The following is a 56077-nucleotide window of genomic DNA, read 5'->3' as shown; positions in this document are numbered from 1 at the left end:
TCGAAAAAGGCGTTGATCTGGGTCAGCCCGCCGAGTCGTTTATCGCTGATCGCGCGCGTGCGGTTGGCGGCGACCCAGCCATTGGCCTCATCGAGCAGAAACACGATTTCGTGCGGTTGCAATCCCTCGATTCCGGTCAAGTGCCGGTGCGGGAACACGGCACGCCCAGGGATGAGCGAGGCGGGGCGGTGATCGGAGGGCTGCATCGAGAGTGCCGGGTAGCCGCGCAGGCGCACGGTGGCAAGGTGGGCCTTTCAGTCGCTCGCTCAAATGATAATGTTCGATAAGATTTCATTAGGATAGGACAGATACGCAGACGTAGCGTCAATTGGGATGCTGGGGTGGGGGATCGTATTGATTGGGCGTGCGGTTCTGTCGGAGGAGCATCGCGAACTCGACGCGTTGGCCAAGCGAATCCTTGTCGAGATTGCGGGCGATGGCCCGAGCGTGGAATTGTCGTCGCTGCGCTGGCGGCTCAATCGCGTGCTGACCAAGCACCTCGCGCTGGAGGATCAGCTTCTCTATCCGATTTTACGCGCGAACCCGGTGACGGCTTCGCTGGCAGAGCAAGTGCTAAAGGAGGTTGGTGGGACCGCAGCCACCTATACTGCCTATCACGCGGCGTGGCCGATCGAGCGCATTCAGGAGGATTGGGAGGCATTTCGCGCCGCAACACGCGATGTCATGACCTTGCTGCGGCGACGCATTTTGCGCGAGGAGCGCGATCTTTTCCCACGCGCCTCCTGGCCCGGGGCGGACGGCCGCTAAACCGCCACCAGCGCGTCGATCGCGCCCTGCAAAATATACGCCGCCGCCATCTTGTCGACCAGTTCGGCGCGCTTGGCGCGGCTGGCGTCTTGTTCGATCAGCGTGCGCGTGACCGCGACGGTCGACCAGCGTTCGTCCTGCAGGAAGATCGGGAGTTCCAGGTCCGCCATGTTGCGGGCAAACGCGCGGCTCGACTGGCTGCGCGGGCTTTCGCTGCCGTCGGAGAGGTTGAGCGGCAGGCCGATGACGATGCCCTTCACCTGCTGCGCCGCGATCAGCTCGGCGAGCGCGATTTTGTCCTTCTGGAATTTGGTGCGGCGGATGAGCAAAGCGGGCGAGGCGAAACTCCACCCGGCGTCGCAGAGCGCGGTGCCGATCGTCTTGGTGCCGACGTCGAGGCCGATCAGGCGGCCACCGGTGGGGAGGGCTGCGCGGAATTCGGTGCGGTCGGTGGTGATCATGCGCACGTTCCGTTCGTGCTGCGCGTGTCGAAGCACAGCTCTCCAAACGCGACCCGCGCGCTTGCGGAGACGCGCCCTTCGACAGGCTCAGGGCGAGCGGGGTGGGGGGACGGCATCATTTCTTGTCGAACGCCGCCAGCCGCCGCGCCGCATCGGCGCGCACGTTCGCCCAGAACAGGCTGTAGTCATAGACGTGGTAATTGTTGCCAGGCAGCACATAGCCGCCGAGCGCGGGCGGCGCGCCGATCAGCAACAGGCCGCGCGCGTCGCAGCGCGCGGGGACACGTTTGGGCTCGATCGTCGCGCTGGCGAGATCGGGGGCGGGGAACAGCGTGCCGAGATTGGCCTCGGCAGGGGCGGCGGCATCGGGTGTGCCGGTCAGCGGATTGGTGCAGATCATCGGCGTGCCGCGGCGCGGCTTGCCGTCGGTGCCGCTGCTGGCGGCATAGGCATCGAGGATCAGCGCCGGATCGGCGGGTTCGGCGAAGCTTTGCCACGATAGCAGGCACCCGGCCTGATCGGCGGTGCGGCATTCGGGCAGGCCCAGCATCGGCACATCGACCGTGCGCGAGACCGGCCAGCCGATGAGATAGGCCGCGACGATGCGCTTCGCGAGCGGCTTGCCCGCGACCTTCTCGCGCAGCAGCCGCAGGAGGTGGAGTGCGCCCTGGCTGTGCCCGGCGAGGATGATTGGGCGATCTCCGGCTTGCGCGAGGAAGGCGTCGAAGGCGGTGGAAACATCGCCATAAGCGAGGTTCAGCGCCTGATTGGCGGCGGCTTGCGTCGTCAGGAACGCACCGAAGGTCGCCTGGCGATAGCGCGGTGCCCAGACCGCGCCGATTTCGTTGAAGGCACTCGCCTGCGCGCGCAGGAAGAGGTCTGCACGGGCATTGGCCTCGGCATCGTCGAGCGGCGCATTCCAGCGTGCGCGGTTGAGGTAGGAGGTCGGGTGGATGAAGAACACCGCCGCCTTGCTGTCCTTGCCCGGGGTATAGCCAGCCGGGGTCCATAGCGCCGGATTGCCGGGCTTGTCGGGTCGCGCGAGCCACATGTCGGCACGGCCATAGGCAGCGGCGGGCTCAGGCGGCAGCGCAACGAAGCTGGCGCGGGGCACCATTGCCAGCCGGATCAGATCGACGCCCCAGATCGCATAAGCGAACGCGCCCGCGATCACGAGCACGATCAGGACCGAAAAGGCATAAAGGAATTTGCGTGCCACGCGCGGGGTCAGCCTTTCTGGAGGAGCGATGCACTGGTCATGCGATTTCCGTGCAGCAGGACGACGGCGCTTGCAATCGCCTTGGCGCTGGCGTTCGGTCCGGCGCGACTGTTGGGGAGCATGGCGATGGACCGATCGGGCGATTTCGAAGCGGATGCGGGATGGCGGTTGCGGCCGCTGGTGCTGGGTGTCGTGGGCGCGCTGGCGGCAGTGGCTGTGCAGCAATTGCTCGATCGCGGCGCGCCGTTTCGCTATCCCCCGATCGAGCCGGACGCGTGGCGCGTCGCGCTCACAACGGCGGTCGGCACCGGCGCTGCCAGCTTCGGCTTCGCGCTGGAGTGGCGGCGGGCGCATTGGGCGGTGCTGTTCGGGCTGGTGGTGGGTGCGGTCGCCGGGCTTGTGTTCTACTGGAATGGCGGCGGCTGGGGCCTGTGGCGCGACTGGCACAGCGCCAGCCTGTTCCTGTCGATCGCCATCGCCGTGCCCTTGTTCCAGACGGCGCGGGACGAGGCGGGGTTGCGATTCCCTTATGCCGATGTCCATGGGCACGCCTGGACCAATGTCGTCTTGTGGTGCGCGTGCTGGCTGTTCACGGGCGTGGTGTTCACGCTGGCATGGCTGTTGGCGTCGCTGTTCGATCTGATCGGACTGCATTTCCTGCGCGATCTGTTGCAGCATAATTGGTTCAATGCGCTGCTGTTCGGCGGCAGTTTCGGCGCGTCGCTCGGGCTGCTGCGCGAGCGCGACGGGGTGTTGCGGCTGTTGCAGCGCGTGGTGACCGCGGTGTTGGCGGTGCTGGCGCCGGTGCTTGGGCTGGGGCTGCTGGTGTTTCTCGTCGCCTTGCCGTTCACCGGGCTGCATGCGCTGTGGGAGGCGACCAAATCGACCACGCCGATCCTGCTGAGCTGCGTGATCGGCGCGCTGATCCTGGCCAATGCGGTGATCGGCAATGGCGAGCAGGAGGAATTGCGCAATCCGGTGCTGCGTGTCGGCGCGATGGTGCTGGCACTCGCCGTGCTGCCGCTGGCGGTGATCGCGGCGATCGCGACGGGGCTGCGCATCGACCAATATGGCCTGACGCCTGATCGGTTGTGGGCATTGGTGTTCGTCGCTTTGGCGACGGCTTATGGTGTTGCCTATCTGGTCGCTTTGGCGCGGGGGCGGATGCACTGGGGTGCGTGGGTGCGGCCGAGCAATTTGCGGCTGGCGTTCGTCGTCGCGGGTGTCGGGCTAGTGCTGGCGACGCCGCTGCTGAGCTTCAACGCGCTGTCGACCGCCGATCAGGTCGCGCGGCTCGAATCTGGCAAGACCGCGCCCGAGAAATTCGACTGGGCGGCGCTGGCGTTCGATTTCGGCGATCCCGGCAAGGCGGCGCTGAAGCGGCTGGCGGGATCGAAGAACCCGGTGATCGCGGCGCGCGCCAAGGGGGTGGGGAAGGAAACCAATCGCTGGGACGTGGCGGCGATCGACCGCACGCAGACCGATGCTGATCTGCTGGTGAAGCGGTTGCGCGTGCTGCCGGTGGCGGTGCCCGTGCCGCTCGCCTTGCGGACCAAGCTCACCGATTGGCAGGGATGCGGGACGGGTCGTAAGGATCGCTGCACCTTGCTGTACACGCCAGGTGCAAGCGAGGCGGTGTCGATACAGGAAAGCTGTATCGACGATTTGGTGCGCGATCCGGGGGCGCAAAACACGTTTGCGGTCCGGGTGCTGCGATCGGGCTGCGGTGGTTCGCGCTATCGGCTGACGGGCGATACATGGCAGCGCGTCGATGAAAACACGCGAGCGCCGCTCACGTCCGCCGAGCGCGCTGCACTGAAAGCGGGGGAAGCGGCAGGCAAGGTGGAGATCCGCTCCGTGCCCGCGCGTCGCGTCTTTGTCGGGGGCGTTCCGGTCGGCGATCCGTTCGAATAGGTTGCGCAACGCTTGGGCGCTCTGCTAGCCGCGATCCATGCCAGTCGACATCGCCACCGTCCGCAAGATCGCGAGTCTTGCCCGTATCGCCATTACCGAGGAAGACGCCGCGCGCATCGCGCCCGAGCTCGACAACATCATGGGATGGATCGAGCAATTGGGCGAGGTGGATTGCACCGGCGTCCAGCCGATGACCGCGGTCATCCCCAACCATCTGCGCCTGCGCGACGATGTCGTGAATGCCGATCCGCTGACCGGCGGCGGTATTCGTGACGCCGTACTCGCCAATGCGCCCCAGGCCGAACACGGTTTCTTCACCGTGCCCAAGGTGATCGAATAATGACCGACCTTACCGATCTCGGCGTTGCCGCCATTCGTGATGGCGTGCGCGACGGCAGCTTTTCCGCGCGCGAAGTGGCCGAGGGCTTCATCGCCAACGTCTCCGCCGCGGCGGCGCTCAACGCCTTCCTCGTCGAAACCCCCGATCATGCGCTGGCCGCGGCCGACGCCGCCGATGCCGCGCGTGCCGCTGGCGAAACGCTCAAGCCGCTGGCGGGCGTGCCGATCGGCATGAAGGACCTGTTCTGCACAAACGGCGTGCCGACCACTGCCGCCAGCCGCATTCTGGAGGGCTTTACGCCTCCCTATGAATCGACGGTTTCGGCCAATTTGTGGAACGCTGGTGCGGGAATGCTGGGCAAGCTGAACCTCGACCAGTTCGCGATGGGATCATCGAACGAGACCAGCGCGTTCGGCAACGTGATCTCGCCGTGGCGACGCAATAACGGTGATACCGCGCCGCTCGCACCCGGTGGGTCTTCGGGCGGGTCGTCCTCGGCGATCGCAGCGCGGCTGTGCCCGGCGGCGACCGGCACCGATACCGGCGGATCGATCCGCCAGCCTGCCGCCTTTACCGGCATTTCGGGCATCAAGCCGACCTATGGCCGCTGCTCGCGCTGGGGGACGATCGCTTTCGCCTCGTCGCTCGACCAGGCAGGACCAATGGCGCGCGACGTGCGCGACTGCGCGATCATGCTCGAGGCGATGGCCGGGTTCGATGCCAAGGACGCGACCTCGCTCGATTTGCCTGTGCCCAACTGGGAAGCCGGATTGTCGGGCGATCTCAAGGGCAAGCGCGTGGGTATTCCCAAGGAATATCGGGTCGACGCCATGCCGCCCGAGATCGAGGCGCTGTGGCAGCAGGGCATCGAATGGCTGAAGGATGCGGGCGCGGAGATCGTCGAAGTCTCGCTGCCGCACACCAAATATGCGCTGCCCGCTTATTACATCATTGCGCCGGCCGAAGCCTCATCCAACCTCGCGCGCTATGACGGCGTGCGCTACGGCTTGCGCGATCTGCCCGAGGGGGCGGGCTTGCAGGACATGTATGCCGCTACCCGCGCCGCCGGTTTCGGCGACGAAGTTAAGCGCCGCATCATGGTCGGCACTTATGTCTTGTCAGCAGGGTTTTACGACGCGTACTTCACACAGGCTTCGAAGATCCGCACGCTGATCGCGCGCGATTTCGAGCAGGCCTGGGCCACGTGTGACGTGCTGCTGACGCCGACGGCACCCTCGGCGGCGTTCGCGCTGGGCGAGAAGTCGGCCGATCCGATCGCGATGTATTTGAACGATGTGTTCACCGTGCCGTCGTCGCTCGCTGGGCTCCCGGCGATGAGCGTGCCCGGCGGGCTGGACGGGCAGGGGCTGCCGCTCGGGCTTCAGATCATCGGCAAGGCGCTGGATGAGCAGAGCGTGCTCAACGCCGGGCTCGCGGTCGAGCAGCGCGCAGGCTTTACCGCGCGGGCGGAGCGCTGGTGGTGACCGAGAAGGCATAGGTCGCAAGGAAAGTTCCGGCCTGCGTTTGCGATCCGGCTGTGTAAGTGTTACCTGGGTAACACTGGAGATTTCTCATGAACGCGCCTATCCGCATCGAAACGGGTACGATGACCAGCAAAGGGCAGATCTTGATCCCAAAGGCGATCCGGGATGCTGCTGGGCTGCTTCCGGGCCAGCCTTACAAAGTGGCGCTTGATGCGGAAGGGCGCGTCACGGTGGCGGCGCTTGGCGACGGCCCTGCCGATGTGGAACGGCGGCAACAGGCGCAAGCGAAAGCGATCGACGCATTGGCCGGGCGATTCTCGTTTGGTGGCCCGACCGATCAAGTGATGCGAGATTTGCGGGGCGATTACGTTCCGTGATCTTAGTCGATTCCAATATATTGATCGATGTGCTTGGACGTGATCCGCAATGGTTCGGCTGGTCCCGTCGTCAGATCGGTCGCGCCGCCCTCGGCGCGTATCTTTTCGTGAACCCGGTCATTGCCGCAGAGATCGGCTGGCAATTCCAGGACGCGGAGCATTTTCGCTCGGTCATGAGCGCCCTGCTGATCGGCGTTGAAAGTCTCGATCCATCGGCAGGGATTCTGGCTGGCAAGGCATATCAACGTTATCGTGAACGCAGGGGGGAAGGCGCGCCGCGTTTGCCCTTACCGGATTTTCTGATCGGGGGCGATGCACAGCGTAGAGGCGCAAGCATCCTGACGCGGGATCCGCGCTTTTACGCCGCATATTTCCCGGATATTTCCCTTATCACACCCGAGACCGATGTATGACTGAATCCACCTACACCATCCGCGGCGAAACCGGCGACTGGGAGGTCGTGGTCGGCCTCGAAGTCCATGCGCAGATCACCACCAATGCCAAGCTCTTCTCGGGCGCGGCGACCGCGTTTGGCGCGGAGCCCAATACGCAGGTGTCGCTGGTCGATGCCGCGATGCCGGGGATGCTGCCCGTGCCCAACCGCGAGTGCATCCGCCAGGCGGTGCGCACCGGCATGGCGATCGAGGCGCAGATCAACCGCTGGTCGCGGTTCGACCGCAAGAACTATTTCTATGCCGATTTGCCGCAGGGCTATCAGATCAGTCAGCTCTACCACCCGCTGGTGGGCGAGGGCGCGATCGACATCAGCCTGGACGAAAAGAACCCCGACGCGCACGGCAAGCGCATCGGCGTCGAGCGCATCCATGTCGAGCAGGATGCCGGCAAATTGATGCACGATCAGCATCCGACCCGCTCCTATGTCGATCTCAACCGTTCGGGCGTCGCGCTGATGGAAATCGTGTCGAAGCCGGACATGACGTCTCCAGCAGAAGCAGGGGCTTATCTGCGAAAGTTGCGATCGATTCTGCGCTATGTCGGGTCGTGCGACGGCAATATGGAAGAAGGCTCGATGCGCGCGGACGTCAATGTCAGCGTGCGCAAGCCGGGCGATCCGTTCGGCACGCGGACCGAGACCAAGAACGTCAATTCGGTGCGCTTCGTGATGGCGGTGGTCGAGCAGGAAGCGCGCCGCCAGGTCGAGGTGCTCGAGGATGGCGGGCGCATCGTGCAGGAAACGCGGCTGTATGACCCCGATCGCAACGAAACGCGCTCGATGCGCTCGAAGGAAGATGCGCACGATTACCGTTATTTCCCCGATCCTGATCTGTTGCCGCTCGAACTCGACGAGGCGTTCCTCGCCGAATGTCGTGCGTCGCTGCCCGAACTGCCCGACACCAAGCGGCGGCGCTATGAAGCGCTTGGCATTACGCCTTATGCAGCCGCAGTGCTGACGGCGGAGGTCGAGGCGGCGCGCTGGTTCGACGCGCTGCTCGATTGCGGTGCGGCGCCGGTGGCGGCGGCGAACTGGACGACGTCGGAGTTGTTCGGCGCGCTCAACCGCACCGGCAAGGACATCGAAAACGCGCCGGTCAGCCCGACCCAGGCGGCGGAACTGCTCGGCCTGATTGCCGATGGCACGCTGTCGAGCACGCTCGCCAAGCAGGTGTTCGAGATCATGCTCGAAACCGGGCAGGGCGCGGCGGCGGTGGTTGAAGAACATGGGCTCAAGCAGACCAGCGACACCGGCGAAATCGAACGTGTCATCGCCGAAGTGATGGCGGCTAACGAAGATAAGGTCGCCGATTATCGCGGCGGCAAGGACAAATTGTTCGGCTTCTTCGTCGGCCAGACGATGAAGGCGATGGGCGGCAAGGCTAATCCGGGCGTGGTGAATGAAGTGCTGAAGAAAGCGCTTTCGCAACCGGAATAACCCGCTTATTGTATTCCTCATTCCGGGGGGATACGATGATCAGGAAGGTCTTTGCGCTGTGCGCATGTTGCTTGGCGTGGGCGTCTGCAACTGCGCAGGTGTTCGACAATCATGCTGTCATCGCGTTGCGGGAAGCCGGTTTGGGGGAAGCAACGCTTCTGACCAAGATCAACAGTCTGCCCTGTGCCTATGACGTCTCCACCGATGGTCTGATCTCGTTGAAGAAGGCCGGTGTCACGGATCCCGTGATTGCGGCCATGGTGAGCCGTTGTATCGCGTCCTCGCGCGCACAGGGCATCGACAATGGTTCGATGGACCCGCTCGTCAAACACGCGCCCGGTATCTATCTCGCGCAAGATTGGTTGCCCGACCAACGCGTTGTGCTTCTGCGGCCAGCCACGGGCAGCGGGACTCGCACGACGGGCAACGGCAGTGTCCTGTTCCCGCTCAAGTCGATGCTGACCCTGCCGCAGCCGACCAGCCAGAATCATGCGCTTTCCAAGCGGCCGACTTTCTATTTCTACTTCGACACGGCCGACAGAAATGTCAGCGATTTCGGTGTGGAGCGGTCCGTTGCCGCGCAGTCGCCGAGCGAGTTCAGCCTGGTCCGCTTTCGAATCAAAGGAAATGCGCGGGAGATCGAGGTCGGACGGCTTTCCGCCTACTTTTCGATAAGCTTGCGCAAAGGGGTGAACAGCAAAGACACGACCGCATTTGTGGCGACCGAGGTCGGGGACGGGATTTTCAAGGTCAGCGCGTCCGATGACATGCCGCCCGGGGAATATGCTTTTATTTTTTCCGGCGAGAGCGGACGTTCGCGCGTGTATGATTTTTCTGTGGCAGCCGAGACTGCTTCGTCGAAGGTAGGGGCCACGAAGTAAGTGCCGCGTCACCGTGAATTCGATGTTTATAAAATATTAATTTACGCGTCTTTGCTGGTGATCCAGCAATGTTAACGGCCAGTGATACTGGCCTTTTGTGTCTAAGGGAGGGGTTTGTGAAGATTCGATTGGCTGTTGTTTTGCTTTCGGCGCTCGTTGCTGGGTGTGCATCGACTCAGACTGTTCTAAGCGGGCCCGTGACGGAAACCTTTCACTCGCCGCAATCCATGAAGGAAGTGGCGTTTTGTCTGGCGAACAAGAACAATACTGCAGCACTCGAGCAGGAGGATGGCTCGCGGGTTGTTCTCATCAAGAATGGCTATGGTGGAGTGTCGCTGGCTTTCTCGATCTATCCCGAAGGCACGGGTAGCCGCATCGATTACCGAAAGAAATTTGGTACGATCGGCGGCGTCTGGAAGCAGTGCGTCGGCAAAAACTCTGCAAACTAAATCGAGCGGCTAAGTCTATTTTCCAAGGTGCGCCTGCGTTCGTTGCGGGCGCACCTCGTTGGGGACGTTTACTGCCCGTCATCCCCCTGATTCTTCACCACCCCGCCTGTTCCGCCAACGCCATCGGGCATCCCGGCGGAGGTGAACGCATCGGGTTCCTTGCCGCCTTCGCCGCGCTCGACGGCATCCTTGCGGGCTTCGACTTCCTGCTGGAGGTCGCTACGCGGATCGGTGTTGTCGCGGGGATCGTCGAGCGGGCCCTTGTTGATCTCGTCGTTCATGCGAAATCTCCCGTCAGGCCGGTGTCGGTCGGCTGGAACGGCTCGTCGCCCGGCGTTGCGTCGGGAGCGGGGAAGTCCACGTCGGGCGTCGGGCTCGGCAATTCGGTGGGCACCGGATCGGGTTGGCCGGGCTGGCTCGGGAACGGGGGCAATTCGGTCGGGGGCGTGGTTGCCATGATGATTCTCCTCGATGCTGAACAACGCGCGAGCATCGTCGGCGGTTGCGCAATATAAAGCCAGTCTGTTTGCGCGCTTGCCCCCGGCCATAGGGCTGGTATAGACGCGCCCCACACCGGCGGTGTCCCATGCGGGCGTGGCGGAACTGGTAGACGCAGCAGGTTTAGGTCCTGCCATCGCAAGATGTGGGGGTTCGAGTCCCTTCGCCCGCACCAGGCCGCCCGTGGCAAACGGGCGGTAGCCATCAGAAATTCCTGTAAAAGGCACGACTTGAGTATGCAAACTGTCGAGACGTTGAACGAGGGGCTGAAGCGCGCCTACACGCTGAAGATCACCGCGAAGGACATCGATTCGCGTGTGGACGCCGAACTGAAGCGCGTTGCGCCGACGGTGCGCATGCCCGGCTTCCGCCCCGGCAAGGTTCCCGCGAACCTGGTGCGCAAGATGCACGGCGAGGCGCTGATGCAGGACGCGCTCAACACCTCGATCCAGCAGGGCATTCAGGAACTGATCGCCGAGCACAAGCTGCGCCCCGCGCTGCAGCCCTCGGTCAGCCTCGATGACGGCTATGAGCTCGGCAAGGATGCCGATGTGAAGGTCGAGCTCGAAGTGCTCCCCGACGTGCCGACGCCTGCGATCGACAATCTGAAGCTCGAGCGCCTGACCGTTCCCGCCGACGAAGCGGTCGTGCAGGAGCAACTGCAGAAGTTCGCTGACCAGCAGAAGCGCTGGGAAGAGGCCGATGCCGCTTATGAAGCCAAGACCGGCGATCTGGTCGTGCTCGATTTCGTCGGCAAGGTCGACGGCGTAGCGTTCGAGGGCGGCACTGGCGAGGACATGTCGGTCGAAATCGGCTCGGGTCGTCTGATCCCCGGCTTCGAGGAGCAGGTCGTCGGCGTGAAGGCTGGCGACGAGCGCCAGATCAACGTGACGTTCCCCGAGGATTACCAGGCCAAGGAACTGGCCGGCAAGGCCGCGACCTTCGACCTGACGGTCAAGACGGTGAAGACCGCGGGCGAGACCAAGATCGACGACGAACTCGCGACCTCGCTCGGCCTGCAGAGCCTCGAGCAGCTCACCGGTCTGCTCAAGGGCCAGATCGAGCAGGAACTGAACGGCCTGACGCGCACCCACATGAAGCGCAAGCTGCTCGACCAGCTCGCCGAGGGCCATGATTTCGAAGTGCCGCCGTCGATGGTGGAAGCCGAATTCGAGCAGATCTGGCAGCAGCTCCAGCATGAAGCGACGCATGAGGAAGATCCGGCAGCCGCACTCGCCGAGATGGAATCCGAGCGCGACGATTACCGCAAGATCGCCGAGCGTCGCGTTCGCCTGGGCCTGTTGCTGAGCGAAATCGGCCAGGCCAATGGCGTCGAAGTCAGCCAGCAGGAAATGAACCGCCTGATCGCGCAGGCTGCACAGCAATACGGCCCCGAGGATCGCAAGCGCTTCCTGCAATATATCCAGCAGGAGCCGATGGCGGCGGCCCAGCTCCGCGCCCCGCTGTACGAGGACAAGGTCGTCGACTTCCTGTTCGAAAAGGCCGAAGTCAGCGATCGCGAAGTGACGCGCGCCGAGCTGGAAGCCGCGATCGAGAGCGAAGAAGGCTTCTCGACCGGCACGCACAGCCACGATCACGAAAACCACAAGCCCAAGGCAGCCAAGAAGGCCGCGCCGAAGAAGGCCAAGGCTTCGGCAGACGATGCCAAGGAAATGGAAGCCGCCGACATCGAACCGGCAGCGACGGGCGATGAATTGGTCGAAGCCGAGCCGGTGAAGAAGGCGGCGACCAAGAAGGCCCCCGCCAAGAAGGCCGCTGCAGCTGAACCCGCCGCCGACGGTGAAGCCGAAGCAGCGCCTGCCCCTGCCAAGAAGGCTCCGGCCAAGAAGAAGGCTGCTGCCGCCGACACGGCGGAATAAGCCCCCTTTCTTGCCTGTTATTCATCACCCCCGGGGCTTGCCTCGGGGGTGATGTCGTTTTGGGGTGGTCGCCGGGCAGGAGGCGTGGGGAGGCCTCGCGAACGCTTCCGTCGGTCGCCTGTCACAAAGGGGGTCGAACCGATCGCCATTCACCCCTATGGCAGAGCCATGACCACGCGCATTGCCATCCTGCTGCCCTGCTATAATGAGAGCGCCGCCATTGCGCAGACGGTGGCCGGGTTCCGCGCGGCGCTGCCCGACGCGACGATTTACGTCTACGATAACAACAGTTCCGACGACACCGTTGCGGTGGCGCGCGCTGCGGGCGCGATCGTGCGGACCGAGCGGATGCAGGGCAAGGGCAACGTCGTCCGCCGCATGTTCGCCGATGTCGATGCCGACATCTATGTGATGGCCGATGGTGACGCGACCTATGACGCGACCGTCGCGCCCGCTTTGGTGCAGCGCTTGCTCGACGAACAGCTCGACATGGTCGTTGGCAGCCGCGTGACCGAGGTCACCGCCGCCTATCGTCGCGGGCATGTGCTCGGCAACAAGGCGATGACCGGGCTGCTCGCGCAATTGTTCGGGCGCAGTTTTACCGATATTTTCTCGGGTTACCGCGTGTTTTCGCGGCGGTTCGTGAAGAGTTTTCCGGTGCTTTCGTCGGGCTTCGAGATCGAGACCGAAATCAGCGTCCATGCGCTCGAACTCAAGATGCCGGTCGGCGAGATCGAAACCCCCTATTTCGCGCGGCCTGAGGGCTCCGAATCGAAGCTCAGCACCTATCGCGACGGCTTCCGCATCGCGCACACGATCGTGACGCTGTACCGGATCGAGCGGCCGCTCCTGTTCTTCGGCGTGATCGCGGGCCTGCTGTTTGCCGCCGCTCTGGCGTTCGGCATTCCGTTGGTCATCACCTATATGCACACCCATCTGGTGCCGCGCTTGCCGACGGCAGTGATGGCGACCGGGCTGACGATTCTCGCCGCGCTCAACGTGTTTACCGGGTTGATCCTCGATACCGTGGTGCGCGGTCGGCGCGAGGTGCGGCGACTGGCGTATCTGGCGCACCGTGCGCCGGGCGGCGACGATCGTCGTGCCGATCAAGGTGCCATCGCAGGCGGGGCTTGAACTCGTTTCCGCCAGCGCCGATGTATGCGGTTCGAATTTCCGTTCTTCTCGGGGCATAAGGACTAAAAGGCTCATCATGCGCAATCCGTTCGACACCGGCGACTTTCTGGCTCCCATTCAAGACGGCCTCGTGCCGATCGTGGTGGAGCAATCGAACCGCGGCGAGCGTTCGTTCGACATCTATTCGCGGTTGTTGCGCGAGCGGATCATCTTCGTAACGGGCGGCGTCGAGGATCATATGGCGGCGGTCATCACCGCGCAGCTTCTGTTCCTCGAATCGGAAAATCCGAAGAAGGACATCTTCATGTACATCAACTCGCCGGGCGGTGTCGTCACGGCGGGCATGGCGATCCATGATACGATGCAGTACATCCGCCCGCGCGTCGGCACCGTGTGCATCGGCCAGGCGGCATCGATGGGCAGCTTCCTGCTCGCCGCCGGTGAGCCGGGGATGCGCGTCGCGTTGACCAACGCCCGTATCATGATCCATCAGCCTTCGGGCGGTGCGCAGGGCATGGCATCGGATATCCAGATCCAGGCCAAGGAAATCCAGCGCATCAAGAACCGGATGAACTCGCTTTATGCGCAGTACACCGGCAAGCCGATCGAGGAGATCGAGCGCGCGATGGACCGTGACACGTTCCTCGAGGCGCATGAGGCCAAGGACTTCGGTCTGGTCGATCAGGTGTTCGACAAGCGTCCGGCGCTGCCCGACGATTCGAGCACGCCACCGGCTTTGACTTCGGCTTGAGGTAGACTTTAGGTGGCGGGGCTTCGAAAAGGCGTCCCGCTACCGTATTCATACGGCAATTTTGGTGATTGTCGGATTGCGCGGGGTCAGTCTAGGATAGGCACCCCGCATATGTGCGCCCATTGGTGGTGCCAAGGATGGTTTGAATGACGAAGCTCAGCGGCGGCGACTCGAAGAGCACGCTTTATTGCTCCTTCTGCGGGAAGTCGCAGCATGAGGTGCGCAAGCTGATTGCGGGCCCAACCGTATTCATCTGCGATGAATGCGTCGAATTGTGCAACGACATCATCCGCGAGGAGACGAAGTCTGCGCTCGTGTCGAAGAAGGACGGCGGCGTTCCCACGCCGCAGGAAATCTGCGACGTGCTCGATGATTATGTGATCGGCCAGAAGCGCGCCAAGCGCGTGCTGTCGGTGGCGGTGCACAACCATTACAAGCGCCTCAACCACGGCCAGAAGGGCGCGGACGTTGAACTCGCCAAGTCCAACATCCTGCTCGTCGGCCCGACCGGTTGCGGCAAGACGTTGCTGGCGCAGACGCTCGCGCGCATCCTCGACGTGCCCTTCACCATGGCCGATGCGACGACGCTGACCGAGGCCGGTTACGTTGGCGAGGATGTCGAGAACATCATCCTCAAGCTGCTCCAGGCGTCCGACTACAACGTTGAGCGCGCGCAGCGCGGCATCGTGTACATCGACGAAATCGACAAGATCAGCCGCAAGGCCGAGAACCCGTCGATCACGCGCGACGTATCGGGCGAGGGCGTGCAGCAGGCGTTGCTCAAGCTGATGGAAGGCACCACCGCGAGCGTTCCCCCGCAGGGTGGCCGCAAGCATCCGCAGCAGGAGTTCCTGCAGGTGGACACGACCAACATCCTGTTCATCTGCGGCGGTGCCTTCTCGGGCCTCGAGAAGATCATCGGCGACCGTCTGCAGGGCAAGTCGATCGGCTTCGGTGCCTATGTCGCGTCCCCTGAGGAACGCCGCACTGGCGAGACGCTCAAGTCGGTCGAGCCCGAGGATTTGCTGAAGTTCGGCCTGATCCCGGAATTCGTCGGCCGCTTGCCGGTGATCGCGACGCTCGAGGATCTCGACGTGCCCGCGCTGGTCACGATCCTGACCGAGCCGAAGAATGCGCTGGTCAAACAGTATCAGAAGCTGTTCGACATGGAGGCAGTCAAGCTCGGCTTCACCGACGATGCGCTCGTGCAGGTCGCCAAAAAGGCGATCGACCGCAAGACCGGCGCGCGCGGGCTGCGATCGATCCTCGAGGGCATCTTGCTCGACACCATGTTCGATCTGCCCGGCATGGACGGCGTCGACGAGGTGATGATCGACAAGGACGTGATCGACGGCCGCAAGGAACCGATCCGCGTCTATGCCAAGAAAGAAAAGGCCGGGGCCGGGGCTGCGTGACCCTCGCGCCGCGTTCCACCCCGATCCGTGTCGCTGACGACGCCGATCGGGGACGGATCGCGGCAATGCTGGCCCGCGCGTTCGCCGACGATCCGGCGATGGCGTATATAGTACCCGACCCTGCCGACCGCGCGCTCCGGCTGCCGCGGCTTTTTGCGTTACTGTTCGAGGCGGATGCGCAGGCCGGTCTGCGGCTGGTCGCGGAAGGCGGCACGGCAACGACGCTGTGGCGCGCACCCGGTTTGGGCAAGACCTCGCTGCTCGATATGGTGATGCACGCCTGGCCGATGTGGCGCGCGCTGGGCGGGGCGATCGGTCGCGCGCTGACGGTGTCGAGCGCGATTGATGCGCATCTCCCCTCCGACGATGTCTGGTATCTGCATGTTGCCGGGTGCGACCCCGCCGCACAGGGGCGCGGCTTGGGTCGCGCGGTGATTCAGGCCGGGCTCGATCGGATCGCGGAGGACGGCCGACCCGTCTACCTCGAAACCGCCAACGAACGGAATGTGGGCTTCTACGCTACCCTCGGCTTTGTCGTGACCGAGGCGTGGCACGTCCCGAAGGGCGGCCCGGCGTTCTGGTCGATGCTCCGCGGCTGATCGGGCGGAACCGCGCGTCCGTCGCGTCGTTTACCATCCGTTAACCTTTGGCGTTTACCGATTGTTAACGCGCTGCAAGGCCCATCACGCATCGACATCCTGGAGAACGACCGCAATGCGTTTCGTATCGACGCCCCTTGTTCTCACGTCGCTGATTGCTCTTGGGGCGAGCGTGTCGAGCTGCACCGCCGGAACAGCACGGCCCCACGCGACATCGCACGTTGCCGCCACGCCGACCGGATGGGCCGGTTCGGTGACAGCCGAAGATCGCAGTCGGCTCGACGCGCTGCCGACGACATGGGTGCGCGCACGCGCTGCGGTGCCGGTCCGTCTCAAGGCCAAGCTCGATGCGGAAGGCCCTTTGGTCCAGCCCGGTGCCGCGCTGGATTTGCCCGCGCTGCCGCCCGGCCCCTATTACTGTCGTCTCGTCCGCCTGGGCGGAGCGCACGGTCTGGACACTTACAAGCCCGATTTCTGCACGGTCGACGGGACGACGCACGCTCTGTCCTTCACCAAGCAGAGCGGCACCAGCCTGCCCGGCGGCTGGCTGTTTCCCGATACCGACAAGCGGCAGGTGTTCCTCGGCACCTTCCGCCCGGCCCATGCCGACAGTGCGCCAGCCTATAGCGTCAATCCAGCGCAGGACGTGGCGGGCGTGGTCGAGCGCGTCGCGCCGTTCCGCTGGCGGCTGGTGCTGACGCGCGCGGGGAAGGGGGCGTTGCTCGATATCTACGAACTGGTGCCGGTGACGCCCGCCGTGCGCGGGGCGGTGCCCGCCGTTCCCGGCTGAGCTGGGTCAGAACAGGCCGGGGACGAAGCGCTTCACCCGTGCGGCATAGGCGTCGTAATCGGCGAAGGTCGCGCGCAGGACGCTTTCCTCGTGCCGCACCCGCATCGCGGTGCCGAGCGCGAACACGGGGACTCCCGCGATCAGGTTGAGCGTGTGGCCGTAAGCGATCGCCATCGCCAGCGTGAACAGCGCCATCGCCACATAGATCGGGTTGCGGACATGCGCGAACGGGCCCGATTGCACCAGATGCCCGTCGCTGCGGGTGCGCGCGACCAGCGCCCAGTTGCGGCCCATCGCGCGCGACGACGAATCGAACAGCCACACCGCCCCGAGGATCAGCACCAGCACGATCGCCCCTTCGAGCAGCGCTGTGGTGGAGGCGGGATCGAGGCTGACCCGGATCGGGCCAAATCCGACCATGCCGATCCCTATCCCCTGCGCCACGATCCCCCAGATCGACGCATTGCTGCGCCGCGCGTCGGAGCTCTTCGGGCTTTTGACGCCGCGCGCGCGGGCGCGGAGCAGCGACACCACAAACACGCCCATGCCAACGCCGAGCGCGATCAAGCCGGGAAGTCCAACAGGATCGGTCGGAAATCGCATCATAGCCTCCAGATCGAGGCTGTGTTATTCAAATAACACGCGCTCGTCAATTGGTGGGGCGCGGCCGCCGCGCCTGCGCATCGCGCCATACCTGATATTGCTCGATCGCGACCGAGCGCCGCAGCAGCTTGGCCTTGGGGTCGATCACGACATGCGCGCGCTTCGGCACGGTCAGGCTGCCCACGCCCCCCGCCATCGGCAGCTTCACGACCCGGCCATCGATCTGCACCTCGACCGGCATCGGGAACACCCGTCCGCCCGGTGCCTGCCAGCGCAGCGCGAGGCGCGTTGCGCTGCGCGTCTCGATCAGATCGGGCAGGGCGGCTTCGCGCAGATAGACGTCGAAAAACCAGCCATAATCCTTGCCGGTCACGCGCCGCACGAAGCGTTCATATTCGAGCGTGGAACCGTAGCGCGGGGCGAAATTGCCCGGCCGCGGATCGATCCGCCCGTACACCGCCAGCCGCGTGACGTCGCGAAACGCGCGGTCGCCGATCAGCGAGCGGAGCGTGTGGAGCATCCACGAGCCCTTGTAATAGATGTCCTGGCCCGGGCCGCCTTTGTCGACCTCATACACCTCTTCCTCGGTGCGCACCTTGCCGGAGATGATCGGGCGGAGGTTGGCGATCTTGCCGCGTTCGTCCGCCAGCATCGTCGCATAGCGCGCCTCGCCCTCGCGCCAGCGGCCGTAGAGCGGCTGCATGTAGGTGCCATAGCCCTCGTGCAGCCAGTAATCGTCCCAATTGGCCGCAGTTAGCTGATTGCCAAAATATTCATGGGCGAATTCATGCTGGAACAACCAGTCGAAGCCCTCGGGGGCCTTGGCATAGTCGTTGCCGTAGGCGTTGATCGTCTGGTGCTCCATGCCCTTGTGCGGCGTCTCCACCACCCCGACTTTCTCGTCACCGAACGGGTAAGGGCCGACTTCGCTTTCGAAAAAGTCGAGTGTCGGGCCGAACTCGGCAAACAGCGCGCGCGCCTTTTCCTCCTCGCCCGGCAGGAACCAGTAGAACATCGGGATGCTGTTGCCGTAGCGGCTCTTATAGACGCCGGAAATTTCCTCATACGGCCCGACGTTGAGCGCGATGCCATAGGTGTTGGGGTGCTTGATCCGCCAGTTCCACACCGTCCGCCCGTCGGGCAGCGTATCCACCCCCAGCAATTTGCCATTGGACGGGGCCTTCAATCCCTTGGGCACGGTGATGTGGAGCGTGACGACGCCCGGCTCCCCGGTCGGGAAATCGAGGCATGGCCAGAATAGATCGCAGCCATAGCCTTCGGCGGTGGTGGCGAACCACGGCGCGCCGCCGGGTGTGGTCGCCCACACCATGCCGCTATCCCACGGTGCCTTGACCGCGACATGCGGCTGCCCGCCATAGCTGATGCGCGCGGCGACATGGCCACCTTTGGCGACGCGCTGCGGCAGCGTGATGACGAGCCGCCCTTCGGGGTTGCTCCACGCGCCGGGCGCGAGCGCCGCGCCATCGATGGCAATGGCATCGACCGGCAAATTGCGGTCCAGGTCGATCGCAAGGCGGTCGAGCGCGGCCTTTGCGGTGAAACTGAGCGTCGCCACGCCGCGCAGCGTCTCTGTTTCGGGCAACACCTCGAAGGACAGATCGGCGGCATCGAAGCCCAATTTGGCCTGGTCGGGATCGATCACCCCGCCCGAGCGCGCGGTCTGCGCTGTGATTGCGGGCTCGCCTTTCTTGGGCAGGGTGGTGGCACCGGTCAGCGCGAGGCAGCCACAAGCAAAAGCGAGTCTGGAAGCGATCATGAAGGGTCTAGCTCTACGGAAAAAGCGGTGATGGTCATGCGCAGGACGGGGCGACCGTTCTGCAGGATCGTGGTGGTGCGGGGAAAGCGGATTCCTAGTGCGGATACGGTTCCCGTAAACAGCAGGTGCTGATGCACGAGCGGCGGGTTCGGCGGCGGCCCAGCAAGGGTGTAGTCGGCCGAGGCGATCCGCCCGTCCGGGGCGAGCGTCAGTGCGATCGGGGGATACCCGTCGCGGATCGCCGTAATGCCGCGCCGCCCGTTTGGTGACAGCGATGCCGGGGCAAGCAGCAAATAGCTGTATGCCGCCAACTTTTGCCGCTCGAAATAGGCTTGCGGCTGGGGCAGGTTGGTCTGTGCGCCGTTATGGACCAGAAACGCACTGTCGCGTTCCACCATGATGGTCTGCGTGGCGCTGCGCCCTTCGCTCGTCAGCCAGGTGTCGGAACGCGCGCGCGCAAAGGGTTCGATTCGGGTTTCGACCATCAGGTCGACCGGCGTCCGGCCGATCATCATGCGGGCAGTACCGCTCCACGCGATCACGCGTACACGCGACAAAAGCGCTTGCCCGCCCGCCGCCGCCAGGGCGTGGGCGATGGGGTCGAGCGGGTGTTTCGCGCTGGCCGGGAACGCGGCGATGGCCGCTGCACCACCCAAAATCGTTCGACGATTGATGCAACGGCAACTCCCCCCATATAAGGAACTAAGCCCGCGTCGTTGACGCGACCCCGGAGTATCCATGACCAAAGCTACCTTCACCCCGTCCAAGTCCTCGTCGCCCACCCACGCCTATCCCGTGCTGCCGCTGCGCGACATCGTCGTGTTCCCCAACATGATCGTGCCGCTGTTCGTTGGTCGCGACAAGTCGGTCGCGGCTCTGGAGGCGGCGATGGCCGCCGACAAGGAGATTTTCCTGGTCGCGCAGCTCGACCCGAGCGAAGACGATCCCGATCGCGACGATCTGTACGAAATCGGCGTGACCGCCGTCGTGCTGCAACTGTTGAAATTGCCCGATGGCACGGTGCGCGTGCTGGTCGAGGGCAAGCGCCGCGCCATCCTGACCGGCCTGACGCAGACCGAGGGCTATCTCGCTGCCGACGTCGAGTTGCTTGAAGGCGATGAGGGCGAGGAGGCACTCGAGGCTGTCAGCACCGAAATGGCGGCGCTGATGCGCTCCGTGGTCGAGCAGTTCGAAAACTATGCCAAGCTCAACCGCAAGCTGCCCGCCGAAACTGCGGTCCAGCTCGGGGAAATCGAGGATGCGAACAAGCTCGCCGATGCCGTTGCCGCGAACATTCAGGTCAAGGTGTCCGACAAGCAGGCGCTGCTGATCGAACGCGATCCGGCCAAGCGACTCGAGATGGTGTTTGCCTTCATGGAGGGCGAGCTGGGCGTGCTGCAGGTCGAGAAGAAGATCAAAAGCCGCGTCAAGCGCCAGATGGAGAAGACCCAGCGCGAATATTACCTCAACGAGCAGTTGAAGGCGATTCAGCGCGAACTCGGCAATGAGGGCGACGAGGGCGAAGGCGACGAGATCGCCGAGCTGACCAACAAGATCGCGACGCTCAAACTGTCCAAGGAAGCCCGCACCAAGGCGACGGCGGAGCTGAAGAAGCTCAAGACGATGGCACCGATGTCGGCCGAGGCGACCGTCGTGCGCAACTATCTCGACGTGCTGCTGGGCCTGCCGTGGGGCAAGAAGTCCAAGATCCGCAAGGATATTTCGGCGGCGCAAGCGGTGCTCGACGAGGACCATTATGCGCTCGAAAAGGTCAAGGACCGCATCATCGAATATCTCGCGGTACAGGCGCGCACCAACAAGCTGAAGGGGCCGATCCTGTGCCTCGTCGGCCCCCCCGGCGTCGGCAAGACCAGCCTGGGCAAGTCGATCGCCAAGGCCACGGGCCGCGAATTTATCCGCCAATCTTTAGGCGGTGTGCGCGATGAAGCAGAAATTCGGGGCCACCGCCGCACCTATATCGGCTCGCTGCCGGGCAAGATCGTTACCAATCTCAAAAAGGCTGGGACCAGCAACCCGCTGTTCTTGCTCGATGAAATCGACAAGCTCGGCCAGGATTTCCGCGGTGATCCGGCCTCGGCGCTGCTCGAAGTGCTCGATCCCGAGCAGAATGCGAAGTTCAACGATCACTATCTCGAAATCGACGTCGATCTTTCCGACGTGATGTTTGTGACGACCGCGAACACGCTCAACCTGCCGCAGCCGCTGCTCGACCGCATGGAGATCATCCGGCTCGAGGGCTATACCGAGGATGAGAAGGTCGAGATCGCCGAACGGCATCTGATCGCCAAGCAGATCGAGGCACATGGCCTGAAGGACGGCGAGTTCACGCTCACCACCGAGGGGTTGCGCGCGCTCATTCAGTTCTACACGCGCGAAGCCGGTGTGCGCACGCTGGAGCGCGAGATTGCCAAGCTCGCGCGCAAGGCGTTGCGGCGCATTCTTGAGGGCAAGGCCGAGAGCGTCACCGTGACCCCGGACAACCTGTCCGAATTTGCGGGCGTGAAGAAATATCGCCACGGGCTGGGCGAGGAAGAGAATCAGATCGGTGCGGTCACCGGCCTCGCCTGGACTGAAGTCGGCGGCGAATTGCTGACGATCGAAAGCGTCACCGTGCCCGGGCGCGGTGCGGCGAAGATCACCGGCAAGCTCGGCGATGTGATGAAGGAATCGATCGAGACGGCGTTCAGCTTCATCAAGGCACGCTCGCCCTCTTATGGGATCAAGCCGAGCATCTTCGCGCGCAAGGATATCCACATCCATCTGCCCGAAGGGGCGGTGCCCAAGGATGGTCCGTCGGCGGGTATCGGCATCGTGACGGCGATCGTCTCGACGCTCACCGGCGTTCCGGTGCGCCGCGATATCGCCATGACGGGCGAGGTGACGCTGCGCGGCCGCGTGCTACCGATCGGCGGCTTGAAGGAAAAGCTGCTGGCGGCGCTGCGCGGCGGCATCACCACCGTGCTCATCCCGCAGGAGAATGAGAAGGATCTGGCGGAGATTCCGGCCAATATCCTGGATGGTCTGAAGATCATCCCGGTGGCGCATGTCGATGAAGTGTTGCGGCTCGCGCTGACCGGCCCGCTCGCCGCGATCGACTGGACCGAGGCCGATGACCTGGCGGCGCAGCCGCCGGCGGGTGTCGCCCCGATTGGCGGCGAAGTGCATCATTGATCGGATCGATTACTCGAAATGCCGCATTTCCGCCGATTTTAGACCGGGGCTGTCGCTTTTTGTTTTGACAGCCCCCGCGCTAGCCGTCTTAGTGCGCAACCGGCTTTTTGCCTGGGTATATTTTTCCATTTTGTATCGGGGGTTTGGTGGCGATGAACAAACAGGAATTGATCGCGACGGTGGCCGACACGTCGGGTCTGACGAAGGGTGATGCAAGCAAGGCGGTCGAGGCGGTGTTCGACGCGGTCTCGGCGGCGCTGAAAAAGGGTGACGAAGTCCGCCTGGTTGGGTTCGGCACGTTCTCGGTCAGCAAGCGCAAGGCCTCGACCGGCCGCAACCCGCGCACCGGCGAACCGATGACGATCAAGGCGTCGTCGCAGCCGAAGTTCAAGGCCGGCAAGGGCCTGAAGGATTCGGTCAATTGATCTAATCTCCCGAAAACATGTTAGGTGCCGCTGGACAAGCGGCACTCGCTCGTTTTAAGGGATTGGTGAAGAGGGCGGCGGTAACGCCGCCCTCATCCGTTTAGCCCTCCCACATACGCATGTGCAGGACGGCAACGGGCGCGTAGCTCAGTGGTAGAGCACACCCTTCACACGGGTGGGGTCGCAAGTTCAATCCTTGCCGCGCCCACCATTCTCACGGATCGGGCAGTCCGGCGACGCTGCGGCGTCAGCGCCAGGGCAGTTCCCGAAACCATTTCGTGATGACATATTTGGTGCCCGCGCGGACTTTCATCCCGTGGTGCAACGTGGCGGGGTTGAGCCGCCCGTCGGGCAGGCGATTGTTCCACGCCAGCAGCTTCCCGGTCTCGGGCTGGATGATCTTGTCGATCGCCTTGAAGCGGGTCGCACCGCCAGCTTCGGGCTGGTTGAGGTAGATCATCACCGTCCACGTGCGGTTGCCCGCAATGCCGCAATACCGCTGATAGTCGATCCCGTCGGGTTCGAAATAATCGGTATGGGCTTTGAATTCCTGCCCTGTTGCATAACGCTGCCCCTGGATCGGCTCGCCATGCGCCGGGTCGAGCCCGGTAAAGGCGGCGATCCGCGCATTGAGATCGATCACCAGCGGATCGAACGGATCGAGATCGCCCGTCTCGCTGGTCCGAAAGGTCGGGTCGCCGTTGAAATCGGACAGGGTCGATGGCCGTCGCGTCGCATCGACTCGCGCGCATAAGGCCGTGGACGTTTCGGGATCGAGAAAGCCGCGGCGAACAAACAGCGTCAGTTTCGTGCTGGGTACGCGCTGCACGCTCGGTTGGGCGAGGATATGCTCGATCATGGCGTCGGCCGGGTTGCCCGATCCGAAATGTGTCTGCGCGGTCATCGGCCTATCCCTGCCAAAGCCGTTGTGGCTTTTCCAGCCCCTGCGACCGTGCGAGGTTCACAGCGTCGTCTGGTGTCTGTAACACGCGCATAAGGTTAGACGCGCGATCGAGGAATAATGCCGCATGCGGTTGGTGTTGGATGCGCGAGCGCGGAGTATTTTGCGACGCGTACCCGTGACGAAAGTGTATAGCGCGCTCGAGCTGCTGCTGACCGCTCTGCTCGCGGTGCAAGGTGCGCGGCTGGTGTGGACGGTGGTCACGCCGGTCGGCGCGATCGGCGTCTGGCGTCCGGCACACAGCGGGTTCGCCGGAGCGCCGCAAGCGCTCTTGAGCAGCTTCGATCCGTTCTTCCGCATCAGCGGCGGCGATGCGGCGGGACCGGCCGTCGTCACCAGCCTGCAACTGACCTTGTTCGGAACGCGGGTCGATGAAGCGCAGGGCGGCGGCTCGGCGATTATCGCTGGGCCTGACGGGGTGCAGCAAAGCGTCGGCGTCGGGCAGGAGATCATGCCCGGCGTGCGCTTGAAGGCGGTCGCGTTCGACCATGTCACGATTGACCGGAGCGGCGCGTCTGAAGATCTCTTCCTGGTCCAGCCGGAAACCACGCCAGTCGCCACGCCTGCGCCCGCTGCGCCGCCGCTGGTTGGCGGTGGTCCGGTGCGGCCGATGCCTTCGGCTCCTTCGGGGATCACCTTCGCCCAACTTCGTTCGGACATTGGGTTCATCCCGCGCATCGACAATGGCCGAGTGACCGGGCTGACCGTGCGATCGCAGGGGAATGGTCTCGCCTTTCGCACCGCCGGGTTGCACGAGGGCGATGTCGTGACCCAGATTGCCGGCAAACCGGTCGGAGGGACAGGCGATATTGAGCGCCTCGCTGCACAATTTGCCAAGGGCGGCCTGCTCTCTGTCGCGGTGGAGCGCGGCAAGGACACGATTCCACTTTCCATCACGATTGCGGGGCAATGAAGACATTTACTTTGGCACCGTTTCTGGCGCTTGCGCTCGCCGGCACCGCCGTTGGGCAGACCACGATGAATGTGCGCGACGCCGACATCCGCGCGTTCATCGCCGATGCGGCGCGCGTGACGGGGCGGACCTTCATCATCGATGCGCGGGTGCAGGGCAAGGTGACGGTGGTGACCGACCACCCGGTCAGCAAATCGCAATATTTCGAGATTTTCCTGTCGACGCTGCGCGCCAATGGCCTGGTCGCGGTGCCGACCAGCAACGGCGCGTTTCGGGTGCAGCCGACCGACAATGCCGCGTCGCAGCCCAGCCGCGTGGGGGCGCGCGGGGCGGCCAGCAACAGTTACGTGACCGAAATCGTTCGTTTGCGCTCAATCGACGCCGCCTCGGCGGTGGATACCGTGCGCGGGCTGATTTCGCCGCAGGGTTCGGTCACCGCCAATCGCGGTGGGAATAGCCTGGTCATCGTCGATTTCGCCGACAATGTCCGCCGCGTGCGCGAGGTGATCCGCCAGATCGACACCGACAATGCCGCAACGCGTATTGTCGCGTTGAAGAATGCCGGTGCCCGTGAAATCGCAACGGCGTTGCAAGCGCTGACCGGGCAGGGCGCGGGCGGCGGTGGACCGTCGACTGGCTCGAGCGCGAGCGTGGTGGCCGTGACCAGTTCCAATTCGGTGGCGATCCGCGGCGATGCAGCGTCGGTCGCGCGGCTGGCGGCGGTGGCCGAGGATTTGGACCGGCGCGCCAAGAACGGCACCGAGATCAAGGTCATTTTCCTCGAAAATGCCGATGCCGAGCAGCTTTTGCCGGTGCTTCAGCAATTGGTCGGGCAGGCCCCGTCGCCCATTTCGAACCAGCAGCTTTCCGCATCGACCTTTGGCAGCAATAACGGCCAGTCGAGCGGTAGCAACGGCAGCGGGTTTCAGACGACCGCACGGCAGACCACCGCGCCAGCCGCCCAACAAGACATCTCGACCGGTGGCGGTACCTCCACCGGGCAAGCCGCGATCAGTTCGGCCGGGCGGACGGCGGCGGTCGTCACGCGTTTCGTTGGCGCGAACGCGATCGTCATCGCCGCGCCAGCCGAGGTGCAGCGCCAATTGGCCGATGTGGTGCACCAACTCGACACCCGGCGCGAGCAAGTGCTGGTCGAGGCGATCGTTGCCGAAGTTTCGGACCAGACCGCCAGCCAGCTTGGCGCACAATTCGCCATCGCCAACATCAAGGGCGGCGTGTTCGCCGCCTCCAGCTTCCAGAACACTGCGCCCAGCTTGCTGACCATCGCCGGGGCGATCGGCGCGCGGCAGCTCAACACCACCACGACGGTGGTCAACGGCACCACCGTAACCACCAGCACCAACAGCAGCGCGAGCGATTCGCTCGCGCAATCGGCGATCAGCTCGATTCTGGGGGCGAGCGGCGGCTTCGGTGGCTGGGCGGGCAAAATCGGCGACACGGTCTTCGGTTCGATCATCAATGCCCTGAAGAGCGACACCACCTCCAACCTGTTGCAAGTCCCGCATCTGGTGATGCTCGACAATCAGGAAGCGCACAGCCTGGTCGGGCAGGAAATCCCGATCACCACGGGGCAGGCGCTGTCGAACAATTTCAACAATACCTTCCGCACCACCCAACGCGAGAATGTGGGGATCGAGCTGACGGTGCGGCCGCAAGTCAATTCCTCGGGCACGGTGAAGCTCAATCTGCGGCTGGGGGTGAGTTCGATCGCGGGGCCGGTGTCGAGCGACAATAGCGACCTGATCCTCAATAAGCGCGAGGTCGAGACGGTGCGCACGGTCGACGATGGCGACATTGCCGTCATCAGTGGTTTGCTCGACGACAATGAACGCCGCACGATCCAGAAGATCCCGCTGCTGGGCGATCTCCCGGGGCTGGGCAATCTGTTTCGCTCCAAGGCGAAGTCGCGGACCAAGACCAATTTGATGATCTTCATCCGCCCGACCATTTTGCGGACCGCCGAGGACAGCCGCCGCTTGACCGAGCAGCGCTATGGCTATCTGCGCCTGCAGCAGGGCTTGGCCGCGCCCAATGACGAGCCTTCGATCGACCAGTTGGTGCGCGATTATATGGGGGCGGCACCGCCGATCCCGAGCGCGCCCGTGCCCGGCAACATCGAGGATCCCCGCATTGCGGTGCCGGTGCAGCGCAGTTCGAGCACGGTGATCCACACCAAGCGGGGGCGGTGATGGGGACGGGCGGTGATCCTGGAACTTTCCCCTCCCGCTTGCGGGAGGGGCTAGGGGAGGGCAGTCCCGCTGCAGGCTTGTCCAGCGACAACCCTCCCCCAACCCCTGCCGCAAGCGGGAGGGGAGATTTTGATGCCTTGCCGCAAATCACCATTCCCTACGCCTTTGCGCGTCGGTTCGGCGTGGTGGTCGCGCCGAACCATGACGGGCACCTCACCGTCGCGATGCGCGAAGGGGCCGACCCCAAAACCTTGATCGAGCTGCGCCGCCATCTGGCCCGGCCGTTTCAGGTAACGGCCGTTACGCCGAGCGACTTCGACCGCTTGCTCTCCGAAGTCTATGCGATGGACGGGCAAGCGGCGGCGATGGCGGCAGGCGCGCTGGGGCTGGGCGATGAGCTCGACATGCTGGCCGACCACCTGCCGACAGCCGACGATTTGCTCGACACCGCCGATGATGCGCCCGCGATCCGGCTGATCAACGGCATCATCGCAGATGCCGCGCGCAACGGCGTGTCCGACATCCATGTCGAGCCGTATGAAACCGGGCTGGTGGTGCGGATGCGGATCGATGGCGTGCTGCGCGAGACGTTGCGGATGCCGCCGCATGTCGCGCCGGTGGTGGTCAGCCGTATCAAGGTGATGGCGCGGCTCGACATTGCCGAGCGGCGCGTGCCGCAGGACGGGCGGATCGGGCTGACGCTGGGCGGCAAGTTGCTCGACGTGCGCGTATCGACCTTGCCGAGCCGCGCGGGCGAGCGCGTGGTGCTGCGTATTCTCGACAAGGAAAATGCCGGGATCACGCTGGATGCACTGGGCATGACGCCGGCCATTCACCAGTTGCTGAAGGATGCGGTGACCGAGCCCAACGGCATCATCCTGGTTACCGGGCCGACGGGATCGGGCAAGACGACCACGCTGTACGCCTCGATGCGGCTGCTCAACGATGGCAGCCGCAACATCCTGACGGTCGAGGACCCGGTCGAATATGCGATGGAGGGTGTGGGGCAGACGCAGGTCAACCCCAAGGTCGGGCTGACCTTTGCGGCGGGCCTGCGCGCGATCCTGCGGCAGGACCCCGATGTGGTGATGGTCGGCGAAATCCGCGACCGCGAGACCGCCGAAATCGCGGTGCAGGCCTCGCTCACCGGGCATCTCGTGCTGTCGACCGTTCACACCAATGATGCGGTCGGCGCGATCACGCGGATGCGCGACATGAAGGTCGAGCCGTTCCTGCTGGCGTCCACCTTGCGCGCGGTGATCGCGCAGCGGCTGGTGCGCCGTTTGTGCGAGCATTGCCGCCGCCCGGTCGCGGCGGAGGGGCCGGTGGCGGCGCTGCTTGGCTTCGATCCGGGCACGATCGTCTATGAGGCGGTGGGTTGCGAGCAGTGCCAGGGCAGCGGTTTCAAGGGGCGCGTCGGCGTGTATGAAGCCGTCCGCGTCGATGAGACGGTGCGCCGCCTGATCAACGATGGCGGCGATGAAGCGCTTATCGCGCGCCATGCCTTTCTCCATGCGCCGACGCTGGGCAGCGCGGCGCGGCAGTTGGTGCGCGACGGCGTGACCACGGCGGAGGAAGCGGTGCGCGTGTCGCGGCGCGACATGGCCGATGCGGAAGCGCCGATGGTGGTACCGGAGGATGCGGCGTGAGGGAGTGCGCGCCCTTATCCCTCTCCCTTTGGGAGAGGGAGGGAGCCGCCGCCAGGCGGCGGAAGGGTGAGGGTGGCACCCTTTGGTTTCGGCGGTCGCCCTCACCCTCCCGCCCGGCTTTGCCGGGCGGGCCCCTCCCTCTCCCAAAGGGAGAGGGGTTTTGGGGGGCTCATGCCTGATTTCGATTATCTCGCAATCGACACCAAGGGGCGCGAGGCGCGCGGGCATATCGCGGCACCGTCGATCGATGAGGCGCGCGTGTTGCTCGATCGGCGGCGACTGTATGTCGTCAAGGTCGAGCCGGGTTCGGGCCGCCCGGCCAGGGGCAAGCCGCTGCTGGCTGACCTGCGCCTTGGCCGCCGCCGGATGAGCACCAAGCAATTGACGCTGTTCACACGTCAGCTTGCCACGCTCAACCGCGTGTCGCCGCTGGAGGAATCGCTGCGCACGATCGCGCGCCAGACCGAGCAGGAGCATGTCCGTGCGATCGTCGAATCGGTCCATGCCGGCGTGGTCGAAGGGCGGCGGCTGCATGAGGCGATGGCGCGCGAGGCCAGGAGCTTCCCGGCCTTGTACCGCGCGATGGTGTCGGCGGGCGAAACGTCAGGCGCGCTGCCGATCATTCTCGAACGCCTGTCGCTGCTGCTGGAGCGGCAAGCCGAGATTAACGGCAAGATTATCACTACGCTGGCTTACCCTATGGTGCTGGCGGTGGTGGCGATGGCGGTGGTAACGGCGCTGATGGTATTCGTGGTGCCGCAAGTGGTCGAACAGTTCGACACGGTCGGGCAGCAATTGCCCTTCCTCACGCGCGCGGTGATGGGGCTGTCGGCCTTCCTGGTCGGCTATTGGTGGGCATTGCTGACGGGAGCCGCGCTGATCGGCGTTGGCGTTTGGCGGGTGCTGAAAGACCCCCGCGCGAAACTCGCCTTCGATACGTGGCTCCTGAAGCTCCCCTTGCTCGGTCGGTTGCTACGCGATCTCCACGCCGCGCGGATGGCGCGCACGCTGGCGACGATGGTGGCGAGCCGCTTGCCGTTGCTCGAAGGGCTGACGCTGACCGGCGGCACGATCCACAACCTCCGCCTCAAACGCGCGTCGGACGACATCATCGAATCGATCCGCGGCGGCGGCAGCCTGTCGGCGGCGATGCGGCGCACGGGTGTGTTCCCGCCCTTGCTGACCTATCTGGCGGCATCGGGCGAGGCAGCGGGGCAGCTCGACGACATGCTGGAACGTGCGGCGGATTATCTGGAGCGCGAATTCGATCGCTTCACCACCACCGCGCTGTCACTGCTCGAACCGCTCATCATCGTGGTGATGGGGGGCATTGTCGCCACGATCGTGCTATCGATCCTGCTGCCGATCCTGCAACTCAACACGCTTGCCGGACAATGAGGTCTGAAATGTCTGTTCCCCGCACTCGCCGCCGTGTTCGCCCGAGCGAACAAGGCTTTACGCTGATCGAGCTGATGGTGGTGGTCGTCATCCTCGGCTTGCTCGCCGCGATCGTGACCTACAATGTGCTGCCGCTGGGCGACCGGGGCAAGATCACCAAGGCCAAGGCCGATATCGCGCAGATCGAAGGCGCGCTCGATCTCTACAAACTGCAAAATGATGTCTATCCCTCGACCACCGATGGTTTGCAGGCGCTGGTCTCACCCCCCGCCGACGCCGACGCGTCGAAATATCAGCGCGGCGGCTATATCAAGAAATTGCCGCTCGACCCGTGGGGCAAGCCCTATCTTTATGCGTCTCCGGGCGCGCATGGCGAGGCCGATGTGTGGACGCTGGGCGCGGACCATAAGGAAGGCGGCGAGGGGGCCAATGCCGATATCGGTAGCTGGCAATAACACGCGCGAGCGCGGCTTCACGCTGATCGAGCTGATGATCGTGATCGCGATCATCGGCCTGGCCAGCGCGGTGGTGGTGCTGGCGCTGCCCGATCCGCGCGGACGGCTGACCGATGAGGCCGCGCGCTTCGCGGCCCGGACGCGCGCGGCGCATGATCTGGCGGTGGTGGGAGCGCGGCCGATCAGCGTGTGGGTGTCCGAGGGCGGCTATGGTTTCGATGAACGGCAGGACGGCGCATGGGTGGCGATGGCGGAAAAGCCATTGCGGGTGACACGTTGGAGCAGCGGCACGCGGGCGGTGCCAAGTGGCGCGACACCACGCGACCGTATCCTGTTCGATTCGACCGGCATGGCCGATCGGCCGCTCGACGTGACGCTCACGCGGTCGCGCGAGAACGTGGTGGTGCATATCGGGGCCGACGGTTCGGTGCGGATCGGTGGCTAGGGTGCGCACCGCGACGCGCGGCTTCACGCTGATCGAGATGATGGTCGCGCTCGCCGTGTTCAGCCTGGCCGCACTCGCCTTGATCCGGCTGGAGGGCGCGACGATCCGCGGCGCGGCGACGCTCGACACCACGCTGATGGCGCAAATGGTGGCGCGCAACATCGCGATCGAGGCGATGACCGATGCCCGACCGCCCACCATCGGCACCGCCACCGGCACCGAAGCGAATGGCGGGCGTGATTGGGCGTGGACGCGCGTGGTGGAACCGACCGGTGACGCCCGCATATTGCGTATCGACGTGACCGTGCTCGATCCGGCGGGTCGCAGCGCCGGACATATCACGATGGTGCGCGACGGGGCCACCAAGCCATGAGCAGACGGGCCGAACACGGCTTCACCTTGATAGAGGTGATGATCTCGCTGTTGATTTTCGGTCTGCTGGCGGCGGCGGGGGTGGCTTTGCTGTCGTTCTCGGTGCGGGCGCAAGGGCTGACCGGGGCGAGACTGGAGGCGGTGTCGGCGCGCAATCGCCTGTCCGCAATCCTGACCGCAGACCTCGCGCAGGCGGTGGTGCGCCCGGCGCGCGGCGAGGGGGGCGAGATGTTGCCGGCGTTTATCGGCGAACCGGGCACCAACGGTGCGGTGCTGTTGCGCGTGGTGCGCGGCGGCTGGAGCAACCTCGACGGCGCGCCGCGCCCGTCCGAACAGAAGGTCGAATATCGGCTCGAGGATGGCGCGCTCGTCCGTGTTGCATATCCAATGCTCGACGGTGCCCCCGCGCTGCCGCCGACGCCGCTCCTGTCGCACATCCGCACGGTTGCGCTGCGCTATCGTCTGAAGGGCGCGTGGAGTGATCGCTGGGTCGGCAATGACCAGAACCCGCTGCCCGATGCACTGGAACTCAGGATCGTGCGTGATCCGGGGGACGAGACGCGCGAGATGTTCCTCGTCGGCACCGGATATGGCAAACGCGTGACCAATGCGCGCTGAGGCCCCCCGATCCGAACGCGGTGCGGCGCTGCTGACGGTGCTGCTGCTGGTGGCGGTGATTGCGGTATTGGCTGGGGTCGCGCTCGAGAAGCTGCGGTTGGCGACGCGACTGGGCAGCAACGCGGTCACGCTCGACCAGGCGCGCGCCTTTTCTTTCGCGGCGGAAACGCTCGCGGTGTTCAAGATCAGCGATCTTTTGTCGAAAAGCCCGGACAAGGTGACGTTGGAGGGCGGCTGGAGTGGCCAGCCCTTCGCGCTGCCGATTCCTAACGGCACCGCCACCGCCACCGCGACCGTCACCGATGGCGGCAATTGCTTCAACCTCAACAGCCTCGCCATTGAGGTAACGCCGGGCGTTTATGCCGCTTATACCCCGGCGCGCACGCAGTTCGCGCGCTTGATCGCGCTCGTCGATCCCACCGCGCGCTCCCCCGATGCGATTGCGGCGGCGGCGGCGGACTGGATCGACAGCGACAACAGCCCCCTCGATGGTGGTGCCGAGGATAACGTCTATGGCGGCGGCAAGCTCGCCTATCGCACCGCCAACACGTTGATGAGCGATCCCAGCGAATTGCGGGCGGTCGCGGGCGTTACACGCCTCGATTACGATCGGCTGCGACCGTGGATTTGCACGTTGCCCGTCGCCATCCCCTCGAAGATCAACGTCAATACCGTGCTGCCCGAACAAGCGCCGTTGATCGCAATGCTCGGCCAGACTTTGTCGGTCGAGGCCGTGCGCCAAGCGCTGTTGCAGCGACCGCCAAAGGGCTTTTCCAATGCGGGGGCGTTCTGGTCGCAGTCGGCACTCGCCGGGGCGGCGGGCGAGGGCGGCGCGGGGCAGACCGACGTCAAGACGACATGGTTTGCGCTGCGGGTGGATGTCGCGCTGGGCGGTATTCGCTTGGAACAAAGCGGCCTGATCGACGCAACGGCTCTTCCCGCGCGGCTGGTATCGCGGCAATGGGGTGAGCGACCATGACCGATACGCTCGTCCTCTTTCTTCCGACGCACGACACCGCGTGGCGTTGGCTGCGGATCGCGGGCGATGGCGTGGCCGGGCGGGGCGAGGGGATGCCCGTATTGGCCGCCGTTGGCGAGGAACGCCTGGTCGCGGTGGTGCCCGCCGATGCGGTGACGCTGCACTGGGCCGAACTGCCCGACCGCTCGCTCGCCCAGGCGGTGGCGGCGGCGCGCTTGCTTGCCGCAGATGCGAGCGCAACCCCGATTGGCGAAGTGCATGTCGCGGTGGGGCGCGAGGAGGCGCTGGTCGAACGGCCGATCGCCGTCGTGGCGGCGACCCAGATGCGGGACTGGCTCAACGTCCTGGCAGACTATGGCATCGATCCCGATGTACTGCTGCCCGCGCCGTTGCTGTTGCCGCGACCGGAGACGGGCTATGTCCGCGCCGATCTCGGCGGTGCGGGGGTGGTGCGCGGGCCGACCAGCGGCTTTGCCGACGAGGCCGGGCTGACCGATCTTATCACCGGCGGGGTTACGCCCGAGACCTTGCCGCGCGACCAAATGGAGGCGGCGATCATCGCGGCGGCCCATGCGCCCGTACTCAACCTGCGACAGGGGCCGTTTGCGAAGGTGGTCGCCACGGCGATCGATTGGGCGTTGATCCGGCGGCTCGGCTGGCTGGCCGGGGCGGTGTTGGCGGTGACGTTGCTGATCACCTGCGTTCAACTGCTGACCTATTCGCTCGCCGCCGACGATCTCGAACGCCGCGCCGATCTGCTAGCGCGCAGTGGCCTGGCGCGCGGCGAGGCGGTGAACGACGCTGACCGCCAACTCAGCGCGCGGCTCGAGCGGTTGCGCGGCGGCGGGCTCGGCTTCAGCCGCACCGCCGCGACCGTTTTCGCGGCAATGCGCGCGACGCCCGGTACCGAGATCCGCACGCTATCCTTCGATTCGAACGGGGCGATGCGCGTGACAGTGGGCGTTCAGAATGAGGGGCAGATCCTCGATTTGCAGCGCCGGATCGAAGCGAGCGGGCTCAGCGCTACGCCGATGGGGCAGTTTCAGTCGGTCGGCGGGCGCGTGACGGGGGACATCATGGTGAAGCCGCGATGACCGAACGCCTGCTCCTCTGGTATCGCGCACGCTCCCGGCGCGAACAATATCTGCTGCTGGCCGGTGGGGCGATGGCGGTGCTCGCCTTGGGCTATTTCCTGGTCGTGCCGCTCGGCGATGCGCTCGAATCGGCCAAGACGCGCCATGCAGATGCGGTGATCCGCCTTGGCGAGACGCAAGCGCGAGTCGACGCGGTAAAGGCGGCGCAGGCCGACCGCGCCGCGCCGCTGGGCGGCCCTCTCGAAACCACCGTGCGGATGCGCGCCAACGATGCCGGGTTCGCGCTTACCAGTGTCGTGCCGCAGGGTGGCGACCGGGTGCAGATCGCGATTGCGTCGGCGCGGCCCGGAGCTTTGATCGGCTGGATCGCCGATCTGGAAGCTTCGGGCATCCTGGTCGATCGATTGGGAACGACCGACAATGGCGATCGCACGGTGGCGGTGCAAATGACCTTGAAGGCGCAGGGCCAATGATCCGTCTCCGCACCGGACCGGCGGCGCTGTTCAGCGCGATCTTTGTGCTGGCATTGATCCTGCTGTTGCCGCTGCGGTTCGCGCTGGGGTGGTTCGATCTCGATCGCACCGGCTTTGCTGCGCGGGCAGCCAGCGGCAGCGTGTGGGGGGGCTCACTGCGCGAGGCGCAACTGGGCAGCATCGCCTTGGGCGATGTCGATGCTGCATTGTCGCCATGGGCCTTGCTCGCGGGGCGCGCGCGACTCGCGCTGGAGGGGCACCCTTCGGGCACCGGGCGTGCCTTGCACGGCGCGGTCAGCGTCTCGCGGCACAGCGTCGGAATCGAGCAGATGACCGCTGGCGTACCCGTCGGGGACGCGTTTGCGCCGCTGCCCATTACGGCCATCGATCTGGACGATGTCAGCGTGCGGTTTGTGGACGGGCGGTGCGAGCGCGCCGAAGGGCGCGTCAAGGCAACGCTGGGTGGCGATATCGCCGGAATCACGTTGGGGCAGGGCCTGGCGGGCGCGGCGCGGTGTGATGCGGGCGCGCTGCTGTTGCCGCTCGTCAGCCAGGCCGGGACCGAGCAAGTGACGGTGCGGTTGTGGGATTCGGGACGCTTTCGCGCCGAGTTTTTGGCCAAGCCGAGTGACGCTGCGGCCGCGCAAAAGCTGGAGCGCAGCGGGTTTCAGCACATGCCCAATGGATATCTTCTCTCGGTTGAGGGGAAATTTTGAGCTTGTATTCTTGACGCTGGCCCCCCCCGCCCGCTAGGGGCGCTTGCTCTGCGGCGATCGTAGTTCAATTGGTTAGAGCGTCGGCTTGTGATGCCGGATGTTGCGGGTTCAAGTCCCGTCGGTCGCCCCATTTCTTCAAGCAGCCAGGAATTCTAGCGTGACCAGCGGCTGGGGCTTCCCCGATTTCGACGATCATGAGGGCGTACACCTCTTCACCGATCCTGCCTCGGGGCTCCGTGCGGTCATTGCGATTCACTCGACCAAGCTCGGCCCGGCAGCGGGTGGCGTGCGCTTCTGGCATTATGCCGATAGCGACGGCGCGATCACCGATGCGCTGCGCCTGTCGCGTGGCATGAGCTTCAAGAATGCGATGGCAGGCCTGCCGATGGGCGGCGGCAAGGGCGTCGTGCTGGCGGACAAGCCGGGCGATTCGATCAGCCACGCGCAGCTCGAAGCCTTTGGCCGCGTGGTCGAATCGCTGGGCGGGCGGTATGTCACGGCGGAAGACGTCGGCATGTCCGAAGCGAGCATGAAGGTCATCGCGACGATGACCAAGCACGTCTCCGGCCTGCCGGTCGCGGCGGGCAGCGCGGGCGGTGATCCCGGACCTTATACCGCGATGGGCGTGTATCTCGGCGTCAAGGCCGCCGCCAAGCGTGGCCTTGGTGCGGACGCGATGAAGGACGTGCATGTCGCGATCCAGGGCGTCGGCAGCGTTGGCGGTGGTCTTGCCCGGCTGCTCGCCAAGGATGGCGCGCGGCTGACGCTGGCGGACGTGAATGCCGACCGTGCGAAGGCGCTGGCCGAAGAGCTTGGCGGCGAAACCGTGGCGGCGGACGCAATCCTCGGCATCAAGGCGGACATCGTCAGCCCCAATGCGTTGGGCGCGATTCTGACCCCCGAATCGATCGCCGCGTTGCAGACCACGGTGGTGGCGGGTGGCGCCAACAACCAGTTGGCAACCAAGGCCGAGGGCGCGGCGCTGCAGGCGCGCGGGATCCTCTACGCGCCCGATTATGTGATCAACGCCGGCGGCATCATCAATGTCGGGCTGGAATATCTCGGCCACGGTGACCAGGCCGAGGTCAACGCCCGCATCGCGCGTATCCCCGACCGCCTGATCGAAGTGTGGGATGAGAGCGACCGCACCGGCGCGCCTGCCGCCGACGTGGCGGACAGCATCGCGCGCCGCTTGATCGGCCGGGGCTAACGCACGGGCAGGCAGGCGATCATCGCACGCACGGCTGTGGCGGTTTCCGCCACGTCGCGCACCGCGATCGTGTCCATACCCGCCGCGCGCACGGCATCGTCATTGCCGCCGGGATAGATCGCGTCGCCGAGGAACAGCATGTCGGCGGTCGCGATGCCCGAATGTTCGGCAAGCCGCCGCATCGCATAGGCCTTGTCGATCCCCGCATGGGTGATGTCGAGCGAGGTCGATCCGCCGATATTGACTGATAGATCGGGCAGGGCCTTGCGCAGCAGCACCTGCATCGCCTTGCGCTTGGAGAAATCGGGGTCCCAGGCCTTTTTTGCGTCGAGCGGCGCTTCCTGCCCCAGCCCGGAAAAGGTGATCTGGCTGCCGCGATCCTCGACGCGCTCACCCCAGATCTTCTCGTCGGCAAAGCCCGCTTCCTTGGTCGCTTCAGTCAGCGCGCTTAGGATATGGTCGCGCTCGTCAGGCGCGAAGATCTCGGCATAGACCGGGCTCCATATGCCATCGATGAAGCGATAGAGCTTGGTGCCGGTGGTCGGCATGATGAACAGATGCTCGATCGCGGCGGGGGCGGGCAGGGCCGCAACCACCTGCTTTTCGAATTGCGGCCAATCGCCGCCGGAGATGACGGCAACCGAAACGCGTGCGAGCATCTGGCTGAGCAAGCCTGCCATCTCATCCCCGATCTTCTGCTTGCTCTCGGCGAGCGTCCCGTCGAGGTCGAAAGCGATTAACTGTTTCACGATATCGATTCCTTGCACCGTTTGGTGGGCGAACGCGCGGCCAGACATGGGGTTGCGCGTCGACGCGCACACAAAATGGTCTAATGTAACGCGATGGCAAGCTTGATGGGTCCGCAATGAACGGTTGGGTGACACTGGCGCTGATTGCGTTGACGGTCGTTCTTGTTCTGTGGCGGGCGGGCGTTTCGCCGCACTTATGGGGTGTTGTCGTGCCCATCATGGTGCTGGGGGCGGTCGGGTACGCGATGCAGGGCCATGCCACCCTGCCGGGCCGACCGGCGCAGGCGAATGCCGCCACGGTCGTGATCGATCCCTCGATCGTCGATTTGCGCGGGGCGTTGCTCGGTCGATTTTCGGGGGATGGGGCCTATCTGGTTGCATCCGACGCGCTGATGCGACGTGGCAGCCGCGACAGCGGCGCGCAGGTGGTGCTGATGGGGCTTGGCCACTATCCGCGCAGCTTAACCTTGTGGGTTGGCCTTGGCACCGCCCTGGCGCAGCATGATAATACGGTTTCGCCCGCCGCGCGGCTCGCCTTCGATCACGCGACTCGGATTGCGCCGGATCATCCTGCACCGCCCTTTTTTGAAGGACTTGCCTATGTGGAGGCAGGCGATTTCCGTACCGCGCAGCGATATTGGGCAAAGGCGCTGGCCTTGTCCCCTCCCGAAATATCATATCGGCGCGAGATAGCGGTGCGTTTGTACGCGCTGAATGTCGTGCTCGCGCAACGCGGATATTGAGCGGCCACGAAAAAGGGCGCTTCCCGCGAAGGAAGCGCCCAATTCATCAGACCTGGGCGAAACGCCCGACAGTCTTACTTGGTAACGTTGTCAGCCTTGGCTGCGCCTGCGTCACGGACGTTGTCCGCCTTGTCGTGCAGCGCGTCAGCCGAGTTTGCGATCACGTCTGCAGCAGCAGCGTTCGAGGTGTTCGACGCAACGTCGTCGAGGACCGAAGCGTTGTTATCAATGCCGTCGGCGATGACGTCGGCGTTGTTCTCGATGGCGGCTGCTTCAGGGTTCTTGTGGCACGCAGCAAGCGACAGGGCACCGGCGGCAACGAGAACAAGGGCGATCTTCTTCATGCAATTGCTCCCAAGCAAATTAGCAGTTTCACGAACGGCCCAACGCCGTCGCGAAGGCTCGTGGCATAACGTCCTGCTGCGGTGCGTCAATCTTAAATTCGCCATAAGTCACCGCAAATGCCACCTTTCCGCCACATTTGCGACGGGTTGAGTTATGGTTACTTCTTTGGGGTCACTGCGCCCATCGCTTCGGGCGCATCGGCGACGATCGCGAGCAGCGTGGTCCAGGCGGCGACATTCTGGCGGAGTTGTTCCGGGTCGATACGATCGAGCGTGTCCTCGGGCGTGTGGTGATAGTCGAAATAGCGCAAGCCCGATTGGTTAAGATCAACTGCCGGAACGCCGGTCTTGAGCGTCGGACCGACATCGGTTCCGTCACCCCCCACACCCGCACCACGCACGATGCCGAGCGGGGCCAGCGCGACGGCCAGACGGTCGCCAACCGCTTTGGCGCTTTCGGGCAAATTGGTTTCGAAGCGCCACACACGATCCGCTCCGAAATCGGATTCGGATGCCAGTGCGTGGTTTTCGCCGGCATGCGCCTTGGCATAGGCCGCGCCGCCAAAGCCGCCTGTTTCCTCGTCGCCGAACCACACCACACGGATTGTCCGGCGATGCGGGCCCGAATCCAGCAAACGCTTGGCGGCGGCTGCCGTAATCGCAATGCCCGCACCATCGTCGATCGCGCCGGTGCCGAGATCCCAACTGTCGAGATGCCCGCCAATCAGGATCGTCCCCGCCGCGGGGTCGGTGCCGGGCACTTCGGCAATGACATTGCCTGACGTGCGGCTTGGCACCACCGTCGGCGTCAGCGTGAGGTGCAGCTTCACCTGCTTGTCGAGTTTGACGATCCGCTCGAGATTTTCGGCGTCGGCGACCGAAAGCGCGGCAGCGGGAATTGGCGTTACGCCCGGCGCGAAGTTGGTCGTGCCAGCGTGCGGCCCACGTCCGTGATCGGTACCGATCGATCGGATGACGATCGCGCTCGCCCCCTTGCTCGCCGCGATATTCGGGCCGACGAAGCGCGCCATGCCCTGGCTGCCATAGCTTGATCCGTCCTGGGTCGGTTGCATCGCATTGGAGACAAAGGCGATCTTTCCGGCGAGGCTGCCTGCGGGCGCGAGCAGCAAATCATTGAAGCTGGCGAAATAAGCGACGGGCAACGTCAGCCCCTCCGGCGGTGTCGCGCCCGAATTGCCGAGTGCGGTCAGGCGTAGCGGCTGGCGAAAGGGCCCGACCACCTCTGCCGTCTCGATGCCGCGCACCCATACGTTCTGGAGTTCATACGGTTCGATCCGCACATTCTTGAAACCCAGCGCCTTCAGCTTCGCCACCGCCCATTGCCGGGCGCGTTCCTCGGCGGGGGAGCCGTCGGGGCGCGGGCCGACCTCGGTCGTGATGCCGGATACGATGTCATAGGCGACATCGTCCTTTAGGGCCCCATCGCGCAGAGCCGTGACTGCTGGCGCGATCGCGACCGCAGGCGGTGCTACACGCTGGGCGAACGTTGGCGTCGCCAGCATGGTGGTGGCAAGAAGCATCGTGGCAGGGGCGAGGGCGCGAAGCTTGATCAAGGGCGGTTCCCGTCTGGTGGTAAAGAGTTGATGCTGAAGGTCCCGAGCGTCGTTGCCGCGCGGATGGTGGAAGGTCGATCGAGGGTAGAGTAAGACCAAGACGCGGCATGGTTGCAACGGGAATCGCGTCCGACAATCGAAATCCGAACGCAACTAGGGCGATCAGGTCTGTCGTGGTGCCGATGGGGCCGCCTGCGATCTTCATGTCCTGCGCGGCCGACCGCCAACCATATCGTCGGCGCGTTGCCAAGCGCGCTGGCGGTCGCTATCTGCCGCCACTCAAATCCATCCTTCTCGATCCCGGAGCCCGCAGCCGATGGCCGTGCAGTACAGCTATGTAATGAAGGGCCTGACCAAGACCTTCCCCGGTGCCCCCAAGCCGGTGCTCAACAACATCCACCTGCAGTTCCTGCCCGACGCCAAGATCGCGATCATCGGACCGAACGGCTCGGGCAAATCCACGCTGATGAAGATCATGGGCGGCATCGACCCCGATTTCACGGGCGAGGCATGGGCGGCTGATGGCATCAAGGTCGGCTATCTGCCGCAGGAGCCGCAGCTCGACCCAACCAAGACCGTGCTCGAAAACGTCAAGATGGGTGCCGGGCCGATCGCGCAGATGGTCGAGCGCTATAACGAAATCGTCGCGATCATGGGCGATCCGCCCGAGGATTGCGATTATGACGCGCTGCTCGGCGAAATGGGCGAGTTGCAGGAAAAGATCGACGCGGCCGATGGCTGGAGCCTCGACAATCAGCTTGAGATCGCGATGGAAGCGCTGCGCTGCCCGCCGGGCGACAGCGCCGTCACCAACCTGTCGGGTGGTGAGAAGCGTCGTGTTGCGCTGTGCAAGCTGCTGCTCGAAAAGCCGAATATCCTGCTGCTCGACGAACCGACCAACCATCTCGACGCCGAAAGCGTCGCGTGGCTCGAAAATTACCTGCGCGATTATGTCGGTAACGTCATTCTCGTTACCCACGATCGCTACTTCCTCGACAATGTCGTCAACTGGGTACTCGAGCTCGATCGCGGGCGCTATTACACCTATGAATCCAACTATTCGGGCTATCTCGAAAAGAAGGTGAAGCGGCTCGAGCAGGAGGAGCGCGAGGAGCAGGGCAAGGCCAAGGCGATCGCCGACGAGCTGGCATGGATGCGGCAGACCCCCAAGGCGCGCCAGACCAAGTCCAAGGCGCGTATCCGCGCGTTTGACGAACTGATGGAGAAGCAGGAAAACCGCGCCGTCGGCAAGGCGCAGATCCTGATCCAGCTGCCCGAACGGCTTGGCGGCAAGGTGATCGAGGCCAAGGGCCTGACCAAATCCTACGGCGACAAATTGCTGTTCGAGAATCTCGATTTCACGCTGCCGCCGGGCGGCATTGTCGGGGTGATCGGGCCGAACGGCGCGGGTAAATCGACGCTGTTCAAGCTGATCACCGGCCAGGAAACCCCTGACGAAGGCACGATCGAAATCGGCCAGACGGTGAAGCTCGGCTATGTCGACCAGTCGCGCGACGATCTCGACCCGAACAACAATGTCTGGGAGGAAATCTCGGACAAGCTCGAAATCTTCCGCTTCGGCAAGCAGGAGCTGGGCACGCGGGCTTATGTGGGCGCGTTCAACTTCAAGGGGCAGGACCAGCAGAAGAAGGTCGGCCAGCTTTCGGGCGGCGAGCGTAACCGCGTTCACTTGGCCAAGATGCTGAAGGAGGGTGGCAACGTCCTGCTGCTCGACGAACCGACCAACGATCTCGACGTCGAGACGCTGCGCGCGCTGGAAGAGGCGCTCGAATCGTTCGCAGGTTGCGCCGTGGTGATCAGCCACGATCGCTTCTTCCTCGATCGCCTCGCCACGCACATTCTCGCGTTCGAGGGCGATAGCCATGTCGAATGGTTCGAGGGCAATTTCGAGAGCTATGAGGAAGACAAGCGCCGTCGCCTGGGCGACGCGGCGGACCGCCCGACGCGGCTCGCCTACAAGAAACTGACGCGATAAGCGCTGGGCGGAACGGCGTGGCGGGGCCACGCCGTTCCGCCTGCCTCAGGCGGTGAAGCGCTTGGTAAACCCCTTGGGGACGCGCTCGCTATCGGCATTGGCTTCCAGATGGTCGACCCGCGCGAGGGGAGGCCCTTGTCGGCACGCTTCGGTCATTGCCGTGACAGCGTCATCCTCGCCCGCGACAAGCATTTCGATCCGCCCGTCCTTCAAATTGCGTACCCATCCGGTCACGCCAAATTCCTGCGCGCGGCGCACCGCCCAGTCCCGAAATCCCGTATTTTGAACCTTGCCGGTGACGAACACCCGCTGCACCACTGCCATTGTCATCAACCTTTTACTCGGCGCATCGTCTTGCGCGCGATTACCGTGCTGTAGCACCAAGCGCGCGAAGTCATCGGGGTTCGTCACGAATCCGTCGTAAATCCTGCAGTTTCCGTCGCGTGTTGGCGTTTCTTCACGGATAGGAGATCGCGATCACCTCATAATGGCGCTCGCCTGCCGGGAGTGTAACGCGGCGCACGTCGCCGATTGCGGCCCCCCGCAGCGCCCGCGCGATCGGCGCGTTCCAGCCGATCCGCCCGGCGGCGGCGTCGGTCTCGTCGTCGCCGACCAGCGTCAGTACGCGTTCGGCGGTGTCGCTAAAGTCTTCAGGGTCGGCGATCGTCACCGTCGCCCCGAACCATACGCGCCCCCGGTCCGGCTGCGCTGCTGGGTCGATGACCTTAGCCGCCTTCATCCGCCGGGCGAGAAACCCCAGCCGCCGATCGATCTCGCGCAGGCGTTTGCGGCCGTAAATATAGTCGCCATTCTCCGAGCGGTCGCCATTGCCCGCCGCCCAGGAGATGACGTCGACCAGCTTGGGGCGCTCATCGCCCAGCAACTGCTGATATTCGGCACTGAGCGCGGCATAGCCCGCCGGGGTCATGTAATTGGGGCGATCGTCCATCGCGGATGCTACACCACATCTGCCGGTGCGCTGTCATCCCCAAGATGGGGTGTTTCAGCCTGGGGTGCTCTTCCCAAGATACCAACTGATCCGGTTCGCGCCGGACGACCGCGAACGGCTTGGGTTCATCAAATCATAGACCACGGCATTTTCGAGCACGCGCTGCACGTAATTCTTGGTCTCGTAGATCGGGATCGCCTCGATCCAGTCGACCATGTCCACGCCCGGCAGGCGCGGGTCGCCATTGGCGCGGAGCCATTTGTTCACGTTGCCGGGACCGGCATTGTAGGCGGCGACGGCGAGCGGGTAGCTGCCGTAAATCCCGTAAATGTGCCGGAAATAAGTCGATCCTACCATGATGTTGTAATCGGTATCGGTGGTCAGCGCCGACGGATTGTAGCTGAGCCCGAGCTTGGTCGCGGTGTCGCGGGCGGTGCCCGGCATCAACTGCATCAGCCCGCGCGCGCCGGCATGGCTGATCGCGGCGCGGTCGAACTGGCTTTCCTGGCGGGCGATGGCGTGGATCATAGTCCAGTCGTCCTGGCTTGCGACGGGCACGCGGACATTGGGGAAGCCGACGGTGGAATATTCGCTCAGGCCATTCTGCAGGGCGCTGCGCCCGACCATCACGCCGAGATCGGGGCGGCCAAGCGTGCGCGACAATTCGGTCGACAGGACATGGTCGCTATCGGTCTTGGCGTCGATCGCGATCTGGCGGACGAAGGCGGTCTGGTCGACCCACGCCGCCGTTGTCCCGAGATATTGCGCGGCGCGCACCGTCTCGCGTGCGTAAAAGGCGGTCCGAATTTCCGGCGCGACCGGGCGCAGGATCGGGTCGCCGGGCGGGTTGAGCGGCTGGCCGATGCGCTCGCTCGCCAATTGGCCGTAAAACAGGTCGTGGAAGCCCGCTGCGCGCGCATAATAGCCATTGGCCTCGTCGCGGTGCCCGGCGGCCTCTGCCGCACGTCCGGCCCAGTACAGGCCCTTGGACTGCGTTGTTGGAGTCCGCGATGCACTGGCATAGAGCAGGAACAGCGGCACGGCATCGGCCGGGCGCGCGAGTTGCTTCAGCGCGGTCTGTCCGGCCAGCCAGGTGAGGCTGGTATAGTCGTCGCGCTCGCCATAGGGGCGGGTGCTGACGTCGGTGCCTGCGGGATAGGCATCGCTGACCTTGCGGGCGATATCATATGCCAGCGCCGCCTGACCGTCTGCTGCGGCTGCCTTGGCGTTGGTCAGCAGCACTTCGAACCATTGTTCCGGGCTGCCGGGCGTCATCGCCAGCGTCGGACGCTGCGCCAGCAAGGTACGCGCGCTGGCGGAGGCACCAGTGCTCCGCAGCCAATTGGCGCGATCCGCCAGCCAGCCCGGATCGGCCGCGCCATATTGCTGGGTCGCTGCGGCACGCTCGGCCGCATCGGGGGCGTTGGTACGGAAGGCAAGGCGGGCGGCGAACACCGGTTGCCAGGCGGGGCTGACCAGCGCCATCTGCCGCTGTGCCGCCGCAAGCGCGCCCTGCCACAGCAGCATGTCCATCCGCGCATTATGGTCGGAGGGCGTCAGCGCGTTCGCAAAGCCGGTGACGATCCGCGCTTCATCGGCGGTGGAGAGCGACCCTGCGACCCAGGCGGCGCGGGCGGCGGCATTGGCCTCCTCGCGCACGCCCGTGGCCGCCAGCGCCTCGGCAAAGCGCGTGCGGCCTGAACCCGTCAAAGCTGGGAACCGGTGGAAAAATGAGACGACCGTGGAGGGCGACCACCCGCCCAGATCGAGCGATCGCTCGGCTGCGCGCCGCAGGCCCATCTCCCCGGGCCAGCCGGGGTGGGCGAGGAGAAAGCGGGCATAGCGCTCGAAGCTATAGCCGCTCGGTTGTTGCAGCGCCTTCCACTCGGCGATCGACGCCGCCAGCGCGGCGTTGGTTGCGGTCGTGCCCGCCAGCACCTGTGTTGCCCGGCCCCAGCCGAGTTGATCCTGTGCGTCGCTCGACGTCACCGCGATGGTGGAAACCCCCGCCAGCAACAGAGCTGATTTAAGGAGCGAAGCAATCATGTGGACAGAATATGCCTTTCGTCCGTATTTGTCGCGCGACAAATCTAAAAATGCGACGGAATTCCGTCTCTCAGGAGCAACTTAACCATGTTTTCGGGATCAATCCCGGCGCTCGTCACGCCGTTCTCCGCCGACGGCGCGTTCGATGAGTCGGCGTATCGCGATCTGGTTGAATGGCAGATTGACGAGGGTTCGACCGGTCTCGTGCCCTGCGGCACCACCGGTGAAGCGGCAACGCTGAGCGTGGAGGAGCATTTCCACATCGTCGGCATCTGCGTCGACCAGACCAGGGGCCGCGTGCCGGTGATCGCGGGGGCGGGCTCCAACGACACGCGCGTCGCGATCCACAATATCAAGGCGGCCAAGGCGGCGGGCGCAGATGCCGCGCTGATGGTGCCACCGTATTACAACCGGCCCAATCAGGAGGGCATCTTCCGCCATTTCGAGGCGGTGGCGCAGGCGTGCGACTTGCCGATCGTGCTGTACAATGTGCCCGGCCGCACCGTGACCGACATCGCGGTCGAGACGGTCGCGCGGATTGCGCATGCCTTCCCCAGCGTGGTTGGCATCAAGGATGCGACCGGCGTGATCCAGCGCGCATCGGCGCAGCGCGCGGCGTGCCCGGCGGGGTTCGTGCAGCTTTCGGGCAATGACGACATGGCGCTGGCGTTCAACGCGACCGGCGGGGTGGGGTGCATTTCGGTGACCGCCAATGTCGCGCCGGCTTTGTGCGCGGCGTTCCAGGCGGCGTGTGCGGCGGGCGAGTATGCGGCGGCGCTGGAGTTGCACGACCGGCTGTTCGCGCTGCATGTGGCGCTGTTCACCGATGCTTCGCCGGGGCCGGTCAAATATGCGCTGAGCCGGGTGCGGCCGGACTTTCCGAAAGCGCTGCGCTTGCCGATGACCTGGCCGAGCGAGGCGAGCCAGCGCGCGGTGGATGCGGGGCTGGCGGCGGCCGGGTTGGTTTGAGGGGGTAGGGACGTTTGGGGTTGGTGGGAAGCGGACAGGCGGCTTTCGGCGGCAGGCGCGTGTTAGCTGCCGTTCCCGACCTGCTCGTATTCGAGCCCTTGCGGCACAACAGCCATCGTTTGCAATCGTCCCTTGCCCAAGTAGACCAAGTAGCAGTTTCCCGCTGTAGAGAAGCGTCGTTCCAGCTCGCTACTCGGACACGCGTCTTGAATTGACCGCATGGCATCACCGGACAAAGAGTAGAGACGCACTCCATCTTTGATCTGAATTGCGCGTATGTCCTGTATCCAATGAGCTCGCGCCAACGGCATCGCTTTTCCAGCCGAGATAGGGAATGAGCCCGACCAGTGGTCATAGTCCTTTAGGAGATACCGCACCATCAACTGTGAATTTGCTCGATTGTCGACGACGGTGGGCCACGCGTCACAGCCTGAAAGGAATGGCAGAAGCAACAAAACGAATGACCGCATTTGGGCAGCCTATGAGGTGGGGTTCATGGCTGCAAGTGGAGCGAAATCACACATGCTCACTCTGGCAACACTGCACCGCGACAGATTGTCGCACCTTCCCCGTTCGTTTCGAGCGAAGTCGAGAAACCCCGCGCAACGCAAACTGCGGTTTCTCGACTACGCTCGAAACGAACGGTTGGGGCGGTGGCGTGCAATTGCAGTCTGCCACCCATGCGGGTTCGCCCGGAACTTCGATCCGCACATTGCCGCAGTGGCAGCGTCCGTGGATGGGCATGGCTGGGTGTAATCGCTGGCGGGAAGGTTCTGCAAGCCGACCGGGGGCGTAAGGGGGGCGCACGGATGCGTTGACAGGCCCGCGCCGAACCCGCAGCAAGCCGATCTGGACATCGCTCCGTAGTCGGCACGCGCACCGCCGCCCCTGCCCGAAAAGGAAGAGACGATGGCGCACGCCACTTTGGACGACGTCACTTTCGGACGCGCAGCGCCCGGCATTTGCGTTCGCGACATTCAGGCCGCGCACGATTTCTATGTGCGCGTGCTAGGATTTCGGAAGGTGTTCGAGAATGGCGATCCGGTCGGGTTCATGGTGCTAAAAAAGGATCGTGCCGAAATTCATTTGAGCCGCAAGCCCGACCACACCCCTTCGACCGCCAATGTCATGCACATGTTCGTCAGCGACGTGGCAGCTTTCTACGCGGTTTGCGAAGCGAACGGCGTGCGGATCGTCAAGGGGCTGAAGGACAAGGATTATGGCCAGCGGGCGTTCGTGTTCGCCGATCCCGATGGCAACCGGATCGATATTGGGGAAGCGGTTTAGGGCTGGGGCTATTGCGCGGTGGGGTCTTTGAGGAGGGCGAATAGCGATCCGGAGAGCGACCCACCCCCAACCCCTCCCTTCCAGGGAGGGGAGGCGCTCAGGCCGCTATTTGGAGCGCACATTTAACGGTCCTGTACGAAGGGCTTGTTCGCCGGATCGCTCGACCCGCCGCTCAATCCTTGGCGAAAAAGCGGTCGATCACGTCGCGGGCGAGGCGGGCCGGGCGCAGCGTGGTGGCGTCGAGGCAGCACCAGCTCGATTTGACTTCGGCGAGCACGTCTTCGCCGCGCTTGATGATCGTTTCGTAGAAAGCGCGCGCGCCCTGCACCTTTTCGAGCAGGACGGTGGCGATCACTTCGTCGTCGAGGAAGGTCGGCTTGCGATAGGTGATCTCGTGCTTCAGCGCGACCCAGGCGTGAGTCGCCAGCGCTTCTGCCGGGGCAAAGCGCTGCCAGTGGCTGACCACCGCATCCTGTACCCATTTGAGATAGGAGGCATTGTTGACATGGCCCATGAAATCGATGTCGGCGGCATCGATGGCGATGGCGAAGCTGTGCGTCGCGAATTTGGGGCTCAGGCACTCGGTCATACCCTCACCTTATAGGATTGGCGCGCGCATAGCGAGCGAACAACGCGCGCGACCTGCGCAAAATGTGCGATCTTGCGGTGGGTCGGTGCCAATCTGCGCTTGTGGCTTTTGTTTCGCGGCGACAGCGCCTACATCGCCGCTCTTATGGCCCGTCCAAAGCCCCCCGTTTTCGAAAAAGCCAAGATCGTCGCCGAGAACCGGCGCGCGCGTTACGATTATGCGATCGATACCGTCTATGAAGCGGGCATCGCGCTGACCGGGACCGAGGTGAAGAGCCTGCGCAGCGGCACCGGCTCGATTGCCGAAAGCTATGCCGAGGTGAAGGACGGTCAGGTGTGGCTGATCAATTCCAACGTGCCCGAATTCAGCCACGGCAACCGCTTCAACCATGAGCCCAAGCGCGCGCGCAAACTCCTGCTGCACGAGCGCGAGATCAACAAGATGCACGGCGCGGTGGCGCGCGAGGGCATGACGCTCGTGCCGCTGATGGTCTATTTCAATTCCAAGGGCCGCGCGAAAGTCGAGCTGGCGCTGGCCAAGGGCAAGAAGGCGCATGACAAGCGCGATTCGATCAAGGAACGCGACTGGAAGCGCGAGCAAGGGAGGCTGATGCGCGACCGTGGTTGACGTCGTCATCCGCGCCCGCCGCACGGCACAGATCATCGCATTCGCGCGTCGCCACATCCCCACGCGGGAAAGCGTGGAGGCGAATCGCTATCTTCGTCCCGTTGCGCACCGCATTCTCGCCCCGGAATTGTGGCGCTTTACGCGTCGTTCGGTGCCGCGGGGCGTCGCTTTGGGGCTCTTTACGGGCGTCCTGTTCCCATTCGCGCACATGCCCCTGGCGGCGGTGACTGCGCTTCCGGTGCGTGCCAACGTACCGGTCGCCGTCGGGACGACGTTGTTGCACAACCCGGTCACAACGGTGCCGCTATTCTGGTGCGCCTACGAACTCGGGCATTGGGTGTTGCGGCTCGATCGCAGCGTGCCGGGCGCGCCGATTGCCAGCAATGTGAAGGCCAATGTCGGCCTGCTCCATTGGCTGGTTTCGCAGGGTGGTCCGGCGACGATTGTCGGCCTGATTTTGATCGCTGTAGCGCTGTCGGCGGCAGGTTTTTTTCTGGCCGGACTGGTGTGGCGCGTCCGCATCGGTCGCAAATGGCGCAGGCGTGCTGCGCAAAAAGGGCCGAAACAAGCGATTTGACGGAATGTGTCATGCGGTTACAACACGCTCCATTAAATGTCCGTTGAGAGGATTTTTGCATGCGTCGTTCGTTGGTCACGGTTTCCCTGCTCGCGTCTGCGGCACTGGTGGGGGTGACCCACGCAAATCCGGCACCGAAGCCCAAGGTTGCAGTGAAGGCAGAGCCCGCGCCGAAAGCGGCCGGTGCCGAGATCGGCGCGTTCGGGCTCGATATTGCCGGCATGGACACCAGCGTTAAGCCGGGTGATGATTTCGTGAAGTTCGCAGGCGGCAAGTGGGAAGCAGCCACCGAGATTCCGGCGGACAAGGCGACGTACGGTATGTTCAACCGCTTGGCCGACCGCTCGCTGGAACAGACCCGCACGATCCTGGATGCTGCGGCGAAGCGTCCCGGCGACAAGATCGGCGATTTCTATGCGAGCTTCATGGATGACGCCGCGATCAACGCCAAGGGCATCGATCCGATCAAGCCCTGGATCGCCGAAATCCGCGCAGCGGGCGACAAGACTGCGCTGGCGGTCGAGATGGCCAAGCTGCAACGGATTGGCGTGGGCGGCCTGTTCCGCATGGGCGTAGGCCAGGACGACAAGGCCCCCGATACCTATATCGTCGGGCTGAGCCAATCGGGCATCGGCTTGCCCGATCGTGATTATTATCTGAAGGACGACCCCAAGCTCGCCGACACGCGCGCAAAGTATCAGGCCTATCAGGTGCAGATGCTGGGCCTCGCTGGTGTGGACGATGCCGCGGCGCGCGGCGCGGCGGTCTACGCCTTTGAAAAGACGCTGGCGACCGCGCATTGGGACCGCATCAAATCGCGCGATTCCGATCTGACCTACAATAAGTGGTCGGCGGCTGACTTCGCGGCCAAGGCCCCGGGCTTCCCGTGGGAGGTCTATATGAAGACCGCTGGGACCGCAGGCCAGGCCAATTATCTGGTCGGGATGCCGAGCGCGCTGACCGACGAAGCGAAGGCGTTTGCCGATGCCCCCGTCCAGGTGGTGCAGGATTTCCTGATCCTGCGCTTGTTGCGCAGCTACGCCGGGGTTCTCGCCAAGCCGATTAACGACGCCAATTTCGCTTTCTACGGCACGGTGCTGAGCGGCGCGCCGCAGCAGCCGGTGCGGTGGAAGCGCGGCGTGGGGATCGTCAGCGGGGCGATGGGCGAACAGGTCGGCCAGGCATATGTCGAGCAATATTTCCCGCCCGCGACCAAGGCGGCGGCGGACCAGCTCGTCAAGAACATCATCGCGGCGATGAGCGTGCGGCTCGACAATCTCACCTGGATGGCCCCGGAAACCAAAGTGAAGGCCCACGCGAAACTGGCGGCCTTCACCCCCAAGATTGGCTATCCGTCGAAATGGCGCGACTATTCGGCGCTGACGGTTAAGCGCGACGATATCGTCGCCAATGTCGCCGCCGCCAATGCGTTCGAATATGAGCGCGATCTGCACAAGCTCGGCCAGCCGATCGATCGCACCGAATGGGGCATGACGCCGATGACGGTGAACGCCTATGCCAATCCGCCGATGAACGAGATCGTCTTCCCGGCGGCGATCCTGCAGCCCCCCTTCTTCGACGCCAAGGCGGACCCGGCGGTCAATTACGGCGGCATCGGCGTGGTGATCGGGCATGAACTGAGCCACCATTTCGACGATCAGGGGCGCAAATACGATCCGACCGGCAAGCTCGCCGATTGGTGGACCGCAGAGGACGTCAAACGCTTCACCGCGATGACCGACAAGCTGGTCAAGCAGTATGACGCGTATGAGCCGCTGCCGGGCCTGCACATCAAGGGCGGGCTGACACTGGGCGAAAACATGGCGGATCTTGCCGGGCTGGCGCTGGCTTATGATGCGTATCACCGCTCGCTTGGCGGGAAGCCTGCTCCGGTGATCGACGGGCTGACGGGCGACCAGCGCTTCTTCCTTGGCTATGCGCAGGTCTGGCGGATCAAGTTCCGCGAACCGGCGCTGCGTTCGCAGGTGATTTCGAACGAACATTCGCCCGGGCCCTTCCGCACCGCCGAGGTGCGCAACGTCGATGCCTGGTACAAGGCGTTCGGCGTGAAGGCGGGCGAGAAGCTGTATCTTGCCCCGGCTGACCGTGTGAAGGTCTGGTAAAGGCGGTATTCTGCACCGCGCCGCCTGGACGGGTGGCGCGGTGCGGCGGTGTCTGGCCGCTTTGCCCTTGACGCTCCCGGCGCATCGCCCAATGCAGGTGCGGATGGCATCGCTTCCAACGTCTCCGAACCCGTCTCGCGGCGCAGCTTTGATCGCGATTGGCTGCGGCTGCGCGGCTGCGGCGATCGTTCTGGTGGTGATCGGCAGCGCGCCGATTGCGGCGGCGTTCTTTGCGACCGCGCTCGTGGCGACGGGCGGGCTGCTGTTGTTCCGCCGTCTTTTCCCGCGCACCGCGGAACTCGCTGCCGAGCCGGATTGGAGCGTCGCGCGTACGGTTGCGGAGAGCAGCCCGGATGCGATTGCGGTGACCGATCGTGCCGGACGGTTGGTGTGCGCCAACAATCGCTACGAGACGCTGTTCGGCGGCTTTGCGACCCCGCCGGGGCTGCCGTTTGATGCGACTGGTGTGGAGCTTTTGGGGGCTGCCGGACGCGCCGCCTGGCGTGATGGCTCGGCGGGAGTCGCCCGGCTCCTCATCAAAGGCGCGCAGCTTTCCGCCGAAGTGACGCGGGCCGGCGAAGACGGCAACCTTCTGGTCTGGCGTTTCCATGCAACGCAGGGCCTGGATCTCGCCCAGACGATGGAGAATTTGATCTCGGGAGCGACGGGCGATCGACTCGGCAGCGCCGGGATCATGGCGGCGTTGATCAATCCCGACGGGCGGATCCGGGCGGCGAACCGCGTGTTGCGGGCACGTGCGATGGGGCATGAGGAAGGCGCGATCGTCGGTCGCGACTTTGCGCGCTTTCTGATCACCGACTCGCACGGCATGGCGCGGTTCGAACGCGAAGGGCTGGCGCAGAACCCGTTGCGCGTTCTCCAGATCCCGTTTCTCGATGGGGAAGACGCGCCGATGCTGGTCGCGCTGATCGACGAGGAAGAGAATAGCCAGCCTGCCATTGGCGAAAGCGCGGCGGCGCATATCAAGAGCCTGGTGTCGTTGATGCCGTTCGGCGTTGCCTTGATCGGCGGCGACGGGCGCTTCGTGCAGATGAACGACGCCTTTGCGCGGGCGGCGGCGGTCGATCCGCACAGCCCGCCCATCTATCCCGGCGATTTGCTGGTGCGCGAAGACAAGGGTGTGGTCGCCGACGCGATCCGCCGTTTTGCCGGTGGCGCGACGCATTCAACCGACCTTGCGGTGCGGCTGAAGGATCATCCCGACGAGCCGGTCGCCCTGTCGATCGCGGGTGCGCGCGGCCTCGGCAATTCGGCAGTGTTGTTGAGCCTCAAGGACAATAGCGAGGAAACGCGGCTGAAGCGCGAAGTGGCGCAGGCCACCAAGATGCAGGCGGTGGGGCAGCTCGCGGGCGGTGTTGCGCACGATTTCAACAACATCCTCACCGCGATCATCGGGCATTGCGATTTGATGCTGATGCGCCATTCGCCCGGCGACAGTGATTATGACGACATCCAGCAAATCCGCGCCAACTCCAACCGCGCGGCCAGCCTGACGCGGCAATTGCTCGCTTTCTCCCGCCAGCAGACGCTCAGGCCGCAAGTGCTGCAACTGCCCGACGTGATTTCCGAAGTCACCAATTTGCTTAAGCGCTTGTTGGGCGAAAGCGTCACGCTTACCGTCAAACATGGGCGCAACCTGGGGCCGGTGCGTGCAGACCCCGGGCAACTCGAACAGGTCGTCGTCAATCTCGCGGTGAACGCGCGCGATGCGATGATGGCGAAGGATCCGCGCGGCACCGGCACGCTGGCGATCCAGACCTATGCGGTCACCACCGCCGAAGTGCGCAAGCTCGCATCGGATATCCTTCCGGCCGCCGATTATGTCGTGCTTGAAGTGGCCGATACCGGCGGCGGTATCCCGCCCGATGTGCTGCCAAAAATCTTCGAGCCCTTTTTTACGACCAAGGAGGTGGGAAAGGGCACCGGGCTCGGTTTGTCCACCGTTTATGGGATCGTCAAACAATCGGGTGGCTATATCTTTGCCGATAATGTGAAGGCTGGACCGCGCGGGCAGGCGGGGGCGGTATTTACCATCTACTTGCCGGTCCACACCGTCGGTGCCTTGGCGGAAGCGCCACCCGCACGGATTTTGCCGCGCGAGAAGCCGGTCGATCTCTGGGGCACAGGCACGATCCTGCTGGTCGAAGACGAGGACATGGTGCGGGCCGTTGCCGAACGGGCGCTGACACGGCAGGGCTATACCGTGCTGTGCGCCGAACATGGGGAGGCTGCGCTCGAACTGTTGGCATCCGGCCCAAAGCCCGATCTGCTCATATCGGACGTGATGATGCCGTTGATGGATGGACCGACCATGGTGCGGCAAGCGCGCGCGCGCTATCCCGATCTGCCGATCGTGTTCATGTCGGGCTATGCCGAGGAGACGATTCGCAAGTCGATCGATCTCGACAACGTCGCCTTTCTGGCAAAACCGTTTTCGGTACAACAGCTTGCTGAAGCGGTGCGGGCGGTATTGGGTGCGAAATGATTTGGCGCATTCCGGCATGCCCGGCTAAGGGCCTATTATGAGCGGGCCACAGACCATTTTGATCGTCGAGGACGAACCCTTGATTGCGATGATGATCGAGGATTTTCTCGATGTCTTGGGAAAGCGTCATGGCGGCACGGCGGATAGCGTTGTGGCCGCGCTGGCGTTGATTGAAGCGGGTGGCATCGACGCTGCCATCCTGGACGTCAATTTGCGCGGCGGGGAGAAGAGCTTCCCGATCGCGGCGGTGCTCGCGGAGAAGGGCATTCCGTTCGTTTTCGCGACCGGCGGGTCGCATGATAGCGTCGGGGAAGAGTATCGCGATCGTCCGACTCTGGCCAAACCTTTCACGATGGATGGGGTTTCCAAGGCATTGGCGGCATTGGGCTAATCAGGCGGCTGATGGGGGGCTGATCACGATCAACCCAACAAAGCCGGCCTGATGCGGACCCATCGCGGCGCTCTGCCGTTTCTCCTGCCACAATCCCGGCACGGAGACCGATCGTGGCACTTTCCAGCTCAGACATTTCGCCATCCGCTTTGACAAACCCGCAAAAGGTTGGTCCCAAACCGCCGTTCGAACGCCAGAGCCAGCCTTGGCCGGGCCTTGCGCGCGACATGCGGCCCCGGCCCGATCACGGTGAATCGACCTATCGTGGCTCCGGTCGTCTGGCCGGTCGCAAGGCTTTGGTTACCGGTGGCGACTCCGGGATGGGACGGGCGGCCGCCATCGCTTACGCGCGCGAAGGAGCCGACGTTGCCATCAACTATCTGCCGGAAGAGGAGGCGGATGCCCGGGACGTGATCGATCTGATCCGCGCTTCGGGCCGAGTCGGAGTCGCCATCCCCGGGGATTTGTGCAGCGAGGATTTCTGCGCCACCCTGGTCCAGACCGCAGTCGATACGCTTGGTGGGCTCGACATTCTGGTCAGCAATGCCGCCCGACAACAAACCCACGGTTCGATCCTCGACATTTCCACCGAGGAATTCGACCGGACGATGAAGACCAATATCTACGCGCCGTTCTGGCTCATCAAGGCGGCGCTGCCGCATCTGGCACCGGGATCGTCGATCATCGGGACGACGTCGGAGCAGGCAACCGATCCGTCAGAAGATCTGTATGATTACGCGCAAACCAAGGCAGCAACCACCAATTATGTTCGCAGCCTAGCCAAACAACTGGCGTCGCGGGGAATCCGCGTGAACGGCGTCGCACCGGGGCCGATCTGGACCCCGCTGCAGGTGTCTGGCGGCGCGACGATGGAAAAGCTCGAGCAGTTTGGTGGTCAGACGCCGCTCGGTCGCCCGGGGCAACCGGGCGAGCTTGCCGGGATCTACGTTCTGCTGGCCGAAAGTGGCGGCAGCTACGCCACCGGACAAGTCTATGGCGCAGCGGGCGGCAGCGGAATGCCGTGATCCTGCCGGTTTTTTTAAAGAGGTTGTCGTTCTACTCTTGTTCCATAAGAACAAACGCGATACACGGTGCATCACGCATTGAACGCACCCGGCGTTCGGTCTAGCGCAGGAGGCTACCAATGGCGGTATCGTTGAAGGTCATCGACAGCAAAATGGCAGCCTCAGACAAGCAAGCAGACAAAGCCACCGCAGAACGCGCCAAGGCGCTGGAAGCGGCGCTCGCACAAATCGACCGCGCCTTTGGCAAGGGCTCGGCGATGAAGCTGGGCTCGAAACAGACGATGCAGGTCGAGGTGATCTCGACCGGCTCGCTCGGGCTCGATATCGCGCTCGGCGTCGGCGGCTTGCCGCGTGGGCGCGTGATCGAGATTTACGGGCCGGAAAGCTCGGGCAAGACCACGCTGGCGCTTCATGTCATCGCAGAGGCGCAAAAGGGCGGCGGCACCGCGGCGTTCGTCGATGCCGAACATGCGCTCGACCCGGTTTATGCCAAGAAGCTCGGCGTCAATATCGACGAGCTGATCGTGTCGCAGCCCGACACGGGCGAGCAGGCGCTCGAAATCGTCGATACGCTGGTGCGCTCCAACGCGATCGACGTGCTGGTGGTCGATTCGGTCGCAGCCTTGGTGCCGCGCGCGGAAATCGAAGGCGAAATGGGCGACAGCCATGTCGGTTTGCAGGCGCGACTGATGTCGCAATCGCTGCGCAAACTGACGGGCTCGATCAGCCGCTCGCGCTGCATGGTGATTTTCATCAACCAGCTGCGCATGAAGATCGGCGTGATGTACGGCAACCCCGAGACGACGACCGGCGGCAATGCGCTGAAATTCTACGCCTCGGTGCGCCTCGACATTCGTCGCACCGGCCAGATCAAGGATCGCGACGAGATCATCGGCAACACCACACGCGTGAAGGTCGTCAAGAACAAGGTCGCGCCGCCCTTCAAGCAAGTCGAATTCGACATCATGTACGGGCAGGGCGTGTCCAAGATTGGCGAGATTCTGGATCTGGGCGTCAAGGCTGGGCTGGTCGAGAAATCGGGCGCGTGGTTCAGCTATGACAGCGTCCGCATCGGGCAGGGGCGTGAGAACGCCAAGACCTTCCTCAAGGAAAATGTCGAAATGTCCGATCGTCTGGAAAAGGCGATTCGCGCACGGACCGACAAGGTCGCCGAGGAAATGATGGCGGGTGCGGAACCCGATGAAGGTGACGACGAGATGTGAGTTTCGCCCCGGTCTGCT

General features: G+C 64.3%; 57 protein-coding genes and 3 tRNA genes (1 of these 60 running past the window's edge). 44 read left to right on the top strand and 16 right to left on the bottom strand.

The features are described 5' to 3' along the window. Window positions 1-206, bottom strand: partial view of an aspartate carbamoyltransferase catalytic subunit gene (locus EJC47_RS04910; protein WP_126845712.1) — the start only. 781 nt of this gene lie to the left of the window's left edge; the window shows 206 of its 987 coding nt (coding positions 1-206); its start codon is at window positions 204-206; its stop codon lies beyond the left edge, outside the window. A 148-nt stretch (window positions 207-354) separates the two neighbouring features. On the opposite strand from EJC47_RS04910, the gene EJC47_RS04905 reads away from it, so the two are divergent. Continuing rightward, entirely contained in the window at window positions 355-768 is a 414-nt protein-coding gene (locus EJC47_RS04905; RefSeq protein ID WP_185867563.1) for a hemerythrin domain-containing protein, read from the top strand. On the opposite strand, the gene ruvX is transcribed toward EJC47_RS04905, so the two are convergent. Beyond that, a complete protein-coding gene (gene ruvX, locus EJC47_RS04900) occupies window positions 765-1229 on the bottom strand; it encodes a Holliday junction resolvase RuvX (RefSeq protein ID WP_126845710.1) in 465 nt (154 codons plus the stop codon). The two genes, EJC47_RS04905 and ruvX, sit on opposite strands and share 4 nt — an antisense overlap. A gap of 115 nt (window positions 1230-1344) precedes the next feature. Next, window positions 1345-2448 (bottom strand): DUF3089 domain-containing protein, encoded by a 1104-nt coding sequence (locus EJC47_RS04895; protein WP_126845709.1) that lies wholly within the window; start codon window positions 2446-2448, stop codon window positions 1345-1347. Between the two features lie 39 nt (window positions 2449-2487). Here EJC47_RS04895 and EJC47_RS04890 point away from each other — a divergent pair, with 39 nt between their 5' ends. The 8 genes from EJC47_RS04890 to EJC47_RS04855 all read left to right on the top strand — a co-directional run bounded on the left by EJC47_RS04890 (window position 2488) and on the right by EJC47_RS04855 (window position 9784). Beyond that, complete coding sequence (locus EJC47_RS04890) at window positions 2488-4362, top strand: DUF4153 domain-containing protein (RefSeq protein WP_126845708.1); 1875 nt, start codon at window positions 2488-2490, stop codon at window positions 4360-4362. 37 nt (window positions 4363-4399) lie between these two features. Continuing rightward, window positions 4400-4702: an Asp-tRNA(Asn)/Glu-tRNA(Gln) amidotransferase subunit GatC gene (gene gatC / locus EJC47_RS04885; protein WP_010403225.1), complete on the top strand. Its 303-nt coding sequence runs from the start codon at window positions 4400-4402 to the stop codon at window positions 4700-4702. Then, window positions 4702-6186, top strand: coding sequence for an Asp-tRNA(Asn)/Glu-tRNA(Gln) amidotransferase subunit GatA (gatA, locus tag EJC47_RS04880; protein WP_126845707.1), 1485 nt, complete (start codon window positions 4702-4704; stop codon window positions 6184-6186). Before gatC ends, gatA begins: the two co-directional genes overlap by 1 nt. Window positions 6187-6275: 89 nt before the next feature. Next, on the top strand, window positions 6276-6563 hold the full coding sequence (locus EJC47_RS04875; protein WP_126845706.1) for an AbrB/MazE/SpoVT family DNA-binding domain-containing protein: 288 nt from the start codon (window positions 6276-6278) through the stop codon (window positions 6561-6563). Beyond that, window positions 6560-6976, top strand: a complete 417-nt coding sequence (locus EJC47_RS04870) for a type II toxin-antitoxin system VapC family toxin (RefSeq protein WP_126845705.1) — start codon at window positions 6560-6562, stop codon at window positions 6974-6976. Before EJC47_RS04875 ends, EJC47_RS04870 begins: the two co-directional genes overlap by 4 nt. Further along, on the top strand, window positions 6973-8454 hold the full coding sequence (gatB, locus tag EJC47_RS04865) for an Asp-tRNA(Asn)/Glu-tRNA(Gln) amidotransferase subunit GatB (protein WP_126845704.1): 1482 nt from the start codon (window positions 6973-6975) through the stop codon (window positions 8452-8454). Before EJC47_RS04870 ends, gatB begins: the two co-directional genes overlap by 4 nt. Before the next feature lie 35 nt (window positions 8455-8489). Next, window positions 8490-9335, top strand: a complete 846-nt coding sequence (locus EJC47_RS04860; protein ID WP_126845703.1) for a hypothetical protein — start codon at window positions 8490-8492, stop codon at window positions 9333-9335. A gap of 116 nt (window positions 9336-9451) precedes the next feature. After that, window positions 9452-9784 carry a hypothetical protein gene (locus EJC47_RS04855; RefSeq protein WP_260591477.1) on the top strand — a complete coding sequence of 111 codons (333 nt, stop codon included), beginning with the start codon at window positions 9452-9454 and terminating at the stop codon, window positions 9782-9784. Between the two features lie 68 nt (window positions 9785-9852). Here EJC47_RS04855 and EJC47_RS04850 read toward each other — a convergent pair whose 3' ends face one another. Both EJC47_RS04850 and EJC47_RS04845 read right to left on the bottom strand, forming a co-directional pair. Beyond that, window positions 9853-10065 carry a hypothetical protein gene (locus tag EJC47_RS04850; protein WP_126845702.1) on the bottom strand — a complete coding sequence of 71 codons (213 nt, stop codon included), beginning with the start codon at window positions 10063-10065 and terminating at the stop codon, window positions 9853-9855. Then, the gene (locus EJC47_RS04845; RefSeq protein ID WP_081988636.1) at window positions 10062-10241 is read right to left on the bottom strand and encodes a hypothetical protein; all 180 of its coding nucleotides are present in this window, start codon (window positions 10239-10241) and stop codon (window positions 10062-10064) included. The genes EJC47_RS04850 and EJC47_RS04845 overlap by 4 nt, the downstream gene beginning before the upstream one ends. Before the next feature lie 131 nt (window positions 10242-10372). Between EJC47_RS04845 and EJC47_RS04840 the strand changes: the two genes are divergently transcribed. The 7 genes from EJC47_RS04840 to EJC47_RS04810 all read left to right on the top strand — a co-directional run bounded on the left by EJC47_RS04840 (window position 10373) and on the right by EJC47_RS04810 (window position 16851). Continuing rightward, window positions 10373-10457, top strand: a tRNA-Leu gene (locus EJC47_RS04840). Between the two features lie 61 nt (window positions 10458-10518). After that, on the top strand, window positions 10519-12162 hold the full coding sequence (gene tig / locus EJC47_RS04835; protein ID WP_126845800.1) for a trigger factor: 1644 nt from the start codon (window positions 10519-10521) through the stop codon (window positions 12160-12162). Between the two features lie 168 nt (window positions 12163-12330). Next, entirely contained in the window at window positions 12331-13296 is a 966-nt protein-coding gene (locus EJC47_RS04830; protein WP_126845701.1) for a glycosyltransferase family 2 protein, read from the top strand. 76 nt (window positions 13297-13372) lie between these two features. Next, window positions 13373-14047, top strand: coding sequence for an ATP-dependent Clp protease proteolytic subunit (locus EJC47_RS04825; RefSeq protein ID WP_010403211.1), 675 nt, complete (start codon window positions 13373-13375; stop codon window positions 14045-14047). Between the two features lie 146 nt (window positions 14048-14193). Further along, the gene (gene clpX, locus EJC47_RS04820) at window positions 14194-15462 is read left to right on the top strand and encodes an ATP-dependent Clp protease ATP-binding subunit ClpX (RefSeq protein ID WP_010403209.1); all 1269 of its coding nucleotides are present in this window, start codon (window positions 14194-14196) and stop codon (window positions 15460-15462) included. Then, window positions 15459-16061 (top strand): GNAT family N-acetyltransferase, encoded by a 603-nt coding sequence (locus EJC47_RS04815; protein ID WP_126845700.1) that lies wholly within the window; start codon window positions 15459-15461, stop codon window positions 16059-16061. Before clpX ends, EJC47_RS04815 begins: the two co-directional genes overlap by 4 nt. A 115-nt stretch (window positions 16062-16176) precedes the next feature. Then, window positions 16177-16851, top strand: coding sequence for a DUF4893 domain-containing protein (locus EJC47_RS04810; RefSeq protein ID WP_126845699.1), 675 nt, complete (start codon window positions 16177-16179; stop codon window positions 16849-16851). A 6-nt stretch (window positions 16852-16857) separates the two neighbouring features. On the opposite strand, the gene EJC47_RS04805 is transcribed toward EJC47_RS04810, so the two are convergent. From EJC47_RS04805 to EJC47_RS04795, 3 genes are read right to left on the bottom strand one after another with little or no spacing between them, the layout of a single operon-like run. Further along, window positions 16858-17454 (bottom strand): methyltransferase family protein, encoded by a 597-nt coding sequence (locus tag EJC47_RS04805; RefSeq protein WP_185867562.1) that lies wholly within the window; start codon window positions 17452-17454, stop codon window positions 16858-16860. 46 nt (window positions 17455-17500) lie between these two features. Continuing rightward, a complete protein-coding gene (locus EJC47_RS04800) occupies window positions 17501-19231 on the bottom strand; it encodes a M1 family metallopeptidase (RefSeq protein ID WP_126845697.1) in 1731 nt (576 codons plus the stop codon). Further along, window positions 19228-19887 (bottom strand): hypothetical protein, encoded by a 660-nt coding sequence (locus EJC47_RS04795; protein ID WP_126845696.1) that lies wholly within the window; start codon window positions 19885-19887, stop codon window positions 19228-19230. Before EJC47_RS04795 ends, EJC47_RS04800 begins: the two co-directional genes overlap by 4 nt. Window positions 19888-19969: 82 nt before the next feature. On the opposite strand from EJC47_RS04795, the gene lon reads away from it, so the two are divergent. From lon to EJC47_RS04780, 3 genes are all read left to right on the top strand, one after another. Beyond that, window positions 19970-22423, top strand: a complete 2454-nt coding sequence (gene lon, locus EJC47_RS04790; protein ID WP_126845695.1) for an endopeptidase La — start codon at window positions 19970-19972, stop codon at window positions 22421-22423. Window positions 22424-22575: 152 nt separating this feature from the next. Next, complete coding sequence (locus EJC47_RS04785) at window positions 22576-22848, top strand: HU family DNA-binding protein (protein WP_010186832.1); 273 nt, start codon at window positions 22576-22578, stop codon at window positions 22846-22848. Window positions 22849-22984: 136 nt separating this feature from the next. Beyond that, window positions 22985-23059 (top strand) — tRNA-Val (locus tag EJC47_RS04780). 36 nt (window positions 23060-23095) lie between these two features. On the opposite strand, the gene EJC47_RS04775 is transcribed toward EJC47_RS04780, so the two are convergent. Beyond that, window positions 23096-23752 (bottom strand): prolyl hydroxylase family protein, encoded by a 657-nt coding sequence (locus tag EJC47_RS04775; protein WP_126845694.1) that lies wholly within the window; start codon window positions 23750-23752, stop codon window positions 23096-23098. Between the two features lie 124 nt (window positions 23753-23876). On the opposite strand from EJC47_RS04775, the gene EJC47_RS04770 reads away from it, so the two are divergent. The 14 genes from EJC47_RS04770 to EJC47_RS04705 all read left to right on the top strand — a co-directional run bounded on the left by EJC47_RS04770 (window position 23877) and on the right by EJC47_RS04705 (window position 36341). Beyond that, window positions 23877-24722 (top strand): type II secretion system protein N, encoded by an 846-nt coding sequence (locus EJC47_RS04770; protein WP_126845693.1) that lies wholly within the window; start codon window positions 23877-23879, stop codon window positions 24720-24722. After that, the gene (gene gspD, locus EJC47_RS04765) at window positions 24719-26932 is read left to right on the top strand and encodes a type II secretion system secretin GspD (RefSeq protein ID WP_126845692.1); all 2214 of its coding nucleotides are present in this window, start codon (window positions 24719-24721) and stop codon (window positions 26930-26932) included. Before EJC47_RS04770 ends, gspD begins: the two co-directional genes overlap by 4 nt. Beyond that, window positions 26932-28581, top strand: a complete 1650-nt coding sequence (gene gspE / locus EJC47_RS04760) for a type II secretion system ATPase GspE (RefSeq protein WP_409574472.1) — start codon at window positions 26932-26934, stop codon at window positions 28579-28581. The genes gspD and gspE overlap by 1 nt, the downstream gene beginning before the upstream one ends. Window positions 28582-28752: 171 nt before the next feature. Then, window positions 28753-29979: a type II secretion system inner membrane protein GspF gene (gene gspF, locus EJC47_RS04755; protein WP_126845690.1), complete on the top strand. Its 1227-nt coding sequence runs from the start codon at window positions 28753-28755 to the stop codon at window positions 29977-29979. An 8-nt stretch (window positions 29980-29987) separates the two neighbouring features. Then, entirely contained in the window at window positions 29988-30434 is a 447-nt protein-coding gene (gspG, locus tag EJC47_RS04750; RefSeq protein WP_081988829.1) for a type II secretion system major pseudopilin GspG, read from the top strand. Further along, complete coding sequence (locus EJC47_RS04745; protein ID WP_126845689.1) at window positions 30409-30879, top strand: GspH/FimT family pseudopilin; 471 nt, start codon at window positions 30409-30411, stop codon at window positions 30877-30879. Before gspG ends, EJC47_RS04745 begins: the two co-directional genes overlap by 26 nt. A 1-nt stretch (window position 30880) precedes the next feature. Further along, the gene (gspI, locus tag EJC47_RS04740) at window positions 30881-31252 is read left to right on the top strand and encodes a type II secretion system minor pseudopilin GspI (protein ID WP_126845798.1); all 372 of its coding nucleotides are present in this window, start codon (window positions 30881-30883) and stop codon (window positions 31250-31252) included. Then, window positions 31249-31869, top strand: a complete 621-nt coding sequence (gspJ, locus tag EJC47_RS04735; RefSeq protein WP_126845688.1) for a type II secretion system minor pseudopilin GspJ — start codon at window positions 31249-31251, stop codon at window positions 31867-31869. The genes gspI and gspJ overlap by 4 nt, the downstream gene beginning before the upstream one ends. Beyond that, a complete protein-coding gene (gene gspK / locus EJC47_RS04730; RefSeq protein WP_126845687.1) occupies window positions 31859-32848 on the top strand; it encodes a type II secretion system minor pseudopilin GspK in 990 nt (329 codons plus the stop codon). The genes gspJ and gspK overlap by 11 nt, the downstream gene beginning before the upstream one ends. Beyond that, window positions 32845-33942, top strand: a complete 1098-nt coding sequence (gene gspL / locus EJC47_RS04725) for a type II secretion system protein GspL (RefSeq protein ID WP_126845686.1) — start codon at window positions 32845-32847, stop codon at window positions 33940-33942. Before gspK ends, gspL begins: the two co-directional genes overlap by 4 nt. Beyond that, a complete protein-coding gene (gene gspM, locus EJC47_RS04720; protein ID WP_126845685.1) occupies window positions 33939-34415 on the top strand; it encodes a type II secretion system protein GspM in 477 nt (158 codons plus the stop codon). The genes gspL and gspM overlap by 4 nt, the downstream gene beginning before the upstream one ends. After that, entirely contained in the window at window positions 34412-35131 is a 720-nt protein-coding gene (gspN, locus tag EJC47_RS04715) for a type II secretion system protein N (RefSeq protein WP_126845684.1), read from the top strand. The genes gspM and gspN overlap by 4 nt, the downstream gene beginning before the upstream one ends. 53 nt (window positions 35132-35184) lie before the next feature. After that, a tRNA-His gene (locus EJC47_RS04710) sits at window positions 35185-35261 on the top strand. A gap of 27 nt (window positions 35262-35288) precedes the next feature. Further along, window positions 35289-36341, top strand: a complete 1053-nt coding sequence (locus tag EJC47_RS04705; RefSeq protein WP_126845683.1) for a Glu/Leu/Phe/Val family dehydrogenase — start codon at window positions 35289-35291, stop codon at window positions 36339-36341. Here the strand turns inward: EJC47_RS04705 and EJC47_RS04700 are convergent. After that, window positions 36338-37090, bottom strand: coding sequence for an HAD-IIB family hydrolase (locus EJC47_RS04700; RefSeq protein ID WP_126845682.1), 753 nt, complete (start codon window positions 37088-37090; stop codon window positions 36338-36340). The two genes, EJC47_RS04705 and EJC47_RS04700, sit on opposite strands and share 4 nt — an antisense overlap. A gap of 116 nt (window positions 37091-37206) precedes the next feature. Between EJC47_RS04700 and EJC47_RS04695 the strand changes: the two genes are divergently transcribed. Then, window positions 37207-37833 (top strand): tetratricopeptide repeat protein, encoded by a 627-nt coding sequence (locus EJC47_RS04695; protein WP_033966742.1) that lies wholly within the window; start codon window positions 37207-37209, stop codon window positions 37831-37833. A gap of 74 nt (window positions 37834-37907) precedes the next feature. On the opposite strand, the gene EJC47_RS04690 is transcribed toward EJC47_RS04695, so the two are convergent. Next, complete coding sequence (locus tag EJC47_RS04690) at window positions 37908-38177, bottom strand: hypothetical protein (RefSeq protein ID WP_010403172.1); 270 nt, start codon at window positions 38175-38177, stop codon at window positions 37908-37910. A gap of 158 nt (window positions 38178-38335) precedes the next feature. Continuing rightward, window positions 38336-39718 carry a M20/M25/M40 family metallo-hydrolase gene (locus tag EJC47_RS04685; protein ID WP_409574474.1) on the bottom strand — a complete coding sequence of 461 codons (1383 nt, stop codon included), beginning with the start codon at window positions 39716-39718 and terminating at the stop codon, window positions 38336-38338. 349 nt (window positions 39719-40067) lie between these two features. Here EJC47_RS04685 and ettA point away from each other — a divergent pair, with 349 nt between their 5' ends. Beyond that, a complete protein-coding gene (gene ettA / locus EJC47_RS04680; RefSeq protein ID WP_126845681.1) occupies window positions 40068-41747 on the top strand; it encodes an energy-dependent translational throttle protein EttA in 1680 nt (559 codons plus the stop codon). A gap of 45 nt (window positions 41748-41792) precedes the next feature. Here ettA and EJC47_RS04675 read toward each other — a convergent pair whose 3' ends face one another. From EJC47_RS04675 to EJC47_RS04665, 3 genes are read right to left on the bottom strand one after another with little or no spacing between them, the layout of a single operon-like run. Continuing rightward, window positions 41793-42158, bottom strand: a complete 366-nt coding sequence (locus EJC47_RS04675; RefSeq protein WP_260591476.1) for an acylphosphatase — start codon at window positions 42156-42158, stop codon at window positions 41793-41795. 46 nt (window positions 42159-42204) lie between these two features. After that, entirely contained in the window at window positions 42205-42696 is a 492-nt protein-coding gene (locus EJC47_RS04670) for a GreA/GreB family elongation factor (RefSeq protein ID WP_126845680.1), read from the bottom strand. Window positions 42697-42750: 54 nt separating this feature from the next. Beyond that, window positions 42751-44742, bottom strand: a complete 1992-nt coding sequence (locus EJC47_RS04665) for a lytic transglycosylase domain-containing protein (RefSeq protein ID WP_126845679.1) — start codon at window positions 44740-44742, stop codon at window positions 42751-42753. Window positions 44743-44829: 87 nt separating this feature from the next. Between EJC47_RS04665 and dapA the strand changes: the two genes are divergently transcribed. Further along, window positions 44830-45711, top strand: coding sequence for a 4-hydroxy-tetrahydrodipicolinate synthase (dapA, locus tag EJC47_RS04660; RefSeq protein WP_126845678.1), 882 nt, complete (start codon window positions 44830-44832; stop codon window positions 45709-45711). Between the two features lie 909 nt (window positions 45712-46620). Continuing rightward, window positions 46621-46998: a VOC family protein gene (locus tag EJC47_RS04650; RefSeq protein ID WP_185867561.1), complete on the top strand. Its 378-nt coding sequence runs from the start codon at window positions 46621-46623 to the stop codon at window positions 46996-46998. A gap of 172 nt (window positions 46999-47170) precedes the next feature. Here the strand turns inward: EJC47_RS04650 and EJC47_RS04645 are convergent, their stop codons facing one another. Beyond that, the gene (locus tag EJC47_RS04645) at window positions 47171-47587 is read right to left on the bottom strand and encodes an acyl-CoA thioesterase (protein ID WP_033964580.1); all 417 of its coding nucleotides are present in this window, start codon (window positions 47585-47587) and stop codon (window positions 47171-47173) included. A 144-nt stretch (window positions 47588-47731) separates the two neighbouring features. On the opposite strand from EJC47_RS04645, the gene smpB reads away from it, so the two are divergent. From smpB to recA, 7 genes are all read left to right on the top strand, one after another. Next, on the top strand, window positions 47732-48214 hold the full coding sequence (gene smpB / locus EJC47_RS04640) for an SsrA-binding protein SmpB (protein ID WP_126845790.1): 483 nt from the start codon (window positions 47732-47734) through the stop codon (window positions 48212-48214). After that, window positions 48207-48791 carry a DUF2062 domain-containing protein gene (locus tag EJC47_RS04635; protein WP_052192291.1) on the top strand — a complete coding sequence of 195 codons (585 nt, stop codon included), beginning with the start codon at window positions 48207-48209 and terminating at the stop codon, window positions 48789-48791. Before smpB ends, EJC47_RS04635 begins: the two co-directional genes overlap by 8 nt. 59 nt (window positions 48792-48850) lie before the next feature. Then, complete coding sequence (locus EJC47_RS04630) at window positions 48851-50914, top strand: M13 family metallopeptidase (protein ID WP_126845677.1); 2064 nt, start codon at window positions 48851-48853, stop codon at window positions 50912-50914. A 103-nt stretch (window positions 50915-51017) separates the two neighbouring features. Next, on the top strand, window positions 51018-53420 hold the full coding sequence (locus EJC47_RS04625; protein ID WP_126845676.1) for a response regulator: 2403 nt from the start codon (window positions 51018-51020) through the stop codon (window positions 53418-53420). 37 nt (window positions 53421-53457) lie between these two features. Further along, window positions 53458-53811: a response regulator gene (locus tag EJC47_RS04620; RefSeq protein WP_033964581.1), complete on the top strand. Its 354-nt coding sequence runs from the start codon at window positions 53458-53460 to the stop codon at window positions 53809-53811. Between the two features lie 110 nt (window positions 53812-53921). Continuing rightward, window positions 53922-54836 carry an SDR family oxidoreductase gene (locus tag EJC47_RS04615; protein ID WP_441004742.1) on the top strand — a complete coding sequence of 305 codons (915 nt, stop codon included), beginning with the start codon at window positions 53922-53924 and terminating at the stop codon, window positions 54834-54836. 119 nt (window positions 54837-54955) lie between these two features. Then, window positions 54956-56059 carry a recombinase RecA gene (gene recA, locus EJC47_RS04610; protein WP_010403152.1) on the top strand — a complete coding sequence of 368 codons (1104 nt, stop codon included), beginning with the start codon at window positions 54956-54958 and terminating at the stop codon, window positions 56057-56059. Window positions 56060-56077: the final 18 nt, after the last annotated feature.

It is taken from the genome of Sphingomonas sp. TF3, assembly GCF_003985085.1.
Lineage (GTDB): Bacteria > Pseudomonadota > Alphaproteobacteria > Sphingomonadales > Sphingomonadaceae > Sphingomonas.
This window is presented reverse-complemented; position numbering and strand designations above follow the sequence as displayed.

Coding starts and splice junctions, on each gene's coding strand:
- gspM (WP_126845685.1), top strand. CDS start 33,939: ATGACCGAACGCCTGCTCCTCTGGTATCGCGCACGCTCCCGGCGCGAA.
- EJC47_RS04825 (WP_010403211.1), top strand. CDS start 13,373: ATGCGCAATCCGTTCGACACCGGCGACTTTCTGGCTCCCATTCAAGAC.
- smpB (WP_126845790.1), top strand. CDS start 47,732: ATGGCCCGTCCAAAGCCCCCCGTTTTCGAAAAAGCCAAGATCGTCGCC.
- EJC47_RS04770 (WP_126845693.1), top strand. CDS start 23,877: ATGCGGTTGGTGTTGGATGCGCGAGCGCGGAGTATTTTGCGACGCGTA.
- EJC47_RS04805 (WP_185867562.1), bottom strand. CDS start 17,454: ATGCGATTTCCGACCGATCCTGTTGGACTTCCCGGCTTGATCGCGCTC.
- gatA (WP_126845707.1), top strand. CDS start 4,702: ATGACCGACCTTACCGATCTCGGCGTTGCCGCCATTCGTGATGGCGTG.
- gspG (WP_081988829.1), top strand. CDS start 29,988: ATGTCTGTTCCCCGCACTCGCCGCCGTGTTCGCCCGAGCGAACAAGGC.
- EJC47_RS04860 (WP_126845703.1), top strand. CDS start 8,490: ATGATCAGGAAGGTCTTTGCGCTGTGCGCATGTTGCTTGGCGTGGGCG.
- gspK (WP_126845687.1), top strand. CDS start 31,859: ATGCGCGCTGAGGCCCCCCGATCCGAACGCGGTGCGGCGCTGCTGACG.
- EJC47_RS04890 (WP_126845708.1), top strand. CDS start 2,488: ATGCGATTTCCGTGCAGCAGGACGACGGCGCTTGCAATCGCCTTGGCG.
- EJC47_RS04620 (WP_033964581.1), top strand. CDS start 53,458: ATGAGCGGGCCACAGACCATTTTGATCGTCGAGGACGAACCCTTGATT.
- ettA (WP_126845681.1), top strand. CDS start 40,068: ATGGCCGTGCAGTACAGCTATGTAATGAAGGGCCTGACCAAGACCTTC.
- EJC47_RS04630 (WP_126845677.1), top strand. CDS start 48,851: ATGCGTCGTTCGTTGGTCACGGTTTCCCTGCTCGCGTCTGCGGCACTG.
- EJC47_RS04650 (WP_185867561.1), top strand. CDS start 46,621: ATGGCGCACGCCACTTTGGACGACGTCACTTTCGGACGCGCAGCGCCC.
- EJC47_RS04625 (WP_126845676.1), top strand. CDS start 51,018: ATGGCATCGCTTCCAACGTCTCCGAACCCGTCTCGCGGCGCAGCTTTG.
- gspJ (WP_126845688.1), top strand. CDS start 31,249: ATGAGCAGACGGGCCGAACACGGCTTCACCTTGATAGAGGTGATGATC.
- tig (WP_126845800.1), top strand. CDS start 10,519: ATGCAAACTGTCGAGACGTTGAACGAGGGGCTGAAGCGCGCCTACACG.
- gatC (WP_010403225.1), top strand. CDS start 4,400: ATGCCAGTCGACATCGCCACCGTCCGCAAGATCGCGAGTCTTGCCCGT.
- EJC47_RS04810 (WP_126845699.1), top strand. CDS start 16,177: ATGCGTTTCGTATCGACGCCCCTTGTTCTCACGTCGCTGATTGCTCTT.
- EJC47_RS04875 (WP_126845706.1), top strand. CDS start 6,276: ATGAACGCGCCTATCCGCATCGAAACGGGTACGATGACCAGCAAAGGG.
- EJC47_RS04785 (WP_010186832.1), top strand. CDS start 22,576: ATGAACAAACAGGAATTGATCGCGACGGTGGCCGACACGTCGGGTCTG.
- gspN (WP_126845684.1), top strand. CDS start 34,412: ATGATCCGTCTCCGCACCGGACCGGCGGCGCTGTTCAGCGCGATCTTT.
- EJC47_RS04745 (WP_126845689.1), top strand. CDS start 30,409: ATGCCGATATCGGTAGCTGGCAATAACACGCGCGAGCGCGGCTTCACG.
- EJC47_RS04685 (WP_409574474.1), bottom strand. CDS start 39,718: ATGCTTCTTGCCACCACCATGCTGGCGACGCCAACGTTCGCCCAGCGT.
- lon (WP_126845695.1), top strand. CDS start 19,970: ATGACCAAAGCTACCTTCACCCCGTCCAAGTCCTCGTCGCCCACCCAC.
- EJC47_RS04645 (WP_033964580.1), bottom strand. CDS start 47,587: ATGACCGAGTGCCTGAGCCCCAAATTCGCGACGCACAGCTTCGCCATC.
- ruvX (WP_126845710.1), bottom strand. CDS start 1,229: ATGATCACCACCGACCGCACCGAATTCCGCGCAGCCCTCCCCACCGGT.
- EJC47_RS04665 (WP_126845679.1), bottom strand. CDS start 44,742: ATGATTGCTTCGCTCCTTAAATCAGCTCTGTTGCTGGCGGGGGTTTCC.
- gspD (WP_126845692.1), top strand. CDS start 24,719: ATGAAGACATTTACTTTGGCACCGTTTCTGGCGCTTGCGCTCGCCGGC.
- dapA (WP_126845678.1), top strand. CDS start 44,830: ATGTTTTCGGGATCAATCCCGGCGCTCGTCACGCCGTTCTCCGCCGAC.
- gspF (WP_126845690.1), top strand. CDS start 28,753: ATGCCTGATTTCGATTATCTCGCAATCGACACCAAGGGGCGCGAGGCG.
- gspL (WP_126845686.1), top strand. CDS start 32,845: ATGACCGATACGCTCGTCCTCTTTCTTCCGACGCACGACACCGCGTGG.
- EJC47_RS04670 (WP_126845680.1), bottom strand. CDS start 42,696: ATGGACGATCGCCCCAATTACATGACCCCGGCGGGCTATGCCGCGCTC.
- clpX (WP_010403209.1), top strand. CDS start 14,194: ATGACGAAGCTCAGCGGCGGCGACTCGAAGAGCACGCTTTATTGCTCC.
- gatB (WP_126845704.1), top strand. CDS start 6,973: ATGACTGAATCCACCTACACCATCCGCGGCGAAACCGGCGACTGGGAG.
- recA (WP_010403152.1), top strand. CDS start 54,956: ATGGCGGTATCGTTGAAGGTCATCGACAGCAAAATGGCAGCCTCAGAC.
- EJC47_RS04845 (WP_081988636.1), bottom strand. CDS start 10,241: ATGGCAACCACGCCCCCGACCGAATTGCCCCCGTTCCCGAGCCAGCCC.
- EJC47_RS04800 (WP_126845697.1), bottom strand. CDS start 19,231: ATGATCGCTTCCAGACTCGCTTTTGCTTGTGGCTGCCTCGCGCTGACC.
- EJC47_RS04690 (WP_010403172.1), bottom strand. CDS start 38,177: ATGAAGAAGATCGCCCTTGTTCTCGTTGCCGCCGGTGCCCTGTCGCTT.
- gspE (WP_409574472.1), top strand. CDS start 26,932: ATGGGGACGGGCGGTGATCCTGGAACTTTCCCCTCCCGCTTGCGGGAG.
- EJC47_RS04830 (WP_126845701.1), top strand. CDS start 12,331: ATGACCACGCGCATTGCCATCCTGCTGCCCTGCTATAATGAGAGCGCC.
- EJC47_RS04695 (WP_033966742.1), top strand. CDS start 37,207: ATGAACGGTTGGGTGACACTGGCGCTGATTGCGTTGACGGTCGTTCTT.
- EJC47_RS04850 (WP_126845702.1), bottom strand. CDS start 10,065: ATGAACGACGAGATCAACAAGGGCCCGCTCGACGATCCCCGCGACAAC.
- EJC47_RS04775 (WP_126845694.1), bottom strand. CDS start 23,752: ATGACCGCGCAGACACATTTCGGATCGGGCAACCCGGCCGACGCCATG.